The sequence below is a fragment of the Allotamlana fucoidanivorans genome (genome assembly GCF_006265225.1).
Taxonomy (GTDB): Bacteria; Bacteroidota; Bacteroidia; order Flavobacteriales; family Flavobacteriaceae; genus Allotamlana; species Allotamlana fucoidanivorans.
The window spans coordinates 57,672-115,342 of the sequence record NZ_VDCS01000003.1; the positions used below are offsets into that span (position 1 = coordinate 57,672).

A 57,671-nucleotide genomic window follows, 5' to 3' on the forward strand; every position below is an offset into this window, starting at 1 on the left:
CACCCTAACTAATTCTATAAAAGCATCAAAATAATTGTTATCGAATAATAAATTGTTTTAAAAGCCCTCAATCCTTTAAATAATTAAAATAAGTACTCAAAGTTTCTTCATTTGGACTTTAACCACTGTTTACATAAAATCAAATAGTAAATAATTTTATTCCCACAATATCACCTTTGTTTTTGGAGTCTTTTTGCACAGTTATGTTTAGGAAATAATTTTTTAAATATCTATCATTCTTGTAACAAAATAGCATAGCACACCCTGAACTGAAATAATCTTAGTCTATTCACTTGTAAATCATTTTTAAATGAATTTTGAACGCTCTTAAAGTATCTAAATTAACTGCTTTAATCCTTCTAACATCTCCCTTACAACAACGGGTTTCTGATACTTCTTGCTAAAAACAGATGAAAGCACATATTGTTCTTCCAATATTTTTGAAAATTATGTTTTTTGATTTTTCCGAAAAAGATACTCTGACAATGTGATGTTAAAAAAACGACATCTTCGAGATTTTCAAGAAACACCCATACTGGAAGTCGTAAAATTCCTTAAATTTAGAATTCAACTACTGATCAACACAAGTTAACATAATTCAGATCGACTATTTATCATTGCTATTCTTTTTAATTCAATGTAATTGTTAATGCTGCATTTTAAAACAACCGTTTCTTCAATTAGTAAACACTTAATTACTTTTGATTAAGCCTTGCTTAACCAACTAGACAACAACTAATGGCTATAACAACTCAACAAGAACAATATAGCGCAACATTAGACATCTGTAATGGTAACAATTTTATGCGCGTTTGATTTGCTATGGGATTATTTTTGGATTACCAAAATCAATAGCTACATCATGAAATTAAACTTTTTGGATTTTTCTTTAATCATTTCATTTTTCTTAATCATCTTAATTGTAGGGCTGTGGTTTTCCAAAAAATCAAGTAAAAGTTCATTAGAATTTTTTCTATCTGGTCGAACTATGCCATGGTGGTTATTAGGTGTGTCTATGGTCGCAACCACCTTCTCAACAGACACTCCAAATTTGGTTACTAATATTGTGAGAGTAAATGGTGTTTCAGGAAATTGGATTTGGTGGATTTTTCTTTTAACAGGAATGCTAACCGTATTTATTTATGCCAAACTATGGAGAAAATCTAATGTTAAAACCGATTTGGAGTTCTACAAATTACGTTATGGAGGTAAACCAGGAAGCTTTTTGCGGAAATTTAGAGCTATATACCTAGGAATTGTGTTTAATATAATAACAATGTCCGCTGTTACCTTGGCTGCCATCAAAATAGGAAATGTAATGTTAGGCTTGGCTCCTTGGCAGACGGTAGTGGGTTCGGGCATAATCACTGTTATATTCAGTGCATTAGGAGGATTTAAAGGAGTAATATTTACTGATTTTATTCTATTTTTTATAGCGATGGGTGGAGCCATTTCTGCTGCTTATTATTTGGTAAACTTACCTGAAGTGGGAGGCTTGGAAAATTTATTAGCTAATGTAAATGTAGTTGACAAACTTTCAATTCTTCCTAATTTCAATGACAAACAGTCCCTAATTACTTTACTAATTATACCTTTAGCTGTCCAATGGTGGAGCTCTTGGTATCCAGGTGCTGAACCCGGTGGCGGAGGTTATATTGCTCAGCGAATGTTAGCTGCTAAAGATGAAAATCATGCTATTGCAGCAACCTTCTTCTTCAACATTATGCACTATGCCTTAAGACCATGGCCTTGGATTATCATCGCTTTGGCTTCAATAGTAGTATTTCCAGACCTTCAGAGTATTAAAGAAGCTTTTCCTGATATTAGTGATAGCAAATTAGGACATGACATAGCCTATTCTGCAATGCTCACAAAATTACCAAATGGCTTGTTAGGTATAGTACTTGCGTCTCTGGTAGCTGCGTATATGTCAACTATTTCAACCCAATTGAATTGGGGATCATCTTACATTGTTTTTGATCTATACAAGGAACAAATAAACCCTCAGGCTTCTGAGAAACGCTTAGTTGCAGTGGGCAGGTTTTCAACTGTAGTTTTAATGGTACTAAGTGCACTTTTAGCATTATTTCTACATAGTGCACTTCAACTTTTTGAAATATTATTGGTTTTTGGAGCTGGAACAGGGCTTATCTTCATTTTAAGATGGTTTTGGTGGCGTATAAATGCATGGAGCGAAATATCAGCTATGTTTGCTTCTGGGATATTAACCATAATTCTCAAAATTACGCCTTTAGGCGTTTATTTATTCTCTGTTGAGCACGGTATCTTTGAAAGCTATTTAGAATATCCGTTTGTTGTTATTACTACCACAATAATCTGGTTGGTTGTAACTTTTTTAACACCTCCTGAAAATAAAGAAACGTTGATAGGCTTTTACAAACTGATACAGCCAGACGGTAAAGGATGGACTAAAATAGCAAGAAAAGCAGTTGAGCAAGACAGTAATTTCAATATAAATGAACAGAATCAGAATATTAAATTTGGAATTTCTGCGATGTTATTGGGTACTGTATTAGTTTATACTTCTATGTTCGCTACTGGGTTTTGGATTTATGGTGAATACATTAAAGCAATTATTCTAACCATATTGATGATCATTTCAGGTTTGTTACTATTGCGAACTTGGAAAAAAATAAGATACAATATTCTATAACCGCAAAATTTAAAAAACAAATTTTTATATAATGATAACTAGTAAAACTGATAAAGGTACAGGTTTTGAAAAACGTTTTGAAAATGTTAATACTGTAATATTTGATAATTCATTTAATGCATCAAAAGCAGTAGCAAAAGAAATTGCCAAATTAATAGAGCTAAAACAATCGCAAAACCAACATTGTGTTTTAGGGCTTGCTACAGGATCAACACCCAAAGGTGTTTATTCTGAATTGGTTCGCATGCATAAAAATGAAGGTTTAAGCTTTAAAAATGTTATTTCTTTTAATCTTGACGAATATTATCCTATGAATCCTGATTCTGTTCATAGCTATGTACACTTCATGAAAAAGCTACTTTTTGATCATGTAGATATAAAACCAGAGAATATTCACATTCCTGACGGAACGCTAGTAAAGGAGAAAATTTCGGAATACTGCAATAATTACGAATCAAAGATTGAATCTCTAGGTGGCATTGACCTTCAGCTATTAGGTATAGGCGGTAATGGACATATAGGATTTAATGAATCAGGTTCACTTCAAAATTCAAAGACCAGATTAGTAGCTCTTGATCACATTACGAGGGTAGCCGCCAGCAAAGAATTTTCAGGCTTAAGCAATACTCCAAGGACAGCAATAACACTGGGAGTTAAAAAAATTATGGAAGCAAAACGGGTAATTCTAATGGCTTGGGGAGAAGGTAAGTCCAATATCATCAAAGCTTCGGTAGAAGGTCCTGTGACTAATCAAGTACCTGCTTCTTTTTTGCAAGAACATAACAATACAACTTTTGTGTTAGACGAAAGTTCCAGTTCAGAACTAACAAGGATAAAAACCCCATGGTTGGTTCAAAAGGTAAAATGGACCGATATATTAATAAAAAAAGCAGTTTTAAGACTCGCACTACACCTTAAAAAACCAATATTAATGCTGACTGATGCTGACTATATCGAAAATGGCATGAGTGATTTATTGGCAGATTTTGGTCCAGCTTACGATATCAATATTAATATTTTTAACAAAGTGCAGCATACCATTACTGGCTGGCCAGGTGGCAAACCAAACTCTGACGACAGCAAACGGCCTGAACGTTCGGAGCCAGCAAAAAAAAGAGTCCTGATTTTTAGTCCACATCCTGATGATGATATCATTAGTATGGGTGGAACTTTCAAAAGATTATGTGAACAAGGACATGACGTACACGTAGCATATCAAACCTCAGGTAATATTGCTGTAGAAGATGATGAAGCCTTAAAGTTTGTAAAATTTGTATCCGATTTTAATACTAAGTTTAAAATTGATAATACGGCATGCAAAAGTATACTTGCAAGCATTCAAGATTTTTTAAAACTAAAAAAGAATGGTCAAACTGATACACCAGAATTAAGGGAAGTTAAAAGTCTAATAAGAAAAGGAGAAGCACGATTAACAAGTTACTTTATAGGTTTAAATGATGAACACATTCATTTTATGGAATTACCCTTCTACGAAACTGGTAAAATTGAAAAAAATGATTTTGACGAAAAGGATATTGCCCAAACAATTGAGCTTATAGAAAGTATAAAGCCACATCAAATATATGCCGCCGGCGATTTAGCAGACCCCCACGGCACCCATAAAGTATGTTTGGATATAGTTATGGAATCTCTAAAACGCTTAAAACACGAAGAGTTTATGAAAGACTGTTGGTTATGGTTATATAGAGGTGCATGGCAAGAATGGAATGTTGAAGACATTGACATGGCTGTCCCAATGAGCCCTGGCCAAGTTATTCAAAAGCGTAATGGTATTTTTAAACATCAATCACAAAAAGATGGAGTGGTTTTTCAAGGAGCTGACAGTAGGGAATTTTGGCAAAGAGCAGAAGATCGTAATAAAGAAACGGCTGATACATACAATCAGCTTGGACTTGCGCATTATGCGGCTATGGAAGCTTTCGCCAAATGGGAATATTAATAATTAAATATGCTTGGAATGTCAGAATTAACATAGTTATTCTTAAAAAATAAAACTGTGAGGTATCAAATAGTAAAAACCATGACCATTAATAATTTAAAAAATTATGATTTGTTTGTGAATTGGGTAGTAGGAGAATTTGATTTATACCTTATAGATAAAAATAAAACATTAAATATTTACTTTCCAAATGGTTATTTTGAAATTGGTAATATCAAGAGCAAAGGAAGACATTTTTGTTTCACCATAAGTATTTACAGTAAGTCAAAAATAGCCTTTCAGCGTATAGTTAATTCGTTAGAAAGTATATATGAACACGTATCGCTTTTTGTTAGTAAGAAGTAATAAAACTTAAAATAAATGAAAAAATTTAAGAAAAACAGTTCACGTAGAAAGTTTATTAAAACTTTTGGTGTAGCAGGAGGAGCTTTGTTGACATCACCAAATTTAGCTCTGGCTTCCGAAAAAAAATTATCATCAATAGTCTACCTTGATAGAGCTAGAATAAAATCTTATTCAAAAAATATTTCAATTGGCTTAATCGGTGCTGGAGGAATGGGAATTTCTAATGTAAATACTATATTAAAGCATAAAGGGGTAAGATTAATAGCTGTTTGTGATTTATTCAAGACTAGATTGGAAACAGCAAGACAAAAATGGGGCAAGAACCTAGTGTTAACCGATAACTATAAAGACATTCTAAAAAACCCTGAAGTTGATGCAATTATTATTGCCACCCCAGATCATTGGCACAAACAAATATCGATAGATGCCTTAAAAGCTGGTAAACATGTATATTGTGAAAAGCCGATGATACATAGCATTGAAGAAGGACATGAGGTAATTAATGCTTGGAAAAAATCGGGAAAGATATTTATAGTAGGTAGTCAAGGCTTATCGTCTTTGGGCAATGAAAAAGCAAAACAACTTCTTGAGGATGGAGCAATTGGTGAACTTAATTATGCTGAAGGGTTTTGGGCAAGACACTCTCACATTGGGGCTTGGCAATATCCAATACCCGAAGAAGCTACACCAAAAAACATTAATTGGGAAAGATTCATTTCTAATTCTGTACATCGACCATTCGATCCAATTCGATTTTTTAGATGGAGAAATTATCTTGATTATGGTACTGGTATGTCAGGCGATTTATTTGTTCATTTATTTTCCAGCTTACATTTCATCACAAACTCTTTTGGTCCCGATAAAATAAGTGCAATGGGAGGTTTAAGGTTTTGGAAAGATGGTAGAGAGGTTCCTGATGTTTTGCTAGGAATGTTTCAATATCCCGAAACCAAAGCACACCCAGGCTTCAATCTATCATTGAGATGTAATTTTGTAGATGGTACCAGTGGCTCTACTTATTTAAAACTAGTGGGTAGTAAAGGATCTATGGATGTAAAATGGGATGAAGTGGTTGTAAAACGCAATGATATACAAACTAGTAATGATCCATTTGAGCAAAATAAGCAAAGGGAAAAAATCTCATTTGTTAATGATAGAAAAAAAATAGTCCCACCAAGTGAAACAGTTTATAAAGCTCAAAAAGGGTATAAAGGAGCACATTACGATCATTTTGGAAACTTCATTAATGCAATAAAAAGTGGAGGTACCGTAGTAGAAGACCCATTATTCGGTTTTAGGGCGGCTGCCCCAGCTTTACTTTGTAATGATAGTTATTTTAAAAACCAATTTATTAATTGGGATCCTGTAGAAATGAAAACAATCAAATAATTATAGTAAATGAAAAGGATAATATTTTTTTTAATTCTTATGATGAGTATTTCTGTTTTTACATTTTGTAGTGACAAGACAAAAAAAGAGAATACAGAAATTAAGAATGTGAAGAGGATTGATAGGACAAACAACTGGATTACTCTTTTTGACGGTAAAACAGCTGATGGTTGGCGTGGGTTCAATTCCGAAGAATTGCCCAAAAATTGGATAGTTGAAAATGGTACTTTGAAATCTTTAGGCAAAGGAGGTGATATAGGGGGAGACATTGTGTTCGCCGATGAACAATTTGAAAATTTCGAACTTAAACTTGAATGGAAAATAGAAACAGGAGGTAATAGTGGAATTTTTTACCATGTTCAAGAAGGCGACCAATATTCAGCTCCCTATCAAAACGCCCCTGAATACCAAATTATAGATCAAAGAGGCTTCCCAGAAAAGTTAGAACCATGGCAAAGTATTGCAGCTGATTATGGCATGCATAATACCGATAAAAATCAATTGATTGTTAAAACTGCTGGCGAATGGAACACAACTAGAATAATTTTTACGAAAGAAAGAGTTGAACATTGGTTAAATGGAAAAAAAGTTTTAGAATTTGAACCTTGGTCAAAAGAATGGATTAAAAAAAAGGAATCAGGTAAATGGAAAGATTTTCCAGAATATGGAATATTCAAAAAAGGATTAATTGGTTTGCAAGACCATGGCAGTCTTATATGGTTTAGAAATATAAAAATTCGAAAATTATAATATGGTTAGTAGTTTTGAGTTGCAGTATTGCAATGTTTAAGTTAGTCAGCTGAAGAGGTCGTCTAAAAGCTAATTAGGCGACCTTTTATTTTTTTGAACATTTAAGATTTAATCAGGATTTTCTTTTTTCTATATTAATTCGAGTCTAGTTAAAAACAGGCAAAGTGATTTTATATGGCTAAACTCACTTTTTTAAGGTTATGTGCCATTGCTATAAGTCCTATTTCGGTATTTACTTTATCAAGCCCTCTTAACATAAACCTTTTGAAGTTCATATTGTGTTTTATGTTACCAAAAACAGCTTCAACATCCCAGCAACGCTGTTTTCTATGAGCAACGCCTTTTAAGCTTAATAATTTTTGTTTGGCTTTTGCTTTGAGTCTAACCAATTTGTGATTCCGCTCTACAATACGGTTGTATTTTGATTTATGACAAAGACTCCTGAGCTGGCATCCGAAGCAATTCTTAGCCTGATATCTATCGATTTTTTGCTGATATCCTGTAGCTGTTTGCCTTACATAGCTACCAATATTTTCCATAGGTTGTCCCATAGGACAGTAATACGTATCTGTGTCATGGTTATAAAATAGTTTATCTGCTGCAAATGGTTTTTTAGTCTTACCTCGTTTCTCATCTAATTGTTCTTTATGGAAGTAATTGTATTTTACAAAAGCTTCGATATTCTGGTCTTCTAGATAGGTGTAGTTTTCATCGCTTCCATAACCTGCATCTGCTGTTAAGGATTCTGGAGCTTTGCCATATCCCTCAATAAAATCTTCTGTATGTTCTATAAGTGTGGTGGTATCTGCTGTGGTTTGCGCAAGAGTGTAGTTGGTAATAAACTGATTGTTAGTAGATGCTTGCAAATTATATCCTGGTTTGAGCTGTCCGTTTAACATATGGTCTTCTTTCTTTCTCATAAAAGTAGCATCAGGATCTGTCTTGCTCATAGAGTTGCGACTACCCATTTGCTGCTGGTAGGTATTATATTTTGCTATATTCTCAGGCCAGTTCTTTTTGGCATAGTTAAGCTTTTGCTTCACTTTTTTATCCACTTGTTTTCCTTGAAGTGCTTGGTTAATTTTATCTATAGTTTGAGAGACTTGCTCTGGATCTATTGCTTTAAAATTATCGGGCTCGTTAGGCTTTTGTTCTTCTTCTGCATATACAGTTTCTACATAACGCCATAATTCTTTGAGTTGTTTTTCTATACGTGAGCGTGAGGTTTTTATGCTTTTACCCCATACAAAAGTATAGCGATTAGCATTGGCCTCTATTTTGGTGCCATCAACATAAATGTCTTTTAAGCTCAAGTAACCTTCCTGAGCAAGCAGAATAACAACTTGATTAAAGATCTTTTTAAAATTTCCTTTGAGTTTTCCTGAACGAAAATTACTGATGGTATTATGGTCTGGCTGAATACAACCACTAAGCCACATAAAATGAACGTTTTCTCCCAAGGCTTGTTCTATTTTACGTGAAGAATATAAATTACGAAGATAGGCGTAGATTAAAATTTTCAGTAAATCTCTTGGGTGATAGCTAGAAGTACCGCCTCCTTTATAAGTACGCTCTATAGACCGAATATCTATCTGATCTAAAATACTATTTACAATACGAACGGGGTGGTGTTCTGGAACGAAATCATCATAACTCGGAGGGAGAAGACTCAATTGTGACTGACTATTGGTCTTCCATACAATGTTGCTTTTCATAACTTTAAGATACGAAAAACTAAACATTTTTATAAAATCTAAAACAAAAAAAAGAGACTGCCTTTTTAGACAGCCTCTTTTTATTAGAGTTGAAATTTTACAAATAAGGCATGTAAGTAGTTTTGAATGCCAGCAAGAAAAAGAAACACTTGTATAGCATAAATGGAACAAAACTACTCTCCAAGTATTTCTGTGTTGATTATTTTAGTGAAATGTTTTAATCAAAATTATTTAAAATGTCTTTTCCAATAAAAACTTATTTCCACAAAAAACAATTAATCTTCCTTTTTCTAAATTGTACGTTTTCAATATTTATGCATGGTCAAATCACGAATATAGATGCCAATGAACTTGCAAATTGGGACCTGCATGGAATAGGTTCTGTTAGCTATGATAAGAATGAAAAAGCTGTAAAGTTGACTGAGTCAAAGGAATCCCTAGGGGCTATGCTAGTTTCTCCCACTAGCTATTCAGAAAATTTAGTTGTTACTTTTAAAGTCAAGCCATTACAGCATGAAGGTGTCTGCGTAATATTATTGGGTTTAAATGATTTAGATGGTGGAGATGTAACAATTCCTAAGAATTACAATGGTGATTTTAATTTTTGGAAGTCAGAAAAGTCTACCGCTCGAAGTCATGCATTTGCATTTCATACCGCATTTCATCAACCGAATGCATTTATTAAGGAAAATCCCGGATTTATAAATATTGGATTACAAAAAGATGTAGTTACCGAGGAAAAATGGTATAATATTGAAGTAGGTAAAATAAATAGCCGGTTTTGGATGAAAGTAAATGGTAAAACAGTCATAGATACTTTAAGCAATAAAAAACAGAGAATCTTTAATAAATCGAAAATAGCATTAAGAGTACGGGGACCTGGTGATGGGACATTTAGTGCACTATATAAAGACTTGGTAATAAAAGAGAACTTGAATTACAAAAATATTTATGCATGTAATTTTAATGAATCCAAAGATCTTGAAGACTGGATTTTGGAAGGGCCAGGAAAAGTGAAACTAAAAAAGGACAGGCTTTTAATACATTCAAAGTATCAAAAATTTATTCACAAAAAGTGGAAGAAAGGACGAATAACGATAAATAGCACTAATTCTAACTACTATCCTGTATTACGAAAAAAAATGATTAGTGATCTTAAAATAAATCCTAGTGACTATTCCTACGAAGGATCCTTTTCAGGTGGACCTGTAGTATTATGGAACAAAACAAAGACACCTGAAAATTATGAAATAACATTCAACTTTAAATCATTATCCCCACATTCCCTACACATGATAATTTTTTCAGCATTAGGACTAAATGGGGAAAGTATATTTTCTTCAGACCTTGCTAAAAGAAATGGTACAGCTCCTAAATACACTAAAGGAGATATTTCCAATTATAGGATTTCCTATTTTGCTCCAATACGAAAAACAGCCAACTTAAGAAAAAGCCCGGGTAGAAAAATGTTAGATTCTGGAATTGATTTTGCTTCACAATCCCCTAAGGAATTACATCGAATCAGAGTGCAAAAGTGGAAAAACAATATTGTTTTTACAATAAACGACAAACAAGTACTTAACTATAGTGACGATGAAAAAGCATTAGGAGCTGGTTATTTTGGACTAAGACTAATGGTCCCAGCAATTGGAACATACGACAATTTTAATCTCTACGAATTAAAAAATGGCCCTTTTTAAAATGCTACTATCTGTATCAATCAGTATTAAATAAATGTTGGAAATTAGAGAATATATTTCAGGTTTTAATAGTTTTTTTCCGCAAATAGAAAATTTATACCCTTGGGAGTTGACCTCTAATCTAAGAGAAATTATCTCTAAAATTATTCCGAAATTATCAGATTTAGAATATACTGTAAAAAATGGTGTAGCCATTCATAAATCTACTGTAATAGAAAAAGGTGTAACAATTAAGAAACCATTTATAGCTATGGAGAATTGCCATATATCTGCAAATGCCTATTTCAGAGAAGGTGTTTTCCTAGGAAATGATGTAGAAATAGGTCCAAGTACTGAAATAAAGAGAAGCATAATATGCAGTGGAACGAAAATAGCTCATCTTAATTATATTGGTGATAGCATAATCGGCCAAAATGTAAATTTTGAAGCAGGATCAGTAGCAGCCAATCACTACAATGAAAAACAGAATCAAAATATACTTGTTAAAATTGAAAATGATTTAATTAATACCGGTGTAAAAAAGTTTGGAGCGTTAATTGGAGATGGTTCTAAAATTGGAGCGAATTCTGTTTTATCTCCTGGTACTTTACTCCAAAAGGAATCAATAGTAGAAAGATTACAGTTAATTAAACAAGCTAACTACTAAGCAACTATAAACTTTATGCCAATGATGCTTATAAAGTGCTTAAATCATATACAATTCTGCCTCTTTAAACGTAATCTAGTGTTTTGGATTAAACTATATTCGAGCATTACGCAAAATCGTAGCACCAAAAAAAAACAGCTTAAAAGGAAATGCAACCTATAATTGTAGCCTTCCCTAAAAGTGTAGCCTATCCCTAAAAAGGGATAGGCTACAATTAATGAGATACTACCCGTTTTTTGATAAATACATACTATAAAGTTGTTGAACTTACTCTTGTAAAAAATCTTATCATCTGTAAAGCATACTAGAAGGCAGAACATCAATTGCTTCTTTTACGATAAAATCTTCTCCATTAAATTCTACCAATAGTGAACTATTCTCATTTTTAGACTTAAATTCCTTACCCATCAGATTAAGAGATCCACCCCCAAGGTTAAAACCATTTAACTCATTTTCATCAATAACTTTCAATGATGGACTTTTGTCCAAATTAAGCTCTGCTGTAATACTCCATCCATCGATATTAAATGAATTTTTATCAATTAGTTTAATTTGTGAAAAAGATTCTTTGTCATCCTTATGTAGCACCTGTATTATTCCTAAAAACCTATTTTTCTTTGTTTTAGGGGTTTTTGTACTTCCATGCCAATGGTTTATATATTTAATTCCAGCTTTTGCACCATTACTAAGCCAATCAACTGCGGGTGCATAAAACTTATCAGTAACCTTAAATTCAAAGGGTTGGGATGAAAAAAGATTTAAACAACCTTTACCCTTTTTTGATTCTGTAAAAACCTTGTTCTTATCGTACTTCAAGTTATCTTTACTATGAATAAGCCAATTCCAATCAACTGGTTTATTAGCTTCAAGGTCATCATATATAATAATTATATTAGGTCTTAAGAACACTAAATGTCTTCTAAATTTCGTTATACCTGGGTCTCCAAAACCGTTTTCATTTGTCATTTCAACATTCCAATCTTTAAAATAAGGCTTAAATGCATCCCGGATTAGTTCACCATTATAAGCATTGGAGGCATCTCCTACACAATAACTTATCTTATCTCCAGTAAGAAATCTAGGAATATAGCCATATCCATCTGAATGGAACTTCTGTCCCATACCATCAGCTAAAATCGTATTATGAGCTCTTGTGTGTCTATAACTTTGTAATGAATGAAAATCTGAAGAACTTGAATAGTATCCTGTTCTAAAAAACAATGGTTCTCCTCCTATTTGAATATTAAATGAATTTTGTGCGGCATGAGCATGACCTATTAACCCATAAGGAGAGGATTTAAAAGAGACCATAAGATTTTTATTTGGATTATCTAAGTTTGTGTGCATTGCCACAATACCAACATCACGAAAATCCTCAGCTAATTGTAAACTTTTCATACTAGTATATGTTAAATCTTCGGTATTGCGAAAAAGATTTTTAGTTTGTATGGCATTCCAATACAAATTGTTATTATCATTTAAGAGAGTTAGTTCTCTCTTTGATCTATTATTACCGAATTCACCTGCCGATTCAATATAGTGATGAGCATATGTGTCATTTGGCTTTATAATTTTTATTGCCCTGACTAAGGGTACCATTGTTTCCCTTTTTATATCAGCATTATCACCAAATCCACCTGCAATGTGACCGATTGGAGAGGTGTACATTAAATACTTTGATATGTTATTGTACCACTGTTTGTTAAAAAAATTAACTCCAGAATATCTACTGAGTAATGCAGGCATCTCTATAAGAGATCTAGTATTTGCTCCTATATAACTGTTACCCATTGCCCATCCACCGTCATCAGTACTTCCTATTGGAGCTCTCATAGACCAAAGTTCATAAGCATAAGACAACCATTTTGACGCTTCTGGGACATGATGAGTCAACGCCAATGAAGTAATAAAAAAATCTCTTAAATGATGCTGCCACAAATGACTACTTTTATGCAAATGTAAACCCGCCCTGTGCAAGAGCCCTTTGTAAGTCTTACGCTGGTGTTCTACAAGTAATTCTTCAATATACCTTTTTTCGTTGTAATCCAATTCGGTATAAAATGTATCAAAAATTAAAGTAGAAATTGATAAGTACATACCCTCGGTAAAATCATTGTAATAACCTTGTTTTAAAATAGTTTCATATTGATTTTTGAGGTACCTGTATCTTCTTAAAGCTTCATTAGAATACATCTTTTCTCCTGACACCAAATAAGCCTTAATTAAAGAAATGTTTATGTAGAATTGATCCCTGTATATTTCCTTAGTATTTCTTGCAATAAATCTGGTTAATTTTTTTTTGTCAAGATTCTTCTTTTTGACCTCAATTACTTTTTCATCGTTATAAATCAGACTCTCTGGTAATTTACTATTAAGAAAACGTCTATTGTAAGACAAGAATTTATCCAATTCTTTTTTAGAAAATCCAATATTACCAATTAATTCAGGGGATGTTAAAACTCTAGGATGCTCTTTTGGGATAGACTCCACAAATTCTTTTGCACTTGGAGTTAAAAATTGATCTTCATTTCCGTCAACATCAAACTCAATCGGTTTAGACCATTTCTTCAATTTAGTACCTTTTTCAATGGTAGCATATTGCCAATACCATTTTCCCTTTTCCAAAATTTTATTTGGGTGCCAAAATGTCCATTCTAATTCTTCAGACCACATTACATCTGGCGTGTCAAAATCAATACTTTGCGATAACCGAACTTGATGTAAATTAATCTCAAATTGGAAAGTATCTACTCCAAGTCTTTTTTCGATCTTCGGTGACCATATAAAATATGGTGGATTTGACTTAATTGACCCACTTGAAGGAAAAGGTGTTTGTCTAACCATTTCCATTGATTGAGGAAAATCTTTTTTCTCTTCAGTTTTTCTTTGAGCATTAGACAAACGACAAAACACTAAAATAACAAATAAGTTTAATAACAGACGATGTTTTGGATTCATAATATTTTGGATTTTTCACAAAGATATTTGCAATAAATACTTCCTTATTTATTCTAATGTTACTAAAATAAATAATCATTGTTTCATTTCTAGTTGCTTTCTGAAGAATGTTAATTTAAAGAAATTCTGTTCTTGGCCTGTCTATAATTAGTAGGAGAAACACCGTATTTATTTTTAAAGCATCTTCTAAAATAATTTATATCACGAAAACCAGAATTATAACAAACCTCATTTATATTGTATTTATCTTCTATCAATAGCTCTGCAGCTACTTCTAACTTGAAGTTTCTGATAAACTCTGTTGGTGCCACACCTGTAATTTTTTTTACTTTTCTAAAAAGCTGAACTCTACTTAATCCAATTTCTTTACCAATTTTTTCTACCGATAAGTCTGTGGAATTAATATGAGTTCGTATATATTCTGAAATACGTAATAGAAATTCTTCATCATTAGAATTTATTTGTATCTCACTTTTATCTAATAAAATATCTTTTCTAGAACGCTTTTTTTGTTGATCAATTCTCGAAATAATATTTGACAGCTTAAGTTTTAAAATTTCCAAATCAAATGGTTTGGTCATATAATCCTCTATTTCTAAAGAATAGCTATACTTTTCAATAGAAGGATCGGTACGAGCTGTTAATAGGATAATAGGGATTCCTGAAGTCTTTTTATTTTTTTTCAAATATTTACAAAGTTCTATACCGGAAACCTCTGGCATCATGACATCAGAAATAATGATATCTGGAAGAGCTTTAGACATGTTATCTAATAAATCTATTGCCACTTTTCCATTATTTGCTTCATGAAAAAAGAAACTATCCTTTAACGATTGGCAAATATACTTTCTTAGATCATCATTATCTTCAACCAACAAAATAGTGGGTTTTTCATTAGATTTTATTTTTGGTCGTTCGGGCTTTTCAGCATTGGACAATGAGTTAAGGCTTATATCCAAAATTTTAGGTTTCGCAGAAGTAAATTTCGATTTTATTTTTTGATGGGCTTCATAAACATCTTGAATGGGTAAATAAACACTAAACAGTGTAGATACACCTTGAACGCTATCAACCTCAATATGCCCTTTATGAATCTCAACCAAGTCTTTAACAAGAGATAGACCTATTCCAGCTCCATACAGTGTCTTAGAATTCAAGTTATCAGATCTATAAAACGGTAAGAAAATCTTTTTTAACTCTTCCTTATCTATCCCATAACCAGAATTTTTAATTGTAATTTTTAAATATTCATCGTCAAATTTTTCGTAATAGCTTTTCTGAATATTAACTTTAATCTCACCTTCTTCATCGGTATACTTGAAAGCATTGGATAAAATATTATACATAATCTTTTCGAGCTTATCTCTATCAAACCAAAATAGTTCATCAAAAGATATTTCAGAATAGAAAATATATTTGATATTTTTAGACACAGCAAATTCCTTAAAAGTTGAAGAGATTTCTTTTAAATATAATACTATTTGGCCTTGTTCTACTCTAAGAGGAATACTATTACTTTCAATCTTTCTAAAGTCCATTAATTGATTTACCAGGCGTAACATCAAAAGCACATTCCTCTCAATGATATTAAATAAGGGCATCAATTCTTTTTGCTCAAGCTGTTTAGATATTTGTTGTAAGGGACCACTTATTAAGGTAAGAGGAGTCCTAAAATCATGTGAAATATTAGTAAAAAACCTTACTTTGAGTCGTGATAAGTCTTCAATGTTTTTCCTTTCAAGTCTTGCCAAATTAAGATTGTTCTCCAGTTTAAGTTTAATTAATGTATACTTTCTAATTATAAAAAACACTAAAGAAATTAAAATGAAGTAAAGTAAATACGCCCATGTGGATTTCCAAAACGGCGGCTTTTTACTAATTTCGAGGATTGTAAATTCATCTGACCAAGCTCCATTTAAGGTGGACGACTTTACTTTAAATTTGTAGCTACCTGCATCCAAGTTTGTATACGTAGCAAAATTTTGATTATCTACATAATTCCAATTGTTGTCGAATCCTTCTAGCATATAAGCGTATTTATTCTTAAAGGTGCTAGGATAATTTAGGGCAGCATACTCTACAGTAAAGATATTTTGGTTGTGATTAAACTGGGCTAAAGGTGTATTTCTTTTGTTTGTAGGTAAAATATCACTTTTAATCTTGGGATTAATATCTTCATTGAACAATTTTAATCCTGTAAATACTATTCTTGGAATCACAAAGTCTTGTGGTAACTTTTCTGGTTCAAAACGAATAAAGCCATTAATTCCTCCAAAAAACATATCCCCTTTTGGTGTTTTGAATGCCGAATTTTGAGAAAACTCCAGAATTGACAAGCCGTTTCCTGGTGTATAATTGACAAATGTCTCAGAAGCAAGATCGAAACGTGACAGCACATTAGACGATGACACCCAAAAAACCCCTTCTTGCTCCTCTAAGACACCATATACAATATTATTTGGTAAGCCACTTGAAACAAGATAATTCTTGAGAGAATGATTTTCAAGAACAAAAAGCCCTGCACCATAAGTACCAAACACTATTCTTCCTCTACTATCTTGAAATATACAATTTACGTTATTCTCTTGTGGAGAGCTTAAATCGTAAGTCTTTGAAATACTGGTGGAACTTCCTGAGTCCTCGTTAATTAACATTAGACCATTTAATTTAGTTCCAATCCAAATATTATTATCAACATCTTGATAAATTGTATTTATTTGGTCATAAGTTAAACAAACATCTGAGACACTTGAGCTCTTGTATTCGCGTATAACAAACTCGCCATTTTCATTTTTGGAAATTAAATTTAATCCTGAACGTGTACCAACCCATAACCTACTTTTATTATCTAAACACAACGAGGTAATATTATCAGATATTAATCCCGTACCATCTTTTTTTCTTGTAAACTTCAAATTAGTCCCAGTCGATGGATTACTTAAAACTACACCGTTCATTCTCGTTCCAATCCAAACCAGTTTATTCTTTTTATCTATCTCAAGATCCTTAACTGTATTAACACCTATTGAATTTGACCCTAGAGACAAATACATGTATTTCTTGAAGGCCTTAGTTTTTGGGTTGAAAATATCTATGCCCCCCCCTTCTGTGCCAAACCATATATTACCATCCCAATCTTGCTCTATCGGCCCTACATGATTATAGCTGAGAGTGTTTTTCAAATAAGCATTATGGACAAAATGTTGAAATCTAAAGTTATTCTCTTGTAATATATTAACTCCTCCAAAATGAGTACCAACCCATAGTCTACCTAAATCATCAAGGTATAATGATCTAATGGAATTATGACTAATTGAATTTTTATATTTATCATCATTCCTAAAAATAATTGTCTTTTTTGTACTCAAATCAAAATGAAATAACCCATCGAAAGTCCCGATCCAAATAGTATTATTATTTTGGATTAATATATCTCTAATTGCATGATTTGGATAATGACTAAAATCATTATTGTAATCAAAATATTCAAGAGAATTACTATCAGCATAAATTTTTATTAAAAAACCATCCAATGTTCCAGCCCAAAGGTTACCTAAATCATCTAACACAATAGTTGTGATATAATTTTCAGGGTTTGAATCCCTAACAATAGAATATTCAAAAGTGGTAGGATTGAACCTTATTAATCCATTTTTCAGGGTTCCTAGCCAAAGATTTCCAAGATTATCTTCACAAATAGTCATTATAGCTAAATGCGATAACTGAGTTGAAAGATTTACTTCTTTAAAACCTTCTTCAGAAGATTTTTTAACATGAAGCCCAGACATAGTACCAACCCATAAATTGCCATTTATACCAAAACATAAATCATTGATATGAGATACACCATTTATAACGCTGTTATCAGATATGAGGTAGTGCTTATTTACTGATAAGTATTTTGGATCAAATTTGTTTAGACCGTTCTCAGTACCAACCCACAATATCCCTTTTTCGTCTTCTACTATTGAAGTTATGGTATTATTACTTAAAGATAAATCATTATTAATATCATTTCTGATAACCTTATATGAATGTCCGTCGTACCTATTTAAACCATCCCTAGTGCCGAACCACATGAAACCATCACTATCCTTATAAATTGACATAACACCATTCTGGGACAATCCGTCTTTAACATTTAAATTTTTAAAAACATTTTGTAAATCCTGAGAGCTGATATCCCACAAAACCGCAAGTGAAATAAATATGCTTATAAACAACGACTTCCGTGATATTTTTAATTTTTTTATCATTGAACTGAATATATATTAACCTAAAAAACCTTAAGAAAATTAGTCTCGGCACTAATAATTTTAAGAAAAATGATAAGGGTGTTTAGAGTCTTTTAATTTATTTGTCATACTCTCAAGTTACTTTTGACAGTAAGACAAGAAGGTAAAAAGTAAATAAACTGATACTAAATTTAAGGCTTTTTAAAAATGTTACCAAAAACTGAAACATTAAGAGTATTATTATGTAACATTTGTAATAAAAAAACTTGAATATAGAATTTTTGACTTTTCAAAATTTAAATATTTACACAAAAAAGTTACTATTAGAAAATTTTGAAGATTATTTAGTTCACATTTTTGAACTTTAAATTCAATGAAAGTTCAAAAAACTTCAATCGCAACCTTTATACTACTGTATTTTTGAAGTGAATATTTTCATTACTTATAATCTACATCAGATTTTTTTTAAACCTTAAACTATCACCCTCAATTAAACCATATATCTTATCCGTTTTTTTGTATTTTAAGAAAGGTATAGACTATATGAGTATAGGACTAATTGTAAATTAGTGTAAAACTTTTTGAAAAAAAATCTAATACATTTGTATCTCAATATAATGGTTAACTTCCTTTGAGAAGGATAATAAAATTGGACTATATTTCAATTTTATAGAATTAGACAACTAAATTAAAATCTTTCAAATAACAAAAATCAAAACTTTCTTATTTTAATTTTCTTAATCTTGATGAAGCCTCCAAATAGTAATAATCTGCATAATTTAAAGGAACATCTATTTCTTTTCCGTATGGTACAATGCCAGCGGAATGCATCAAAATAAAACCTTTGTTACTTCCATTTCTAGCTAAGTATGAATCAGAACTTAAGTTTTCCAAGATAATTTTCGCCCATTTCAAATATTCATTTGATTTGTTATCCTCTTGAACATATTTAATAAGCTCCAATAAGGCCGAAGCTGTAATTGCTGCAGCAGATGCATCTCTTGATGTTGATTCAGTAATATCTACATCATAATCCCAATAGGGTATAGAGTCATCGGGTAAATTAGGGTGATTCTTTATAAATTCGGCAATTTTAATAGCTTGATCCAAATAAATGGGATTTTTAGTGAACCTATACATAACGGTAAAACCATACAATCCCCATGCTTGACCTCTGGCCCAATCAGAATTATCAGCAAAACCTTGGTGAGTTGACTTACTTATAATTTCTCCAGATTCAATATCATAATCAACCACATGATACGAACTATTATCAGGCCTAAAATGATTTTCGATTGTCTTATTAGCATGCGATACAGCAACATCATGGTATATCGAGTCGCCCGACAACTCGGTGGCATGAAACAACAACTCTAAATTCATCATGTTATCAATAATTACGGGACATCTCCATTTGCCCTCTTCAAAATGAATTTTAGAATCCCAAGATTGAATGATACCAGCTTGAGGCCTGAAGCGTGTCAATAATGATTTAGCAGATTGAACAATTACTTCATCAAACTTATTTGAAGAATCAAATTTCATGGCATTACCAAAACTAGACTCCATCATAAAGCCTATATCATGATTTCCTGTGTAATATTTAACAGAATCTAATTTCAACGTATATTTCAAAGCTCTTTCCTTCCATTTATTCTGTCCTGTAAGATCGTATAAATACCAAAGTGAGCCTGCGTAAAAACCACTAGTCCAGTCATGACTGGATACAAATTTTATTTCATTATTCTCAATTGAACGTGGAATATATCTTTTTTTTGATTCTCTATTCTCCACAGAATCATACAGAATATCATACTGATTCGAAACAATTCCTATTATTTTATCTTCATTATTATTCGTAATAGCACCTTCATTACTATTGGATCTACTCTTATTGCAACTAAAAAAAAGAGTTGTTGTTAGGGTAAAAAATATAATTGTTCTTAATTTGAATATCATAATTCGTTTTATTTTTAATCTTTATTTTCCGAAACTTAAAATGATATCTAAATCAAATTGTTCCTGCTTCAAATTTAAGACAGGCTGGTATATACAAGACATAACTTTGGTTTCGTTTTAGCAGTAAGTAAGATACATCAAGATAAAAATTTCAATTTTCCTGACCAGAATACATTATGAATTCTTTACTTTATGACATTTTCTTTGAAAACGTACATCTAAAAATAAACTCGTTAAACTTGTAAGCTAACTTTACGAATAACAATTTAAGATGCGATAACATATACTCACCAGAGGTTTATAATGATTAACAAGAAAAAGGTAATAAACAATACTTAGTATCAGCAAATCACCTTTGCCATAAAAAATAGGTTTACGACTTAATTACAAATCATGAAAAAATACGCAAAGTATGGTGAAAATCTCATGGTATCAATTCTTCGCTCATACAGGCTGTAAACTAGACGCTACCTAATTTTTAAGCTGTTTTTATAAAGAAAACTTAAATTTATCCTTAACAATAAATTCTCATTTTTGAAACTTAAAAACCTATCTGAGCGATTGTCAATGAGATGTTAAATTTTATATATCCTAATAAGGGGCTATAACCTTGTATTAATTATATTATTAAACGCCGAACCAAATGTATAGGAAACACCAGTAGAGAAGCCTAAATCGAAATCTGTAGCAATTTGCTTCTGTTGCAACAATACATCCTCCAGTTTCGACAAACACTTGTATATCTGCAACATTGTCTCCGTCTTCATCGCCCCAGTCAATCATAACATCATGATCATGACCAAAAAATCCATCTTTGTTCTTATCAATTACAAGGCAATCAGAATCCGTATCTCCTTCCAAATCTCCTTTTTTCATATCATCATCATCATCAATCCATAAAACAGGAATATCACCATTTGTAAGAGTACGCAGAATATCCGGATCACCATCACCATCCAGGTCTTCATATTCAACCTTGGCATTTGTTGGTGGTAATGTAAAACGGAATGGTGTAATCAAGGTTTGGTGTCTTTTATTGGCCCATTGTCCATAAGAAGACCCTGTTATAATTAAACAAAAAAATACTATTATTTCTATGTGTTTCATATTCTATATTTCATTTCACAGATAATTATTTATATTTTATCGTACGTGTATTAATAATAATTTTATTCTACAAGCCAAGTCGGTATGCTGTCATTGACTTTCCATTTTTCTAAAGTTAGATCTATTTCGTCACCCTTCCAATCAGTTGAACCTACTGGTAGTCTCGGATTCTTAGGAATCCATTTTTTATGTTCATTAATTATATGCTTGTAATTTTCATATAAAGCTAAATTATTGCGTTCAGAAGGATCGATTTTCATATCATACAATTCTTGACTCCCATCTCGATATTGAATGTATTTATAATCCTTTGATCGAACCGCATAATTTTTATACCTCCAACTTATTAACACTGGAATATTCCAATCCATGCTAGGGTTAGCAATGAGTGGTTTTAAACTATTACCTTCAAGATGACTTGGTTCAGGTAATTCACACAAATCTACCAAAGTAGGATAAACATCTAATAAACTTACTGGATTAGAACAAGTTAATCCTTCATCCATCTCTGGCAATGAAATGTATAATGGTACTTTTGATGATTCATCCCATAAGCTCATTTTCCTGAAGTTTCTCTTTTCTCCTAAACTTTGACCATGGTCAGACCAAAGAACGATTATAGTATTACTTGAATATTCACTTTTTTCTAAAGCCCGAAGAACCCTTCCTATTTGATCGTCCACAAACGTTACACATGCCAGATACGAGTGTATTAGATGTTTCCAATAATCGACACCTAATTCATTTACAACCTGATAATCCCCTTTACCATTCACACCGTAATTGTAAATTATTGATTTACCAACTAATGGTATATTTTTTATTTCCTCACTCAGTGTTTCTGGAATTTTAATATCATCGATATTATATAAATCAAAGTACTTACTGGGAGCTGTATAAGGTACATGTGGTCTTACAAAACCAGCTGAAATAAAAAATGGCTTTTCATGTTTCTTATTAATTTTATCAATTGCATAATCAGCAATTAATTCATCATACATTTTACCTTGAGGAATATCTTCTTTATCCAATGGTCCACCACATAGAGAATGCCCAGTTTTTAAACTATTACCAAAAAAATTCTTTAATTGACTTCCACCCTTTGGAAAAGGGTAAAAAATATACCCGCCATAACCATCACCTCGATCATAATCTATTTGGCGCAATTTCTCTTTATAACTAGGAAGCACATCATTCCATAATGAATCCATTAAAAAAGGGTAATCTGTAACTCCTTTATGAAATATTTTTCCTGCACAGTAAGTATCATAACCGTTACTTTTAAAAAGAGCTGGTAACATTTTTTTTCCCGACATGATACTACTATATGATTTAACCATAGCATCATGATCTCGCACCAGACTATACCACCCAGTTGAAGTAGGGTGCATCCCACTTAGTAAAGCATTTCTAGATGCTACACAAACAGGCATAGGTGAATGGGCATTAGTAAATAACATTCCCTTTTCTGCTAGTCTATCCAAATTGGGGGTTATTGCTAATTCATGCCCCCCCATAACACCAACCCAGTCATTTAAATCGTCAACCGCTATAAAAAGAACATTAGGTTTAACTTTTATTTTTTTATTTGAGTCGCAGAAAACACAAAATATTATTAGCACAAATAATATTAATATTCTTATAGCAAATAATTTCATAGTATGCTTAATAAAGATTTAAAAAATAGTAATTTGAATATCAGTTTTTAGTAAAAACCAGATTGTACAAGAGTATGTTTTTATTCATCTTCAATTGAGTTTTCCAACAAAACCCATTAAGGTATTATTACAAACACTTTATCTTGAGATAGTTCCTAAGAGAACACCTGATTTTTTAATTATTAGATATTGCGAATATTTAATGTAATTTACCTTATTACTTCATAATCACCATGGCTTCCCTCAAAATATAAAACGTTGTCAGTTTTATCAGCTCTAATTGCAACGTGTAACACTTTACCATTTTTTTTAATCTGCCAAGTGCCTTCTTCAACATCAGTAATCAGGAATTTATAATTACCTTTTTCTTTTACAGAAAATGAAAAAGGCAAATCCATTTGAGATGACCTCTTGTTAAATAGTACAATTCGATCTTTTATTTGAACCCCAAAAACTTCATCACCTAAAATCTCTTTTACCTTATAGGTTTTATCTATTTCAGTATCCGTCACTTGCAGAACGTTTAAAAAATAATTCTCTTTAGCTGATTGTAACGGAGACACCTCTACTCTCCATGCTCCGCGATCATTAGCAGGGTCTGGTCTATCTCTTGGAATTGTTTCTAAATTTTCACCAAATACCCAAAACTCCTTACCAGGACCTCCAACTAGTTCTATTGATAGATTTTCCTTTTTGGGCAAGATTGTATTACAAATCAATTTTCCGCTCTCACCAAATAGCGTCCTGGAAATTGTTGTTTCAGTACCTCGGAGTGTAGGCTCTTCAATACTGTGTAACAACCAATATTTTTTGAAATCAGGATTTGAGGAAACTAACTTATCGAAAACTATAAGCCCAGCTGGTATAGAGTCTTCCTTAAAATTTAAAAAAACAAATGATCTTTTTGCTTCCTCTACCTTATCTGTATAGGCTGAAGCTATATCTCCTTTCAAATAAGTGTATTCCGGAGCATAGTTATCAGGTCCAAAACCATGTGCAATTATTTCTCCTGTTTTATACTCTTCTGTTAAAATATCAGCAAATGTATTTGGCGGTGTCCAAGCCTTACCAGGCATTCTTTGGCCTCCATCATTTCTACCATATTTTGTTTTATGAGCACCTCCATAATCCCAGGTTAAGAATTCCTCTTTTGGATCATAAACTAATAAGCTGTTATGAGCTATAGTTCGCTTAAAATAGTTTTTGTTGTGCGAATTATTATAGCCACTGATTCCGTCAGAAACACCTGAGTAAATTCCTGAATCAATTGCCAAAGGACCTTTATAGTATATCTGAAAAGAACCAGCATCTAAGTGTTGATGATTTCCAAAATGATATTCATTGATTTTCATTTCAGCTATTACAGCATTCTCGTCCCAACTTGTCCTAGCTACCATCCATCCAAATGGTGCATCAAAATATCTTGACAACGGTAGGTCATTTACTTCTCTTGTGCCTAGATCAACATCTCTCCATAAAAACTCAAAAAGCTTATTGTGAGAGGCTAGTGAAGGGTTATCTAGGTAAACTTTGTTAATAAATTCATCTTTATAATAACTTCCATTCAGTAAAGCCACTATACCCATTGCATTCGGTTTTTTCCTATAATAATTAGTATCTCCACTCGCTACAAATTGACCATCAGGCCTTGTTAAGTATAGAATATTGTATGGCACAAATTGTTGCGATGGGTGATAGAAATTTCCAGCTCCCATTCTATTGAAAATCCATTGCGCAAATAATTCATTAGCATGCCTAACATTATAATATGCCGTTCCTTGATGATGTGCATGGCCTTTGAAAAACCAATCTCTCGGTGGTTTAAACTCTTCATAAAGGAGTTTGGCAATTATATTATACATGTCTGGGTGCTCATCATAAATTGCTATTGATGTTGACAATAAGTCTCTCATAATCATCCATTCGGAAGGGTGCCCTACAATTAACCCCACTTTTCTTGGAGGGTAACCGCATTCCAGCATTTCTGCTAACCTCAAAAATTCTTTTATAAACGCCTCTTTTTCCGATTTAGTCAACAAATCATAACACCAGTCATATACTATTGCTCCCGATACCATTCTTCGGCCAATTCCTCTTGATAAATCGTTGCCTTCTTCTGGCCAATTACTCTTCTTTAGGTTTTTAAGGATATTTTTGATTGCCAATCTTCCAATGCTCTCCTTATCAGAGATTAAATACCTTAAGGCATCCAATTCTGCTTTTACAGGAATTCCTTTCTGATCTAAATAATAACGCCAATCCTTTTTTTCTGCCGATTCGTTATGCGAATCTTTAGACATGGCAACAAGATCATCCCAGACTTTAGATAATATAGGATCTTGCATTCTTTCTTTAAGCTCTGGAATATGTTCATTCCTCAAAAATAATCTAGGGTGTTCAGAGGGAGGTATAGGAATAGAAACACCTTCAATTGACTTCCATTTCAGACTAGACTCAATTTGACTATGCATTCTAAAACCCACAAATAGTGCTACAACAGCCGTTATAATTCGGGTAAATTTAATTGCCTGCATTTTGTAATTAAAACAAATCATATTTTTTAATTTTAGTTAGGATAAATAAATTTTCTTCCTGTTTTATTCTTCTTTATGCCATCTTTTTTTTCTTTTTCTGTAAATAGGTCAGTAATAGGTATATCGTTTAGATTTACCTGAATTGATCTTGCCCTTAATACTAACCCCTGATAACCTTGTTCATTCTTATTCTCCCCAAGCGCTATTTTTCTGAAAATGGGGGAATATTTTTTTAGTGATTTTTTTTGCTCAGGATACCAAGTAAGTGTTTCTAAAGAAGAGTATGCTGGATTAAAATTATTTCTAAAAAGATTTATTAATTTGTCAACCCCTAACTCAAAATTATCCATGTAACATATAGCTTCTGAAGCCATAGTGGCTACTTCCAGATCCTCATCCTCTATTGCTTTAATTAAGGACTTTGGAGCTATTTTTAGCTTGTTTGTTGAGCCTAAATGGCAAAAAGCTACGGTTGCCCAGTATCTCAATACTGCATATTCACTTTTCAAAAGGCGTAACAATTCAGGGATATCTTCATTTGAAGCCGATCCAGCTAATTCTGCAGAACTATATAAAAGCTCCAAAGGGAATTTAACATCTTTAACCCACTTGTAAAGCCCATTCTTTTTTTTAGTACGCATCTCCCTCGGAAAAAAACCCAAGTCATGCGTTTCTCTGACATGCTTCGCCATTTCTTCTCTTAAAAACTTCAGCTTTTCTTTGAAATTTGAATTATTAGCTAAGTTATTTAACTCCCACGGATCATTCTCCAAATCAAATAACATCTCATCTTCTTTAGGTTTATAAGGTATAAGCCAATCCTCATTTTTGCATATACCTGAGATTATGTAAGTATCCCATGCTTGATTTGCCGGCATACCCCATTGATATAAGTTCCTTAAACAAAAGGGTTTATGAGGTATATAATTTTTGATGTACTTAAATCGACCATCAGAAACTGTTCTGGACGGATCAAAATGATAGTTTTCTTGATTTGATCTAAATCCAAATTGTAGTTTCCTAGATTCTTCAACTTTTTTTCCAAGAAATGGAATACCTTCCATGAAATCTGGTATATTTACTCCAGCAATAGACAGAAAAGTAGGAGCGAAATCAACAAAACCAACGTTTCGCGTCTCAATATAGCCAGTCTTAATATCTAGTTTTTTTGCCCAAGCAGGTGGTATATATACTATCAGAGGTATTTTTAAACCACTTTCAAATGGGAAACCCTTACCCCTAGGTAAACAACCGCCATGATCACTAAAAAAGAAGATAATTGTGTTGCCATCTAGCCCCTTTAATTTCAAGTCGTTTAAGTAAGCATTTACCCATTGGTCCGACTCTTGAGAAGCTTTCAATTGAAAAGCCTCATCCGATCTCATTTCAGGTAAATCTGGAATATGTGGTGGCATATTAAGCTTATTAATATCAATACCATATTCTTTAAAGTCTGGCCTGCCCTCAATCGTAATTGTTCTAACTAATCCCATATGGGTAGCCGTAGTATTAAATACAGAAAAAAATGGCTGATTTGGTTTTCGATTTATGCTATTATAAGTTGCATTTGTACTACATTCATCCCATATACTTTTATTATCTAACTTTGTATTATAATCAGTTTTAACATTATTAGTGCAGAAATAACCAGCCTTTCTTAAATAATTTGGAAAAAAAATGTTCTCTGGGGTATCATAATCCTCTCTATGAATATCCATACCAAAACTGGTGGCATAACATCCTGTAATCAGCGTAGATCGTGCTGGTGAACAATGAGGTGCGTTAGAGCTTGCATTTGTATATTTTATTCCTTTTAAGGCAAGGGCGTCAATGTTTGGAGTATTTATATCTTTGTTGCCATAACACCCAAATTGATAACTACTGGTATCCTCAATCACTAAGCAAAGTATATTAGGCTTTGTTTGAATACTGTGTTGCCCTGACACACATGTACTAATAGCACAAAGACTTAAAAACATAATTAATTTGGGCAATGACATAAATTCTTTCAAGATTAAATATTTTTCATCTTTGATTTTTTGAAAACATTTAGAATAATTTTAGTTTATTTCCCCTACTTGCCTATTATACCAAATATAATCCTGACCAAACCTAGATTTTGTTCATTACTTTTAGTCGGTGTAATCATATTCTTCTTTTAAGCCAAGAACCTCGATAGCTTTCAAACTTGGCTTTGGGTACTTATCTCCTTCCATGAAATATTGCACATTATCCCAATCAAAATTGACATCTGTCTCCCTTGGGTCTCCAGTTTTCACGAGATAATCAGTTAATTTATTTGATAGTTCCTCTTTAATTTTAGCATATTTAGGATTACCTGCCACATTATTTATTTGTTCTGGATCATTCTTAAGATCGAATAATTCTTCATAAGGTCTTTTTGAGAATGCCAAATCAAAATATGGTTTAATTTCATCTTTGTTCTGGTGTTCTAAAATATAGAATTTAGTAGCGCAAGGATATTGTAACATATGGGCATCTACATCTCCATATAACGGAGGGTCACCGGCTGGCCAACGATCAGACTCATAATTCCGAATATATAAATAGTCATCAGTGCGTATTGCTCGCCCTGGATAGCCCAGACCATTTTTGCGAACAAAAGCATGGCGTTCTCTTGCCATAACAAAAAAATCTCTTTCTTCCTCTATTCTTCCTTCGTCATTAGAAGTGAGAATAGGGAGTAGACTTTTGGCCGTCATTTCCTCAGGAACTTTAATACCTGCAAGTTCTAAAAATGTAGGAGCAAAATCATTTAAACTAACAAAATCAGTAATTTCCCTTCCTCCTTTATAGTGTTTTGGCCATGATATAATTAATGGAATTTTAGTTCCTGCATCATACAAATTAGCTAACCCTCTTGGCATTTGCCAACCATTGTCACTACAAATTATAACTATTGTGTTTTCAAGCTCCCCCATTTCTCCAACAAGCGCTAAATAAGAAGCAACTTCCTTATCAAAAAGCTGAATCTCGTTATAATAATCCGCAATATCTTTTCTTACTTCTTCCGAGTCTGGGAGGTAAGATGGAACTTTTATTTTAGACAAGTCTAAACCAGATTTTTTCCATCCATTTCTTCTAAATGGTCTATGCGGGTCTCTACTGCTATACCAATACATCCATGGTTGTCCTTTTTCAATCTCGTTATAAAACTCTTCAAAAGAATCATATCTTTCGCCTCCAGGGTTATACTCCCACCCATTTTCTGAAGCATTACCTGGTCCCCAGCCTTTTCCCTCAATCCCTACATGATAACCAGCTTCAGACATAAGTTTTGTATATACCTTCTCCTTAGGGAAACTTGCCCAGAGATTTGCCCCCTCTCCTAGTCTCCATACATCCTGCCCTGTTAACATTGCTGCTCGAGCTGGTGAACATGAAGGTGAAGCACAATAAGCATTTTCAAACTGTACTCCTTTATTCGCCACTGCGTCAATATTCGGTGTTTTGAGAACCTCGTTACCGTAAGCTCCTAAATGATTCCACGAATGATTGTCACTCATTAAAATGAGGATGTTTGGTTTTTTGGAATTTTTGCGTTTTTTAGTTTCTTTTTCACAAGAAATTAACTGAAAAACTAATCCCATTAACAAAACTATTTTTAAGCATTTTTTTTTGTTCATTATATTATATTACGAATTAAATTTTTTGAACTAGAAACATATGGTCATATACTTTAATTGAGAATTTTTAAAAAGATATTTATTTAGACCCTATAGTTTTATTATTTACGAGTGGTTTTGCCCAAATCCCAATTGAAAAAATATATGCGAGAGTCATATAATTAAAAATCATTCCAAACCTTAGATCAAGAACTTCACTTAACCCTCCAATTATAAAAGGTACTATTGCACCACCAACTATACCTGTACATAAAATCCCCGCAAATGAACCATGATATTTATCGACAGAATTTAATGCTAAAGAAAAAATTACAGACCACATTATAGATGCAAAAAATCCAACTGCAGGAAAAGAAAGAATTGCCATTTGTTTATTACCAAAAAGTGCGAGAGTTAAACTCAAAAAGGCGAAAAAGGAAAAGATTATCAAAACTTTTTTACTGTCTAAGAATTTTAATATTACCAGTCCTAAGAAACAGCCAACAGTTAGGAAGCCCCAAAAGTTTCCTACTACGGCTGCTCCAGTTGTTTCAGAGTCAACCTTGTGATAGACTTCCAAAAATTGTGAAATCCAGAAAGAAACACCTTGCTCAAATCCAACATAGCAAAATATACCTATGAAAAAAGCTATTACCGTTCTGTTCTTAGTTAAATTTTTAAAAACTTCCAGACCTCCAATTTTCTCATTGTCTTCTAATTCAACGTTGGGAAAGTTTACAAACAACACTACGACCACCATAATAAATGCAACAGCAGCAAAAATCCAGTAAATTACTACCCAACTCATATTTTCAGAAACAAAGCCCGATAAGAACAAGATGAATTTATCAGATGTACTTTTGTCACCAAGATGCTCCATGAGATATACGAAAAGGTAGGGTCCCACCACTCCAGCTACACCGAAAAACAGTTGCCCAAGCACCGAGTAGAAAGCGAAATTTTCCTTGCCTCCAGCCTCTCTTAAAAGCGGATTAATAGCAACTTGCAGCATAGCCATTCCCGTACCAATTAAGAACAAGGAAAAGAGAAAAAGGCCATAAGTTGGAAAAATAGCAAAACTAAAAGAACCAGTACATGCTAAAATAAAACCTGAAAGAATAATTTTCTTTTCTTTATATTTTTCAACAAGTATTCCTGCTGGAATAGACATAATACCATATGCAGAAAAGAAGGCTAATGTCATAAATCCCATGGAAGAAAATTCTAGATTAAAACTTTCTTTAATATTTGGGTTGATAGCGCCCAAAATATTAGTTAGAAAAGATATTACAAAAAATACCAGTAAAACCAATCCAACTATTAAGTATCTATTTTTCATCTTTTGTCTGTATTTTTTTAAATGCAAATAAGCCCGCTCCAAAAAAACCTGCTTTATTTCCTAATTTAGCCACTTGAATATCAACACCATTGTAAGACTCTTTTAAGGCATTTTCTTTAGTATACCTTTTAATCTTATCAATAAAAAAACTGCCGGCTTGTGATACCCCTCCTCCAATTATTATTCTTTTGGGATTAAAAATATTTACGTATCCAGCAAGTCCAACACCTATGTACTGTGTAATCCGATCTATTATCTCTATTGCAATAGGATCCTTCTTAAAATATTTATCTACAATGTATTCACCATTAATATTGTCTGAGGCTTTCAAAGCAACCTTTTCATACTCTCTAACCATAGCTGAGGTTGAAGCAATATCTTCCCAATAGCTTCTTTGTCCATCAACAACAATAGGTAACAAACCTAATTCTCCTCCCAATCCGTAATGACCATTAAACAGTTCGCCATTAATAAAAATAGCACCTCCAATACCTGTTCCTAGAGTTATAAATAACATTGAGTCATGTTGATAATTTGGCGCTAGTGTAAACTCTCCTAACCCCATCATATCAGCATCATTTGCAATAAAAGTTTTAATCCCTGTTCTTATTGATAGAATTTTTCCAAGAGGAATATTGCTCCACCCCTTGATATTATTAGCTCCTCCAACAACTATGTTACTTTTCTCTACCAATCCTGGTGTACCTAGACCTATCGACACCACACCTAACTCCAATTCTTTTGATTTTTTAACAGCCTCTTGTATTGAATCTAAAATATTGTCCACAACTTCACTTGCAGACACACTTGCTTTAGAAGGCTTTGAAGCACTCCACAAAATTTCTTTGTCCTCATTAATTAATCCATACTTGATGGCAGTCCCCCCCAAATCAACACCAATTACAGCATTTTTGATCATTTTAAAATTTAATGTTTATAGCAAAGGTGGGGGTTCTGCATTCAATACAACTGCATAAATGTTACTTATCAACCGTACGCATGTTACATTAGCAAGAAAAAGCTAGTTTGACCATTGAAACTAATATCTTAATTAGAGCTTCTACAAAAGAAATTAAACGTAGTGGTTTTATAACGAAAACCGAACTACATTAAAGCTTAATAGAATTAAACATTTAAGCACCAATGAAGCAAGATTAGATCTAAACCCATGAATGGACATCGTTAAAAGTACTTTATCAAGCTAAATCCATCATCATTATTATGAGTTAATTTCCATATTTATCTAAATGACAAATAACCGTTGTTATTTTTAAGAAAACCCTGTCAATTCTCATGAATTTTGTGATTAAAATGAGTAAAGCCTGTATTGCGAATAAGGTCTTTAGCACCAAAATGGTTCTCGAAACATTTTTTACTAAAGAATCACTAGAACTGATAAGTTGATTTATCTTTTACTTTAAAATGCACATAAGGACTGCTAAATTTAAACAATTTGTTTTCTTTCAATTTGCAATATTAGCCGACAATTAACCCATGTAACCGTAAGTAGTGATTTCTGAAACAATTAAAAGTTTACATGTCTAAAATTAGAGGTACATTTGATTCCACATTCTTATTGTGGTTTTAGGGTTTACCGAGATTCTTCCGAGTAGATTAATCAACCGAACAAAAAAATCATCTCTTAAGACTTAATAATACTAAACAATATCATATAAATCTTCTAAAGTGAATTTAAACAAGTTATCCATAAAGTTAATTTTAAGAATTACGTTTCTTCTTGGCATGATTTTGATTGTTAGTTGCTTAAAAAAACCGAAAGCCAAAGAGGCAAAACAGCATAATATTCTTTTTATTGCCATCGATGATTTAAGACCTGATCTTGGAATATATAATAATACAGTCGTAAAGTCCCCAAACTTAGACGCAATAGGAAATGAGGGGGTAGTATTTAATAATCATTTTGTTACTGCTCCTACTTGCGGTGCATCCAGAGCTGGGTTATTAACAGGCCTACTCCCTAGAGACTCAATAGACATTACAAATGAAGTTTTTAGTGAAAAAATAGCTAAACAAAAAGATAGCCCAAAAACTGAATCATTTGTTCATTTTCTGAGACAAAAGGGATATTATACAGTTGGTGTTGGTAAAATAAGTCACTCTCCTGATGGTTTGATTTATGGTTACGGGGATGAAATAGGTACTGAATGGGAGCTACCAAAAAGTTGGGATGAAATGTTGCTGGATTTAGGTAATTGGGGAACTGGATGGAATAGTTTCTTTGCTTATAGTGGAGGTAAAAATAGAACAGACGAAAACAAGAATTTAAAGCCTTATGAAAAGGCAAATGTTTCAGACGAAGGATATCCCGATGGCTTAATTTTAAAAACTGCCTTGAAAAAATTGAATGAACTTTCTGAAAAAAAAGAACCATTCTTTCTTGGCGTTGGTTTTTTCAAACCACACCTGCCTTTTAATTCGCCCAAGAAGTACTGGGATTTATATGACCGTAATCAAATAAAAACTTCTCCCAATCCCGAAATACCAAAAAATGTTAATTTAAAAAGTCTACATTCCAGTCATGAGCTAAATCAATACAAAAAAGGAGAAGAAAAAGCCTCACTTCAAAAACCTTTATCCGAACATTACTCCAAAAAGCTAATTCATGCCTATTATGCTTCTATTAGTTACATTGATAATCAGGTTGGAAAGCTAATGACCGAACTTGAACAATTAGGGCTTTCTGATAATACGATTATTATACTTTGGGGGGATCATGGTTGGCATTTAGGTGACCATAGGATATGGGGAAAACATACATTATTTGAGAGGTCACTTAAAAGCACTTTTATTATTAAAGCCCCTCAAATCAAGAAAGGGTCTAAAGTAAATGAAATTGTTAGCAGTATTGATTTGTATCCTACTTTAATGGAGCTTTGTGGATTTTCAAAACCTAATCGTCTTGACGGTCAAAGTTTAGTTCCTCTTCTTAAATTTCAATCTCCTGATTGGTCGAACGTTGCCTATAGTTATTATAACCGTGGTATTAGTGTAAGAAATGAACGTTTTAGGCTCACAAAATACTTTAGAGAAAATGAGGAAGAACCGAATATTGAACTATACGACCATATTAATGACCCAAATGAGACAACCAATATTGCTAAACAGGAGCCTATGATAGTTCAAAAACTATTGAAGTTGATTGATCAAGGTGATTTCGGTATATATAAAAATAAAAATTAGTTGATTATGGCATCACAAATGGAATTGGCAGAGTTGGAATTGGTTGACAGAGAACATCCAAATTCGCAGACTGTTGCAGTTTTAGAAGCACCTTATGATATATCAATAGCCTATGCGAAAATACCTAAACCCAATAGAGATGAAATATGTATACAAATAAAATACGTTGGCATATGTGGTTCAGACCTAGAAACTTATCGCGGTTCAAGAAAACCAGAATATTTATCAATGCCAACAAGATTAGGTCATGAAGTTTCAGGCATAGTTTGCGAAGTTGGGGAAAATGTTAAAGGTCTCCAAATAGGTGATAAAGTAGCGTGTAGATATGTTTGGGGTGCTTTTGCTGAATATATAGTATGTAAACCTTTTAATGTAATAAAACTTCCTTTATCGTTCCCAATGAAGGAAATCAGCCTTATCGAAGTTTTACCGGGTATTATCCATACCGCAGAACTTGCGGAAATTACTGAAAACAAGAATGTCCTAATTATGGGGCAAGGTGTAAGCGGATTGATTATGACCCAAGTCATAAGTTTATATAACCCTAAAAATCTCGTCGTTACCGATTTAAACATTAAAAAATTAAAATTAGCTCAATCTTATGGTGCCACACATACATTTAAAATTCCAAATGAATATACTTCAACTATGGATATAGTTGGAGAAGTATTTCCTGAAGGATTCGATATAGTAATACCTTGCCTATTGGATGGTGATGGAATGGTGGATGCAATTGATACTGTCGCTTTTAGTGGTAAAATAGTTATGTACGGATGTATTGGAATTTGTAATAAATCGATTGATTTTTTTAAGGTGCATAGAAAAAGAATAAATATATATTCTACAGAACCTAGAACGGATAATCAAATGCGAAAATATTTTCATGAGGGTGTACAATTGGTTTTGGACGGACTTATAAACACATCAGAAATGGTAACAAATATTTTCTCATTAGCTGATCTCAAAAAAGCTTTTGAGTTGAGAGATAATAAAAATGATAAAGAGGCAATTCATGTATTGATTGACTGTGATATGAAAAATAAAAAAGAGTTTTAAAAACAATAATAACTAATCATTAATTATAATGGAATGAAGAAAAACATCAAACTCTTACTTATTTTATCTTTGGTAATGTTTATCTATAATTGTGATAAACAACCAGCCCAAAATAGCACAAAAAGTATAGGTCAAGACTTTAATTTGGTAAAAGGAAAAGTAGACTTCTCAAATAGTAAACAAGAGTTCTACCACTTTTGGAAAAGCACTGGGTATTCGCCTGGAAGTGTCTTGATGCGAAAAGATATGCAACAAACTATGAATTATCTAAGGTCTGTAAACAACTCAGGAATAGTTTACAGTAGACCCCATTACTTATTAAATCTCATTGGAACAAAGGGTTTAGGTACGAAAAACGTTGTTTATGATTGGACACTTTTGGACAAATCGTTAGATGTTCTGGTTGCAAACAATCAAAAATTAATTTTCGAACTTATGGGCTTGTTTAATGGAAAACTTGAAGAGCACCAGATTCGCTACGATAAAGAAGGAACTTATAAAGTAGACTACGAGGATTATTTTAATGATTTTAAAAATCATAATCAATTATTGGCTTGGAAAAGACTTGTAAAAGACTTAGCAGTACATCTTATTGAAAGATATGGTAAGGAAGAAGTTAGATCGTGGTATTTTGAAACTACTAATGAACCCAATATAGAGCATTTTTGGCCATATGATACAGTTAGTTTTTCAAATTACTATGATGCGTGTTCAGAAGGATTAAAAGAGGCTGATCCTCAACTAAGATTCGGAGGTCCTGGAACATCTGAAGGTGGATTAGGAGAGATGTTCAATTCTATTCTAGAACACTGTGACACAGGAACAAACTATTTTACTGGCGAAAAAGGAGTCAGGCTTGATTTCATTTCTGTACATGTCAAACAATTACCGCAAGATATGGTGGATAAAGAAAAAAAAGTTATTGATTACATACGAGAAAATCATCCAAAATTTATTGACAAACCTTTTGTTAATGATGAAGCGGATCCATTGGTTGGGTGGAGTCGAGATTTTTATTGGCGTTCTGGTCCCTGGTATGCCAGTTTTGTAGCTCAAAGCGTAGATCTTCACCAGAAAATACTTGTAGAGAAAAATAACGTCAACTATTCAATTTTAAGCAATGATAATGGGTTTATGGGAGACTGGAAACATAGAACTCACTTTGCAAGATTTAGTAATCCTTTTAACGAAAACAATTTCTCCCTAATCAAAAAGCCTGTTTTTACTGTAATGAGTTTGTTGTCTAGACTAGGCAATCAAAGTTTAAATGTAGGTTATTCTACAAAAAAGGGCAATAACTTAGGAGTGATACCTACAATAAAAGGAAATGACTTTATTGGTGTATTAATTTACAACAAACCAGAAGTAAAAATTAATTACAACGGAGAACCTCGCCCATGGATTACTGATGACGAAAAAAAAATAATTCAAAAACAAGGAATAAATTTAAAACTAGAACTGGTTAACCTCCCTTTCAAATCAGGAAAAATGGTGCATTATAGACTTGATGAAAACCATGGAAATCCTTTTGAAAAATGGATAGAACAAGGTGGCCCTTCCTTTCCAACTTCAGATCAAATAAAAAATATTAAGAGATTCCAAGAACCTGCAGTATACGAACCGATAGTATCCTTCGAATCAAACAATAGAAATCTTGATTTAGAAGTTACTATGCCACCTTCATCAGTTAGTTTAATTCTTATCTCTGGATCCCATAAGAATCAAATAAATAAAGTTAAAAAACCCACTTTAAAAAAATACAACAGTTTCCAAGGAGAAACTGATATTATGATACAATGGCATGACATTGAAAACGATGATTTGTTGAGCTATGAGATTTCTTTTGCAGAAAACGATAGTGACAATTTTAAAATTGTTAGTGCTGGAAATTTAATTGATTGTGCTTACGTACATACATGGAAACCCGAAACCGTTAAAGGTAGATATAAGATTAGAGCAATCGATATATGGGGTAATGTGGGATTATGGTCCGATGAAACACAAATTAACTTTTAAACTTAAACGCAAAATGAATTTTAAAAACAATAATATAATTTCAATTTTAGTACTGCATTTTTCAGTGCTTTTATCACTTTTTTCCTGTAGTAACAAAAATTCTAAAAGTGCTAATAGTCATAATCCTCCAAATGTGATTATAATTTATACAGACGACCAAGGATACGCTGATATAAATTGTTACGGCTCTGAAAATTTAACCACTCCGAATTTGGACAAAATGGCAAAAGAAGGTGTGATGTTAAGTAACTTCCATGTTGCGCAACCAGTTTGTTCAGCCTCAAGAGCTTCACTGCTCACTGGTTGTTATTCAAACAGAATAGGTATTCATGGTGCCTTATTTCCAAATTCAGAGATAGGGTTAAATCCTGATGAAACTACTATTGCTGAAATGTTAAAACCAAAAGGATATAATACAGCAATATATGGTAAATGGCACTTAGGGGACACTGAGGATTTCATGCCAAATAATAATGGATTTGATGACTATTTCGGAATACCATATTCAAATGATATGTGGCCTCTCCACCCATGGCAAGATAAGTTTAAATTCCCTCCATTACCGCTATATCAAAACCATAAAATAATAGATACCTTAACAAATCAGTCAAACCTTACCAAAGTTTTAACCCAAAAAAGCTTAGATTTTATTAAAATCAACAAAAACAATCCATTCTTTTTGTATTTGGCGCATCCACAGCCACATGTACCATTGTTCGTATCGGATGCTTTTAAAGGAAAATCAAAAGCAGGGCTTTATGGAGATGTCATTATGGAACTAGATTGGTCTGTAGGAGAAATATTAAATGAATTAAAAAAACAAGGTATTGATGAAAATACCCTAGTTATTTTTGCCTCTGATAACGGACCGTGGCTTTCCTATGGAGAGCATGCTGGTTCTGCTGGGAAATTAAGAGAAGGTAAAGGAACTGTATGGGAGGGGGGAACTAGAGTACCATGTCTCATAAGAATGCCTTCTACAATTCCTTCTGGAAAAATAGTTTCCACTCCGGTAATGAATATTGATATATTACCTACAATAGGAAGAATTACCGGTGCAGAATTACCTAAAAATGAAATTGACGGTAAAGATATAATGGATGTTTTAACAGGTCAAACTAAACAGCCTGTTCATGAGGCTTATTATTTTTATTACAAAGAAAATGAACTACAAGGAATATTATCTGGGAAATGGAAGATGTACTTCCCGCATAACTATAGATCTTTAAATGGGCGAAAGGGTGGAACAGAAGGCACCCCCTCGCCTTATGAAAGTATAGAAATTCAAAATATTGAACTATACAACCTAGAAAGCGATGTATCAGAAAAAATGAATGTAGCTGAGCATTATCCAAAAGTTGTTGATAAACTTATGAAATTGGCTCAAGACAAAAGAATGGAGTTAGGCGATAACCTTTTTGGGTTTAAAGGCAAAGATAACAGACCTGCGGGTATAAAATAATTACTCAATGGATAGACTAAAGTATTATGCTAAATTATAAAATTATCAGAAGAAAAAAATACATGTTGTACATATATTTTTTAACGTTTATTTTACAAATTAGTTGCATAAGCTCTAAAAAAAACTCAATTCAGAACAATAGTCATCTCATTTATCAAGATAATTTTGACAAAGGTTTAGGGAATTGGTTTTTGGAATATTCGCATGGAAAAATTTTTATTAATGATTCTAAAAAATTAGAAATAGATGTTAACGAAGGTGCCTCAATATGGTATAAAGAAAAACTTACTGGTAATTATACAATAGAATATGAAGCTACAGTGATTCAACATGATATTAAAAAAGACCGTGTAAGTGATTTAAATTGTTTTTGGAAGGCTAAAGACCCAAATAACCCTGAAAATCTTTTTAGCAAAGCTAGAAATGGTAATTTCAATGAATATAACAGCCTTGAGTTATATTACGCTGGAATTGGTGTTCATAATAATACAAGGACAAGATTTAGAAGATATGATGGTACAGGCAATAAACCTTTATTACCTGAACACGACCTTTATGATGAAATATATTTACTTAAACCTAATGAAATTAATGATATCAAAATAATAGTTAGAGATAATAGAGTGAAATTTTACAGGAACGAAAGGCTTATATACGATTTTTTAGACAAAAACCCAATAAAGGATGGGTGGTTTGCTTTTAGAACCTATAAGAGCCATTTAGAAATAGACAATTTTAAGATATATAAAAGACACTATCCCGTAAAGAGTGTTTTACTTTTGGATGTAAATTGGTTGGTAATTTTATTTCTAGTTTTTACTTATCCTAAGTACCATTACATCATGTGCATCAATTTTTGTACTTATATACTTTCCTTCTTTTTTAATATTTTTATGAAGCCATAAATCCCTTACTAAAATCATTTCTTCTTCATCCACTCCCAAATCTTCCCATTTTAGCATTAAATCTTGTGCAAAATCTGCTCTATTTAAAATACATACTGCCATTTCCTTATTTAACAAAGGCTTTAAGAATATTTCAATGCCGTTTTCATCATATATTTTCTCTGCTTGTTTGCAAAGTTTATCTTGATTAATATCAATCAATTCTTTGTTTGTTATTATCTCAAGAATTTCATCGGGAATATTTCTCACATCACTACCCAACATCAATGGCGCAGTAAGTATACACCATAATGAAAAATGCGATCTATTTTCAGACAAAGTTAACTTTCCATTTCCTACTTCAAGCATGTCAGGATCGTTAAATGAGTCTGGTCCTGATAAAGTTGCTAAACCTTCTTGACTATCTAAAATTTGCATAATTTTACCCCAAGTAGGATTAATATCATTAGTTGTTCTCCACATTGTCCCTAATTCAGGAGCCCAATGAAATAATTCTTTTCTATTCTGAGGTGTTATTTTTATTTGCTTTCTATATGAACGCGCATTAGGAATTTGGCCACTAACCCAACCTTTTTCGCAAATTGCATATACTATAGAACTATCGATATCTGAAAGCGCATTGTGCATGGCTTTTAACCTTTTTAAAATTAACTCTCCTGAGTTTGACTTTTCTTTATTTCTTGCTGGGCAATAATCATACTTCACAAACTTAACCCCCCAATCGGAAAACTGTTTTGCATGTATCCTTTCTAATCCTAAACTACCAGGGTATCCTCCACATGTTAATTTATTCGGACTTGAATATATACCTAACTCAAACCCTAGTGCATTAACGTAGTCAACTAATGACTCTATGCCATTAGGAAATTTTTTTTCATCCGCTAACAAAAGACTATCTTTTCCTAGAGATTTTGACTGCCATCCATCATCAATTACGATATATCGATAGCCACAATCGATTAATTTTTGCTTTTTCATCGCATCAGCAGTCTCCTTAATAAGATTCTCTGATACATTAAAACGAAATTTATTCCAAGAATTCCAGCCCATTGGAGGCGTCACTTGACCATTTGATTTTAAAGTAACCACACATAAAACGATAATTAGAATTGAACACCTAATCTTTTTTTTCATTGTAATAATTTTTAATTTATACTAGAAATTATATTTACTTAAATAAGAACCATAATTATTAAGTTTAAGACTTATTCTAATTATAAACTTTTGTGTTCTCTCGAATAATAAAATTGAGCAAAACCCAAAAATATTATAAAAGATAATTAATACTGAAAGTTAACAATGCGAGTATTAATAATGGATGAACTATTCTAAAATAATTTTGAAAACATTTGCATAATCATTGAGTTCAACTTCAGGTACTATAAAATATGTTGAACTATCAGTTACTTCAACTTTAACATTCGAATTATTAGTTAATTCAACTACACTTTTTATTGGTGTAGCCGTTGGATACCTGTGAGGTGCTAGCTCTCGTATTTTTAAACGGCTACCCTTCTCTGGCTTTCCTAAAAACATTAAATAAATAATTTTTTCATCTTTGGATTGTGTAAACCTATAATCTTCAAAAGTATAGACATTGGTTGTCGTCATCCCTCCATGAGTACCCGCCTTTGGTACTGTAGGCCCTCCTCCGTGAATCAACCAAGGTTTGGTATTATAAATTGCTTCTCCATTTACTTTAAGCCATTCGCCAATTTCCTGTAATACTAGCTCCTGCTCCACAGGTATTGACCCGTCCGCTCTTGGTGAAATATTTAATAATAGTGTCCCATTTTTACTCACTATATCTATCAAGCTGTGTAAAACCATTGAAGTTGGTTTTATTTTAATATCATCAGTATAAGACCAAGATCCAAAATTAACAGTATCATCAGTCATCCATAGAGGCTTAAAAATTTCTGTATGACCGCCTTTTTCAATATCATTTATACCTACCGATAAAGGAAGGTCATGTTGCTTATATATTATTGCAACTTCTTGTTGCTTCTTTTGCGCCTCATTGAGATAATAAGCACAAAATTCCTTTCTATGTTTTTCCGGAATCAAATTAAGCCACGAATCAAAGTATATAACATCAGGAGAATACTCATCAATAACCTCCTTTAACTTTTCAAACCATATTTCATAGAATTTATCCTCATTAATATTTCCATACAATAAAGATAATTTAGGGTCTGTTGAAGATGTATGCCAATTTTTATCATAAATAAAATGGCTATCATAAGTTCCGTCATTGGGTGTTGTCGAATTTCTTTGAAGTAATCTGGCATGGTGGAAACTTGTAAAAAACTTTAAGCCTGCGTTATTGATTTCGGTTTTTAATAAACCTAAAATATCTTTCTTTGGCCCCATGTCATTTGCATTCCAAGGATTAACATTACTATTCCACATCGAAAATCCATCATGATGTTCTGCTACCAAACCTCCAAACCTTGCGCCGGCAGTCTTCATTAAATTTGCATATTTTTTAGCGTCAAATTTAGGGGCCTTAAAAAGAGGAATTAAATCATGATAACCGAATTCTGACTGATCTCCATAAGTGTTTTTATGAAATTCAAAAAGAAAACTATTTTTATCATACATGTACCTGGGATACCATTCTGTGTACTTTTCCGGAACAGTATAAACACCCCAGTGAAAATATATTCCAAACTTTCCGTCTCTTAACCAATCTGGTGTTTGTTGATGATTGGAAAGAGACTCCCAACTAGGCGAAAATGTCATGAAACTAGTATCTTCATTATTAGAGGTTTCATTTCTATGATTACAACTGAGCAAAGTACTGAAAAATAGAATCATTATAGAAAGCTTAATACATTTTTTGTTTTTTTTCATTTTTATGCGTTTTTATTACATTCATACATAGGGTAGGTTAAATCCCTTTGTGTTTAAATTTATTGTAAAGTTCCATTAAAAAAAGTTTTACTGATGTCAAAATGTTTCATAAACAGTTTATATTAGTTACGCATCACATTGAATAAAATCAATTCCTAGAATTTGACCGTTCTATTACGAAACCCAAATCAATACAACTATAAAAAGTATTCAAAACATGAATTACTTTAATTTTTATGAATGTTCGGTAGGTAAATAACCAAAATACTTTTTAAAACTATTTGAAAAATAAGAAGGTGAATTAAAGCCCACCATATAACCAATTTCAGAAATTGAATACCGTTTTTTTTCAATAAGTTTGATAGCTTGACCAAATCGAACTTTTTTAATGAAGTCTGTTGCAGACTCTCCTGTAATTGCCTTTAACTTCAAATGCAAATTTGATCGACTCATTCCAATTTCTTTGGCAAAAATTTCTACAGAAAAATTTGCATTACTAATGTTTTTTTCGACGATTGTTTTTGCATTACTCAAAAACTCCTTATCCAAATCACTAAAAGCAACTTCTTCAGGATGTATTTCTAGTGATTGTGAATAGAAATCCTTTAATCGTTTTCTTGATTTAATAACGTTTTTAACTTTTGCCTCAAGAAGAGATAGAGAAAATGGTTTTGCTATATAATCATCAGCCCCAGAATTAATTCCTTCAAGTTGATTTTCAATGCTAGTCTTGGCAGTTAACAATATAATAGGTATATGTGCGGTCTTTATATTCTGTTTAACTTTTTTGCAAAAATTGACACCATCCATTTTTGGCATCATAATATCAGATATGACTAGACTAGGATTTATTTTTTTAAGCATATCATAGGCCTCTAAACCATCAGGAGCAGTGTAGACAACGTATTTCTTTGAAAAATTCCTGAAAAGATAATTAGAAATATCCATATTGTCCTCAACAATTAAAATTGTGTCAACCTTTTCCTTTAGATTTTCAATGGCATGATTGTCTCTGATACTTTCCTCCAAATGATCACTGATTTTGAGTTGTTTATTCATTTTATTAGACTTATCACCAGATACTTCTTCAGTTGAATATGATTCATTATTCAAGGGTAAACTAATTATAAATTTGGTACCAACTCCCTCAATACTCTCAACTTTTATTTCTCCCTGATGTAATTTTACCAACCTTTTTGAAAGAGCTAATCCTATTCCTGTTCCAGAATCTTTATCATTAGAGTTCGTACTATAATATCTTTCAAAAATCAGCTCTAATTGTTCCTCTGCTATTCCTTCTCCAGAATCTTCAATCTCAATTATTACCCTAGCTTTTTCTCTAAGAACATTTACACTAACAGAGCCACCAAATGGTGTAAATTTTAATGAATTAGACAATAAATTATACATAATTTTTTCAATGACATCAGGATCAAAATACATTTCTATTGTTTTCTCATTTGAATTGAAAGAGTATATAATATTATTCTTAGATGCCAAAGAAGCAAATGACAGATAAATATCATTTATTACACTTACTATTTCCCCTTTCGAAGCATTTAGTTTCATTTTATTTGTTTCTAATTTCCTAAACTCTAATAGTTGGTTGATTAAACGAAGTAATCTTTTAGCATTTTTTTCTACAAGAATAATTTGGTCTCTTAACCATTCATCCGAAATATTCTTTTCTAAAACTTTTTCCAAAGGTGCCAATATTAGAGTTAATGGCGTTCTAAACTCATGAGTTATATTTGTAAAAAATTGTATTTTCATTTGATTAACTTGAGCCAACTTTAACTTTTCTGATCTTATCTTTTTAAGATCATTAATTGTTTTTATTCTATCCGTAATAATTTTATATAGAAAAATAATCGTTAATATTAGTAGAACTATATAAATGCATAAGGCCCAAATTGTTAGCCACCAAGGCCTTAAAACTAAAATATTTAAGCTTTTGATTGATTGACCATAGTTAGAATCTGAGTCAAGTGCTATGACTCTAAATTTATATTCTCCTGGGGAAATATTTGAGTATGTAGCTTGATTATTTTCAGAACATATCCAATCCTCATCATAGTTTTCCATTTTCCAGCAATACCTAACTTTATTATTATAAGAATAGTTCATAGCGGAAAATTCAAGAGTTATAGAATTTTGTTCACTTTTTAATATTAGATTTTCAGTAAAGTTTATATGGTGCTCTAAAATATTACTGATGTCATCTGGTAATATTTTCTCATTATTGACCTTGAGAGCATTCAAATTCACTTTTGAATTAAATGCAGTATCATGAATTTCGTTTGGTTTAAAATAGGTAATACCTTTTGTTCCTCCAAAAACAAAAGTACTATCTCTAAGCATTGCATAAGAAGAAACCATGAACTGGTGGTTTTGCACACCGTCTGCTTTGGTATATTTCTTAAACTTATTTGTTTTTAAATCAAGATGAGAGATTCCTGAATTTGTGCTTATCCATAATCTTCCACTGTTATCTTCTAAAATACCCTGAACAACGTTGTTAGAGAGTCCATCTTTAGTAGTATATTGAACAAAGTTTTGCTGAAGTTCGTTAAAAACATTTAATCCCCCATTAGTTCCAACCCACAACCTTCCTTTACTATCTTCAAATATACAAGTTATGTAGTTCTCAGTTAATGAATTTTTATTTCCTGAGATCTTTTTGTAGGACTCAAAAGTATCTTTATCTGGATAATATACATTAAGTCCATCATAGGTTCCAACCCATATTCTATTTAATGAATCTTCAAATAAAAAAGATATATTTTTTGATGTTAAACGATTCCCTTCAAGTCCTTCATCAATACGCTTTAAACTCTCATCTGAAAGTTTAAAAATGTAAAGCCCATTTTCTGTACCTAGCCATATCTGAGATTTTCTATCCATTAATATAGAATAGATTCCATTATTCTTAAAATTTCCTTTTGAATCCTCTATTCTGAATATTTTACTCTTGTTTGTCTTAGGGTCATAATAATTTAGACCGTTATCATGAGTACCTACAAGCAGTTTTCCATCTTCAAGGGCTAAAATAGATTTTATATTATTTGAGCTAAGCGAACTGTTGTTTCCTTCTTCAGAAGAAAAAAAAGTAATCTTATTGTCTTCCCTGTCCCATAAATTTAACCCCTTATCGTTTGTTCCTATCCAAACAGTGCCGTCTTTATTTTCAGTAATAACACTTACTACATTGTCACTTAAAGATAGTTCTCCACCATTTTGGTCTATTAAATTAAACTTTATATTATTTGGGTGATAGTAACTAATACCTGCATAATATGTTCCCAACCACATACCACCATCATTATCTTTATATATATTCCTAACAGAATTCTGACCTAAGGCATATATTTTTGTATTATCTTGATAATAATTATCATAAATATCTCTAAGCGGATCGTAAATACTTAACCCTATGAACGTACCTACCCATAGTTTCCCATCATTATCATAGGAAATAGAACGTACATTATCATTACATAATGAATTTGGATTAGCTATGTTATGCTTTCTTATTTTCTTTAGCTTAAAATCAGCATCAAGTTCCACAAGTCCATCCCCATCTGTGCCAACCCAAAAGCCACCTTCTTTTCTTTTACTTATAACTCTTATTCCTTTTTTTATACCGGGAAGTACAATTTCCGTTAAGATATACCTCTCACAGTCAAAATTAAATAAGCCCACATCTGTGGCTAAAATCAAATTATTCTCAAATGCAATTACATCCTGAATTATTTCAATATTAACACCTTTCGGTGCTAAAATTGTTATAGATTCAAAACTATCACTTTCATTATCAAACTTGTATAGGCTTCCTTCAAAAGTACTAATCCATAAACCTGCATTACCATCTTGTTCGATGTCCGAAACAAATCTTACACTATTACCTTTTACTAATTGAAAATTATCAAATCTATCTTTTTTAGAATCATATCTACTCACTCCCTTATTACCTCCAATCCACAACACCCCAAAACTATCTATATATACCTTTCGCAACGGGTTTGAAAGCAATGAGTTCGGATTTTCCTTGTCATTTCTGTAAACCGTAAATTGAGAGCCATCATACTTATTAAGGCCATCGTTGGTGGCAAACCACATATAACCCAAAGTATCTTGAGTTATTGAAAACACAGTACTTTGAGACAACCCTTCTTCATTTGAAATTTTTTCAAAAAGTATATTTCCTTGATCTAAGTAATTTTGAGAAAGACCATTGTAATAATTAAGCATTACTAAAAAAAGAAAAAATACTTTAAAAGAAATAAACTGTTTAATATCAATCCTTGATATATCCAAATAGTGCTTAAATTTCATTCATCTTAAATTTAGAACAAGAAAATTAGTGGTTTTTATTACGGACTAACTTTCAAACTTTGTTGTGATTATATTATTTTAAGTTGCTAATATATTTTATAAAACAGAAATCATATTAATTTGGCGATTTTATTAACAAACATCTGCAATCACTTAACACGTAAAAATAATTCTATAGTTTAAAAACTTGCTCTAACGGAATCCATTTTTCGCCATCTTTGGCCCAGGGTAATTCTTGTTGGTAGTTCCACATTAGGTTTTCCCATTCTTGAACTTTTGGGTTGTTCGCATCCATTTCCGCTTTTTTAACAGGATCAAACGTGTCATCAACTTCCATAATCATAAACATGCGGTTTCCTGTTAAATAAATTTCCATATCTACAATACCAGCATCTTTAATACTTTTAGTGATTTCTGGCCATGCGTTTCCAGCAGCATGGTATTCTTTATATTCAGCGATTAGTTTAGAGTCATCTTTTAAATCGCATGCGTAACAATAGCGTTTTGTTGTCATGAGTTTTTAAGGTTTCGTTTGTAGCTAGTGAACCCGTAAAAGGCCACAACAGCTAAGCAAATTAATGGTAAAATAAAAGAGAAATTTACTTCAGGAATAAAGCCTAGAACTTGAACATCAGCAAAACCACTTCCTCCCCAGTCAAGTATACTGCCTTGGAGTACAGGCATTAAAGCACCACCAACAATAGCCATTACTAGACCCGCTGAACCAATTTTTGCTTCATCTCCCATATCTTTCAGTGCTATACCGTAAATGGTTGGGAACATAATAGACATAAAAACTGAAATAGCTACCAGTGATATTAAGCCAGCTAATCCTGATAATAATATTGTTCCTGCACACATAATAACGCCACCAATTCCAAATAACATAAGCAATCGTGAAGGATTAACTTTTTTCATTAATGCGGTACCAATCCAACGTCCTGTTAAAAAAGATATCATTGCAGCAACATTAAAATAAGTAGCGGTATAATCTGTACCATGAGTTTCGTTAATATTGTCTACATACTGAAAGATGTATGTCCAACACATGATTTGAGCGCCTACATAGAACGCTTGTGCAATAACACCAAAAATGTAGTTTTTATTAACTTTTAATTTTTTGAACGATTCAGATAATGACATTTTATCTTCATCTGCCGTTTTAGGCATTTTAGTAGCGATAATAATACCCATGATTACTAAAACTAAAACACCAAGTGCAATGTATGGGACACTAATAATGCCAAGGTCGTTTTCTCGAACAGCGGCTAATTCTTCTGACGATAAGGCTTTATAAGCTTCTTCTGTGTAGTCATCAGAGCGTAGTGCACCAATTACAAAAACTTGTGCTATTATCATTCCTGTAAGTGAGCCAATAGGGTTGAAAGCTTGAGCTAAGTTTAGGCGTTGTGTTGCTGTTTCTTTATCGCCTAAAGCAAGTATTAACGGATTTGAGGTTGTTTCTAAAAATGCCAAACCACAGGTAATTACCCATAATGAAATTAAGAAAAAGTTAAACTCTTCATTAGCTGCAGCTGGGTAGAACAAAAAGGCCCCTAAAGCATAGAATGAAAGCCCCAGAATTATTCCAGATTTATAACTGTATTTTCTAATAAACAAAGCTGCTGGTAAGGCCATAAAGAAGTAACCGAAATAAAATGCAAATTGTACTAATGACGCTTGAACATTTGATAATTCTGGCATTACTTTTTTAAAGGCAGAAACCATAGGGTTGGTTAAATCGTTTGCGATACCCCAAAGGGCGAATAAAGAAGTAATTATTATAAAAGGAAACAAAAGTTCTTTTCTAACTACTGGTATATTTTTTGTTTTACTCATAAATTTTAGGTTTAAGTTAGTAGGTTGCAATGCACAATGTGAACAAAATAAAAATTAAGTTACTTGTGTTTTATTGCATAACAAATGATTTATTCTGTTAATAGAGATCGGTCTAAATGTACATAACCACCATCAACAGTTATAAATTGACCAGTTGTATGCGATGAACGTTCTGAAATGGCAAATAGGCATTGGTCTGCAATCTCTTCTGGTGTTGTCATTCGGTTTTCTAAAGGAATTTTCTTGACAATAGATTCTAGTTTTTCTTCGCCGTTTTCTAAGGTTTTAATCCATTGATCATATGCAGGGGTCCAACTTTCTGCTATAATAATAGCGTTTGAACGAATACCATCTTTTATTAAATCAACGGCCCATTCTCGGGTTAACCCTAGTACACCTCCTTTAGATGCTGCGTAGCCCGATGTACCTCCTTGACCGGTTAATGCCACTTTTGAACCTATATTCAAAATGTTTCCTTTTACCTTTTTAATCATTGGTAAACAGAACTTTGTCATGGCAAAAAAGCTAACCATATTGAGTTTTAGGGAGTACATAAAATCATCCATTGAAGCATCAAGTCCGGCACCATCATTAACACCAACATTATTAATTAAAGCATCAACACGACCGTATTTTTCTTCAATAGTTTTGGCGGCGCGTTCTATTTGTTTGTAATCAGATAAATCGGTTTGAACGAAAATTGAATCAATACCTTGGTTTTGTAAAGCTTCAGCGTACCCAAAACCTCTGGCATTTCTGTCTACAATAACAGGAATTGCGCCTTCATTGGCTAACGACTGTACTATAGTTTCTCCAATACTACCTTTTATTCCGGCAGCTCCTGTTACAACTACTATTTTATTTTTTAGACCTAAATCCATATTCTTTATTTTATTGTTTTAAATTGTAAAATTCCACAGCATTTTTACCCATAATTGCTTCATGTTCTGAAGACGATAATGGTGCGATAAAATTGGTTACTAATTGTTTTACTTTTGAATAATTTCCTGCTACCAAACACACGGGCCAATCTGAACCAAATAGAATTCTTTTTGGACCAAAGGCTTGTAAAACGACATCCATATACGGATAAATTTGTTCTGGTGTCCAACTGTTGAAATCGGCTTCAGTAATCATACCAGATAACTTGCAGTATACATTTTCATGTTTAGCAATTTCCTTAATAAGGACTGCCCATCCCTCATAAAAACCATCTTTTATGTATGGTTTTGCAATATGATCGATAACAAATTTTTGATTTGGAAAGCTTTTTACAAATTCGAGTACTGCACCCAATTGATACGGAAACACCAAGATGTCATAAGTGAAATTGTGTTTTTCTAGATGAGCAATACCATTTTTAAAATTTTGTCTCAGCAAGAAATTATGATCTGGTTCGCCTTGAACAACATGACGGAAACCTTTTATAATATCAAATTGTTTGTATTGTTCTAAAACTGATTCAATGGTTGTTTCGTCTCTAAAATCAACCCAGCCTACAACTCCTTTTATAAAGTTGTTTTTTGCAGCCAATTCAATTAAGAAATTAGTTTCGGCAAGCGTTTGATCGGCTTGAACAGCTATACAACCATCAATTTTATTTTCGGTATATACGCGTTGTAAATCTTGAGGTAAAAAGTCACGACGGATAGTCTTCATAGAATCATCTATCCAGTCGTGTTTTTTAGGCTCGTAATTCCAAAAATGCTGATGTGAATCTATTACCATCATAAAATTTTATTTACTAAAATCTTGTAAGGCCGCTTGCATGCCGTTATTCACAATGTTTTCTAAGTTGGTGGTTACAGTTTCTAGTAAACCTTCAAATTGTGTTAAATCAACACCCCAGAAATCTTGGTTTTGAAGTGTTGCTTTTGCCACATCAGCGATATTTCCTGCTGCCCATTGTGTTTTAAAGAAATCTAAAGCCGATTGGTCATCTTTTAATGGGATGGCTTCTCCGTTGCGCTCGCCTTTATAAAATGCGATTAAAGCAGCTAAAGAAAATAATAAGCGTTGTGGTAATTCGCCTTTTCTTTTGATGTATTCTAAAACTGATGGTAGAACTCTGGTTTTATATTTTGAAGTCGAATTCAAAGATATACTAATTAACGCGTGTTCTAAATACGGGTTTCTAAACCGATCAATAACATCATTAGCAAATTGATTCAATTCGTCTTCTGGTAAATCTAAAGTTGGGCAGATTTCATTGAAAATAGCATCTCTTAAAAAACCACCTACAACCTCGTCTTCTAATGATTCACGAACACGATCAATACCATATAAATACCCAACAGGTACTAAGCTAGTATGTGCACCATTTAGAATTCGTACTTTTCTGGTTCTATAAGGCTCCATATTATCTGTGAAAACAATATTGAGTCCGCAAGCTTCAGCAGGTAGTTCTTCTTTTACAGCTTCTGGCCCTTCAATAACCCATAAGTGAAATTGTTCGCCTTCAACTACTAAATTGTCTTTATAGCCAAGTTCTTTGGTAATGGCATCCATTTTATCTCTTGGGTAGCCTGGTACAATTCTGTCAACAAGGGTATTGCAGAAAATATTATCATCGTTAATCCATTCTACAAAATCAGCACCTAAATTCCAATCTTCAGCATATTGAAGAATGATTTTTTTAAGATTATCGCCATTGCGGTCAATTAATTCACATGGAATAACGATAAGGCCTTTGTCTGAAGCAGCACCAAAAGTTTGGAATCTTTTATATAATAATGCAGTTAATTTTCCAGGGAAACTGCTTTGAGGCGCATCCTCTAATTTATCATTAGCGTTATAGGCTATGCCAGCTTCTGTAGTATTAGAAATAACAAAACGTAAATCTGGATTTTCAGCATTTGCTAAGTAATCAGCATAGTTTTCATAAGGATTAATACCTCTTTGTATGCAATCTATAATCTCATGTTCGCTGATGGCTTTGCCATTTTTAATGCCGTTAAGATATAATGTATATAAACCGTCTTGGTCATTCAACATCTTGATTAAGCCTTGGTCAATTGGCTGAACTGCCACTACACCAGCATCAAAATGAGCTTGTTTATTCATTTCATGAATCATCCAGTCCGCAAAAGCTCTTAAAAAATTGCCTTCGCCAAATTGTATAATACGTTCGGTGTATGTTTTAACGTTTGCGGTTTTTCTATTTAAGTTATTCATAGTTTTATGTTATAATGAAACTCCTCGTTTCCAAGGAATAAAATCGTTGTTTCCGTGAAGCACTGCTTTTGATGCAACTTCGCCACTAGCAACTTTTATGATGTGATCTAATATTTTTTCGCCCATTGAAGCAATGGTGTCTTCGCCTGTAATTACTGTACCCGCATTAATGTCGATAATATCATTCATACGTTGGTACAAATTAGTGTTACTTGACATTTTTAAAACAGGGGCAACAGGGTTTCCCGTTGGCGTACCAAGACCAGTTGTAAATACCACAACATTACAGCCAGAACCCACTAATCCGGTGGTAGATTCAACATCATTACCAGGCGTGCAAAGTAAATTTAAGCCTGGTTTTGTAACTTGTTCTGTATAGTCTAAAACTTCAACTACAGGCGATGTTCCGCCTTTTTTGGCCGCGCCAGCCGATTTCATAGCATCGGTAATTAAGCCATCTTTTATGTTTCCAGGAGATGGGTTGTTTTCAAACCCTGAACCAACGGCTACAGCAGCTTCTGAATACGCACGCATTAATTTTGAAAACTTTTTGGCATCTTCGGTAGTTTCGCATCGGTTAATTAGTTCTTGCTCAACACCGTTTAATTCTGGAAATTCTGATAATACCGGACTTCCGCCAAGTGCTACCAATAAATCGGAAGCATAACCTAGAGCTGGGTTAGCTGAAATCCCTGAAAAGCCATCAGATCCACCACATTCTAAACCAAGTACGAGTTTGCTTAAAGGCGCAGGTTGCCTTTCTATTTTATTGGCTTCAGTAAGACCAATAAACGTGTGTTTAACGGCTTCTTCTATAAGATGTCTTTCACTTTCGCTTTTTTGCTGTTCTAAATAATGAACAGGTTTATCGCAGTTAGGATCGATAGCATCAATGGCTTTTTGAAGCATTTCTATTTGCGCATTTTGGCAACCCAAACTAAAAACTGTTGCACCAGCAACATTAGGGTTAGTAATATAACCAGCAAGAAGCTTGCAAAGCACTTCAGAATCTTGACGTATACCACCACATCCGCCATCGTGTTTTAAAAATTTTATACCATCAACATTGGGGAAGATGCGATTTTTTGTCATCTCCTCTTTAGTTGTTATAATTGGTGTATTGAAAATGTCTTCGGCACTAGCGCCAGATTTATACTTACGAATTAAAGCATCGGTGTCAACTGCAAAATCTTTTTTGGTTTCATAACCGAGCTTTTCAGAAAGTGCGCCTTCTAAAACATCTAGGTTTCTATTTTCACAGAATGTTAAAGGAATAACTAACCAATAATTAGCTGTACCTACTTTGCCATCTTTTCTATGAAATCCATTAAATGTTCTACCTTCAAAATTTGAAGCGTCAGGAGCTGTCCACGTGAATTTTTCTTTAGAATCATTAAATTCTGCCGAAGCATGTTTTACATTGTCAATAGTAATGGCGCAACCTTCTTTTATGGGTTTAGTGGCTTTTCCTATTAATACACCATACATGTAAATCTCGTCGCCAACATTAAAGTCGTTAAGCGCAAATTTGTGTTTTTGCTTAATGTTTTCTTTTAAAGTAATTTCTTTGCCGGCGACTTTTGTTACTTTTCCTTTTTCTAATGGATTTATGGCAACAATAACATTGTCTCTTGGGTCTATTTGAACGTAATTTTTAGACATCTTTATTTTTAGTTAAAACTTACTGTTGCTTTAATAACGCCTGTTTCTGGTTTTAACCAGCTATCAAAATGTTCTATCATTTTCGTAAACGGTACTTGATGCGTGATGAACGAATCTGTAGGGAATTGATTTAAAACACTAATAACATGCTCAAAATCTTCGGTTGTTGCATTCCTGCTACACATTAAAGTCATTTCTTTGGCATGTACTTTGGGATGTGTATAAGTTAATTCGCCTTTAGATAAACCAACAAGAATAAAACGACCACCATGCGACATATAATCAGGACAAGCCTCTAAAGCATATTTGTTTCCGGAGGCATCAAAAACAGCAGTGCATAAATCGCCATTAGTGATTTCTGAAATTTCATTAACCGCATGTTCTCCGGCTTTTACAATATAATCTACACCAATTTTTTCTTTGGCATATTCTAAGCGTTGCTCATTCATATCGATGGCTACTACTTTTGCACCAGCAATTTGCGCTAATTTCATGATTCCAATCCCAATTGGACCACAACCCACAACAGCTACAGTTTCCCCTTTTTGAATATTGGCTCTTCTCACTGCATGGGCTCCAATAGCAAGAGGCTCTACAATAGCCATTTCATTGTTAGATAAGTTGTTGGCCGGTAAAAGTATGTCTGCAGGTACGGTAATTTGTTCCTGCATTCCGCCATCGGCATGAACACCTAAAACTTTAATATTGGTGCAGCAATTTGTTTTTCCGTTTCGGCATGCAATACATTCTCCGCAGCTAACATAAGGCATAACAACAACTTTGTCGCCTGCTTTTATACCGCGTTCATTTTCTCCAATTTCTAATACTTCAGAAGCTAATTCATGCCCTAATATTCTAGGGTAGGTAAAGAATGCTTGGTTTCCGCCATAAGCATGTAAATCGGTACCACAAATACCAACGCTGTTTATTTGTAATAAAGCTTCGCCTTCTTTTCGTACAGGAGCCTCCTTTTCTTTCAATTGAAATTCTCCTGGTTTTTCGCAAACAATGTATTTCATATTGTTATTTTTCATGTAAACATTTGTCATATTAAGTAGTGGCTACTACATGAAGGGCTTGTCACAACTGTACAGCCCATGTATATGCATGATTTCCTCTTGGCTTAGTATTACTGACATCTATTTCTAACCCATTTTGTGTTTGATTCCAGTTAGTTTTAGCATTGTTCCCTAGCATACTAACAGATTTTATTTTTTCCTTTAAATATTTCGAATTTAGTCCCATAGACTCTATTATTAACTTATCTTTTGGCCAACCTAGAGTGTGTACATAAACTATTTTTCCGTCCTTTGAAGATGTAAAGCGAATATCATTTCCTGTGAATTCAACTGGTTTTTTTTCATATTCGTCCATCCCTCTTCCCTTATCATAAAGATTAGGACCTTCGCCATGTATTTTCCAAGGTCTGGTCTTATAAATCCCTTGTCCGTTTATTTTTAAAAAATCTCCTATAGCATAAAGTATTTTTTTTTGGTCGTCAGGTATTGTACCATCTGCTTTAGGGCAGGCATTTAATAATAACACACCATTCTTACTAACGATATCAATTAATTCGTGGATCAATTCTCTTTCGGGTTTTAATTCTATATCTGGAACCCATATCCATGTATATCGAGCAAGAGCATCGTCAGTTTGCCACAACCTATCCGACGAGTTTGCTTGCTTACTCCTCTCCACATCAAGCACACCAACCCCAGAAGGCAAATCGTCATTTTTTCTAGTAATAATAACATCTTTTTTCCATTCAGCTTCTTTATTATAATAGTACTGAGCCATACGAATTTTATATTCATCTGGAATATTCTTTAATTTAAAATCGAACCATAATTGATCAGGTTTAAATTCATCTATAACTTCTTTCATCTTCAAAAACCAGTTTTCATATGCTATTTTGGAACCTTCTTGTCCATAAAGATCTGCATATTCTGGATCCCCTGTATCTAAACTATCCTGCTTCACAAAAAAACCACTAACGTTATATGAGTGGTGGAATGATGTAACTACTTTCATATCTCGTTTTCTAATAGCTTTAACTAATTCTCCTGCAATATCTCTTTTTGGTCCCATGTCAACAGCATTCCATCTGTTAACTTTGCTACCCCACATGGAAAAGCCATCATGATGCTCTGCTACAGGTCCAGCGAATTTAGCTCCAGCTTTCTTATATAATTCGGCCCATTCCTCAGCATCAAAATTTTCACATTTAAAAAGTGGTATAAAATCCTTATAACCAAAATCCTTAATCGGACCATAAGTCTTTCTATGGTAATCTTTCACCTTTTGATACTTCTCCTTTTCATAGGAATACATTTTACGAGGATACCACTCATTTTCAAATGCTGGAACACAATAAACCCCTAAATGGGCATAAATACCAAATTTGGCATCTTTAAACCATTCCGGTATGTTTTGTTTGGACAATGACTCCCAATTACTTTCAAACTGATGAAATGTATCATCCTTTTTATTGATATTATGTTTTTTACCACAAGCAAATACAAGTATCAAGGATATATATAGTGCTATTTTCTTCATGAAGCTTTGTTTGTTCAATTATACTTAGGTTATTACTTAAAACTTATTTCCCACTCAAAGTTCTTAGTTATTTTAGTTGTAACATTCGCAATTAAAAGGCTTCCTTTTAATTCAAATGGAATCTCTGATTTATTGAAAATAACTTTATCTACTTCCATTGCAGAAGGAACAACAATCCGAATTTCGTAATTATCATCTTCAATATTTTTGGTTTTTAGTAAGAAGGTTTTTGTTTTTTCATCCCAAATTTCTTCAACGACATCAACTATACCCTGAGTTATATGTCTAGAAGTTGATATTACTTGTGGATGTGATTTCTTTTTTCTAATTGAAAAAACCCTACAGCTAGCTTTTGGTATTTTCAACTTTAAATTCTCTTTTACTTCCTTGTAACTACCAGTCCAATACTCGTAAACATCATAATTTTCATCAGAGTCTAAACCTAGTTTCTCTAAATCTTTATTGAAACCTAGTTCAGTGTCATCTTCCCAATTAAAAACAGCTACTATTTTTTGGTCCAGGACAGGGTTATCCAATTCCCAAATCTTAGGAAAGAATTCTTCAAATAAATCCACCGGTCGGGCAGTTAATCCGTGAGAAGGAAGTGTCCGCTGTAAAAGATGGAGTCTTTCTGGATTCAGATCTGGCAACCACTCACTAAATACATTTAATTGTCCTGAAATTGAAACCCATGAACATATAACTTTTGAATGTTCAATAGGCATTTCATTTCTTACATATAACGGATCTGGATCATTGTACCAAACCTTCCCGTGTAAGAAATATCTATTTGTTCCATGCCAAGGTCCCATTTTTAAGTACTTCCACTCAGGTTTATTATCCGGACCAATTCTCATCGCGTCCATTAATCCAAAAGAAGCTCCAAAAACTCTCATGTTTTGAGAAGTATTACATCCCAGAATAAAAACATCTTTCCCTACTGTATCGCGAATCGTTTTAAGCCCAAGCCTATAGGACTCAATAGGTGTGATATTAGGATTTTCAACTATTTGTTCTCCCAAATGATCATTACCAATATATTCATTATTACCGTATTGATTTTTTGTTGATGTACCCATCCATAGTCCATCTATTTTAAAATACTTATATCCCCAATCATTAGCTAATCTATGAGATATATCACCAACGTATTTTAAAGTTTTTGGGTTTGTCAAATCAAAAGCTGCCCCCCCCCATTTAGCAACATAGGGTGTTCCGTCTTGGTTCTTGGAGAATAGATATTGCTTATCAGAAAAAAAATCGTCATCAAAAGTCCCTGCAAATGGCATCCACCAAATTCCTGGTGTAAGCCCCATATTTTTAATTTTTTCAGCAACAGGTTTCATTCCATTTGGGTATGGCCCATCTTCACGATGGTTTACAAATACCCTCCTTGGTCCATTTTTATACAAACCTCTTTGCCATTTATCATCAATTTGTATGAAATCAAAACCATAAGGCTTTAATTTTTTCTTTGCATCTTCTGATAGCTCAATAATTTTATTTTCATCTGAGGCTCTTCCATTAGGTCTGCTATACCATGTACAATATCCGTCTAATTGCGGGTTTAACTCAATTTCATAGTAATTGGCCACTATGTCTGCATAAGATTCTAGTCCTAATCTACAATCCTTAAAATAACCCAATGCAAGAACTTCCGTGTCAAAATTGCTATGTTCGAGAATATTTAAACGCCCATAATCAATACTTGCTCTAATATTGGTTGTTCCTTTATTAGAAAAATAGTGAATTATACCACTACCTTTATTAGATGAAATCCAACCACCGACAAAACCACTTCTCGTTTCAGGATTTGCTATGGATAAAAACATATAACTTCCTGCAGGAGATACTCTAGATGCTTCATTGATTTTATAAGGTTTTTTATGTAACTTTTTTCCAGAATTAGGTTGTTCATTAACTAAAGTTAATCCGCCTGTTCCCAAAACTCTTAATTTACTATCTTCAACCATAGGCAAAATTTTTGCATCACAAATATCAATCTTATCTACTT

General features: G+C 32.8%; 35 protein-coding genes (1 of these 35 only partly in view). 12 read left to right on the forward strand and 23 right to left on the reverse strand.

Annotation, left to right across the window (positions count from 1 at the left end):
• Positions 1–862: 862 nt before the first annotated feature.
• From FGF67_RS03240 to FGF67_RS03260, 5 genes are read left to right on the forward strand one after another with little or no spacing between them, the layout of a single operon-like run.
• A complete protein-coding gene (locus FGF67_RS03240) occupies positions 863–2,674 on the forward strand; it encodes a sodium:solute symporter family protein (RefSeq protein WP_139695256.1) in 1,812 nt (603 codons plus the stop codon).
• 31 nt (positions 2,675–2,705) lie between these two features.
• The gene (nagB, locus tag FGF67_RS03245) at positions 2,706–4,634 is read left to right on the forward strand and encodes a glucosamine-6-phosphate deaminase (RefSeq protein WP_139695039.1); all 1,929 of its coding nucleotides are present in this window, start codon (positions 2,706–2,708) and stop codon (positions 4,632–4,634) included.
• Between the two features lie 57 nt (positions 4,635–4,691).
• Positions 4,692–4,979, forward strand: a complete 288-nt coding sequence (locus tag FGF67_RS03250; protein ID WP_139695040.1) for a hypothetical protein — start codon at positions 4,692–4,694, stop codon at positions 4,977–4,979.
• 15 nt (positions 4,980–4,994) lie between these two features.
• Complete coding sequence (locus tag FGF67_RS03255; RefSeq protein WP_139695041.1) at positions 4,995–6,368, forward strand: Gfo/Idh/MocA family protein; 1,374 nt, start codon at positions 4,995–4,997, stop codon at positions 6,366–6,368.
• A 9-nt stretch (positions 6,369–6,377) separates the two neighbouring features.
• On the forward strand, positions 6,378–7,118 hold the full coding sequence (locus FGF67_RS03260; protein WP_139695042.1) for a 3-keto-disaccharide hydrolase: 741 nt from the start codon (positions 6,378–6,380) through the stop codon (positions 7,116–7,118).
• A 170-nt stretch (positions 7,119–7,288) separates the two neighbouring features.
• On the opposite strand, the gene FGF67_RS03265 is transcribed toward FGF67_RS03260, so the two are convergent.
• The gene (locus tag FGF67_RS03265; protein WP_394344290.1) at positions 7,289–8,833 is read right to left on the reverse strand and encodes an IS1182 family transposase; all 1,545 of its coding nucleotides are present in this window, start codon (positions 8,831–8,833) and stop codon (positions 7,289–7,291) included.
• Between the two features lie 236 nt (positions 8,834–9,069).
• On the opposite strand from FGF67_RS03265, the gene FGF67_RS03270 reads away from it, so the two are divergent.
• Both FGF67_RS03270 and FGF67_RS03275 read left to right on the forward strand, forming a co-directional pair.
• On the forward strand, positions 9,070–10,533 hold the full coding sequence (locus FGF67_RS03270) for a DUF1961 family protein (RefSeq protein ID WP_139695044.1): 1,464 nt from the start codon (positions 9,070–9,072) through the stop codon (positions 10,531–10,533).
• Between the two features lie 34 nt (positions 10,534–10,567).
• Positions 10,568–11,179 carry an LbetaH domain-containing protein gene (locus tag FGF67_RS03275; RefSeq protein WP_139695045.1) on the forward strand — a complete coding sequence of 204 codons (612 nt, stop codon included), beginning with the start codon at positions 10,568–10,570 and terminating at the stop codon, positions 11,177–11,179.
• 288 nt (positions 11,180–11,467) lie between these two features.
• Here the strand turns inward: FGF67_RS03275 and FGF67_RS03280 are convergent, their stop codons facing one another.
• The 10 genes from FGF67_RS03280 to FGF67_RS03325 form a co-directional block, all read right to left on the reverse strand.
• Positions 11,468–14,137 carry a DUF4962 domain-containing protein gene (locus FGF67_RS03280; RefSeq protein WP_139695046.1) on the reverse strand — a complete coding sequence of 890 codons (2,670 nt, stop codon included), beginning with the start codon at positions 14,135–14,137 and terminating at the stop codon, positions 11,468–11,470.
• 110 nt (positions 14,138–14,247) lie between these two features.
• Positions 14,248–18,393: a hybrid sensor histidine kinase/response regulator transcription factor gene (locus FGF67_RS03285; RefSeq protein WP_139695047.1), complete on the reverse strand. Its 4,146-nt coding sequence runs from the start codon at positions 18,391–18,393 to the stop codon at positions 14,248–14,250.
• Between the two features lie 702 nt (positions 18,394–19,095).
• Complete coding sequence (locus tag FGF67_RS03290; protein WP_139695048.1) at positions 19,096–20,331, reverse strand: glycoside hydrolase family 88 protein; 1,236 nt, start codon at positions 20,329–20,331, stop codon at positions 19,096–19,098.
• 627 nt (positions 20,332–20,958) lie between these two features.
• Complete coding sequence (locus FGF67_RS03295; protein ID WP_139695049.1) at positions 20,959–21,438, reverse strand: hypothetical protein; 480 nt, start codon at positions 21,436–21,438, stop codon at positions 20,959–20,961.
• Positions 21,439–21,500: 62 nt separating this feature from the next.
• Positions 21,501–23,060 carry a sulfatase gene (locus tag FGF67_RS03300; RefSeq protein ID WP_158293170.1) on the reverse strand — a complete coding sequence of 520 codons (1,560 nt, stop codon included), beginning with the start codon at positions 23,058–23,060 and terminating at the stop codon, positions 21,501–21,503.
• 245 nt (positions 23,061–23,305) lie between these two features.
• A complete protein-coding gene (gene hepB / locus FGF67_RS03305) occupies positions 23,306–25,630 on the reverse strand; it encodes a heparin/heparin-sulfate lyase HepB (protein WP_139695051.1) in 2,325 nt (774 codons plus the stop codon).
• A 32-nt stretch (positions 25,631–25,662) separates the two neighbouring features.
• Positions 25,663–27,642: a sulfatase family protein gene (locus FGF67_RS03310; RefSeq protein ID WP_139695052.1), complete on the reverse strand. Its 1,980-nt coding sequence runs from the start codon at positions 27,640–27,642 to the stop codon at positions 25,663–25,665.
• A gap of 120 nt (positions 27,643–27,762) precedes the next feature.
• Complete coding sequence (locus FGF67_RS03315; protein WP_199240645.1) at positions 27,763–29,241, reverse strand: sulfatase family protein; 1,479 nt, start codon at positions 29,239–29,241, stop codon at positions 27,763–27,765.
• Positions 29,242–29,356: 115 nt separating this feature from the next.
• Entirely contained in the window at positions 29,357–30,595 is a 1,239-nt protein-coding gene (locus FGF67_RS03320) for an MFS transporter (RefSeq protein WP_139695054.1), read from the reverse strand.
• Positions 30,585–31,514 carry an ROK family protein gene (locus tag FGF67_RS03325; protein ID WP_139695055.1) on the reverse strand — a complete coding sequence of 310 codons (930 nt, stop codon included), beginning with the start codon at positions 31,512–31,514 and terminating at the stop codon, positions 30,585–30,587. Before FGF67_RS03325 ends, FGF67_RS03320 begins: the two co-directional genes overlap by 11 nt.
• A 767-nt stretch (positions 31,515–32,281) precedes the next feature.
• On the opposite strand from FGF67_RS03325, the gene FGF67_RS03330 reads away from it, so the two are divergent.
• The 5 genes from FGF67_RS03330 to FGF67_RS03350 all read left to right on the forward strand — a co-directional run bounded on the left by FGF67_RS03330 (position 32,282) and on the right by FGF67_RS03350 (position 39,235).
• The gene (locus tag FGF67_RS03330; RefSeq protein WP_199240646.1) at positions 32,282–33,796 is read left to right on the forward strand and encodes a sulfatase; all 1,515 of its coding nucleotides are present in this window, start codon (positions 32,282–32,284) and stop codon (positions 33,794–33,796) included.
• A gap of 6 nt (positions 33,797–33,802) precedes the next feature.
• The gene (locus tag FGF67_RS03335) at positions 33,803–34,852 is read left to right on the forward strand and encodes a zinc-dependent alcohol dehydrogenase (RefSeq protein WP_139695056.1); all 1,050 of its coding nucleotides are present in this window, start codon (positions 33,803–33,805) and stop codon (positions 34,850–34,852) included.
• 33 nt (positions 34,853–34,885) lie between these two features.
• Positions 34,886–36,868: a GH39 family glycosyl hydrolase gene (locus FGF67_RS03340; protein WP_139695057.1), complete on the forward strand. Its 1,983-nt coding sequence runs from the start codon at positions 34,886–34,888 to the stop codon at positions 36,866–36,868.
• A gap of 13 nt (positions 36,869–36,881) precedes the next feature.
• Complete coding sequence (locus FGF67_RS03345; protein ID WP_139695058.1) at positions 36,882–38,330, forward strand: sulfatase family protein; 1,449 nt, start codon at positions 36,882–36,884, stop codon at positions 38,328–38,330.
• Positions 38,331–38,392: 62 nt separating this feature from the next.
• The gene (locus tag FGF67_RS03350; protein ID WP_233243991.1) at positions 38,393–39,235 is read left to right on the forward strand and encodes a DUF6250 domain-containing protein; all 843 of its coding nucleotides are present in this window, start codon (positions 38,393–38,395) and stop codon (positions 39,233–39,235) included.
• Here FGF67_RS03350 and FGF67_RS03355 read toward each other — a convergent pair.
• From FGF67_RS03355 to FGF67_RS03410, 12 genes are all read right to left on the reverse strand, one after another.
• Positions 39,140–40,369, reverse strand: coding sequence for a glycoside hydrolase family 27 protein (locus tag FGF67_RS03355; RefSeq protein WP_139695060.1), 1,230 nt, complete (start codon positions 40,367–40,369; stop codon positions 39,140–39,142). The two genes, FGF67_RS03350 and FGF67_RS03355, sit on opposite strands and share 96 nt — an antisense overlap.
• Positions 40,370–40,558: 189 nt before the next feature.
• Positions 40,559–42,091: an alpha-L-fucosidase gene (locus tag FGF67_RS03360; RefSeq protein ID WP_139695061.1), complete on the reverse strand. Its 1,533-nt coding sequence runs from the start codon at positions 42,089–42,091 to the stop codon at positions 40,559–40,561.
• A gap of 234 nt (positions 42,092–42,325) precedes the next feature.
• On the reverse strand, positions 42,326–46,426 hold the full coding sequence (locus FGF67_RS03365; protein ID WP_139695062.1) for a hybrid sensor histidine kinase/response regulator transcription factor: 4,101 nt from the start codon (positions 46,424–46,426) through the stop codon (positions 42,326–42,328).
• Between the two features lie 172 nt (positions 46,427–46,598).
• Positions 46,599–46,940 carry an L-rhamnose mutarotase gene (locus tag FGF67_RS03370; RefSeq protein WP_139695063.1) on the reverse strand — a complete coding sequence of 114 codons (342 nt, stop codon included), beginning with the start codon at positions 46,938–46,940 and terminating at the stop codon, positions 46,599–46,601.
• Positions 46,937–48,265, reverse strand: coding sequence for an L-fucose:H+ symporter permease (fucP, locus tag FGF67_RS03375; protein WP_139695064.1), 1,329 nt, complete (start codon positions 48,263–48,265; stop codon positions 46,937–46,939). Before fucP ends, FGF67_RS03370 begins: the two co-directional genes overlap by 4 nt.
• 89 nt (positions 48,266–48,354) lie before the next feature.
• Complete coding sequence (locus tag FGF67_RS03380; RefSeq protein ID WP_139695065.1) at positions 48,355–49,146, reverse strand: SDR family oxidoreductase; 792 nt, start codon at positions 49,144–49,146, stop codon at positions 48,355–48,357.
• A 10-nt stretch (positions 49,147–49,156) separates the two neighbouring features.
• On the reverse strand, positions 49,157–49,993 hold the full coding sequence (locus FGF67_RS03385; RefSeq protein WP_139695258.1) for an amidohydrolase family protein: 837 nt from the start codon (positions 49,991–49,993) through the stop codon (positions 49,157–49,159).
• 9 nt (positions 49,994–50,002) lie between these two features.
• Positions 50,003–51,439, reverse strand: a complete 1,437-nt coding sequence (locus FGF67_RS03390) for a tagaturonate reductase (RefSeq protein ID WP_139695066.1) — start codon at positions 51,437–51,439, stop codon at positions 50,003–50,005.
• 9 nt (positions 51,440–51,448) lie between these two features.
• The gene (locus tag FGF67_RS03395) at positions 51,449–53,101 is read right to left on the reverse strand and encodes a UxaA family hydrolase (protein ID WP_139695067.1); all 1,653 of its coding nucleotides are present in this window, start codon (positions 53,099–53,101) and stop codon (positions 51,449–51,451) included.
• Between the two features lie 8 nt (positions 53,102–53,109).
• A complete protein-coding gene (locus FGF67_RS03400) occupies positions 53,110–54,120 on the reverse strand; it encodes a zinc-binding alcohol dehydrogenase family protein (protein ID WP_139695068.1) in 1,011 nt (336 codons plus the stop codon).
• A 61-nt stretch (positions 54,121–54,181) separates the two neighbouring features.
• Positions 54,182–55,657 carry an alpha-L-fucosidase gene (locus FGF67_RS03405; RefSeq protein ID WP_139695069.1) on the reverse strand — a complete coding sequence of 492 codons (1,476 nt, stop codon included), beginning with the start codon at positions 55,655–55,657 and terminating at the stop codon, positions 54,182–54,184.
• A 32-nt stretch (positions 55,658–55,689) separates the two neighbouring features.
• Positions 55,690–57,671, reverse strand: partial view of an alpha-galactosidase gene (locus tag FGF67_RS03410; protein ID WP_139695070.1) — the 3' portion only. 367 nt of this gene lie beyond the right edge of the window; the window shows 1,982 of its 2,349 coding nt (coding positions 368–2,349); the start codon falls outside the window, past its right edge — the gene reads right to left on this strand; the stop codon is at positions 55,690–55,692.

Excerpts from the sequence above, each read along its gene's own strand:
- FGF67_RS03240 (WP_139695256.1), top strand. The coding sequence starts at position 863 with ATGAAATTAAACTTTTTGGATTTTTCTTTAATCATTTCATTTTTCTTA.
- nagB (WP_139695039.1), top strand. The coding sequence starts at position 2,706 with ATGATAACTAGTAAAACTGATAAAGGTACAGGTTTTGAAAAACGTTTT.
- FGF67_RS03255 (WP_139695041.1), top strand. The coding sequence starts at position 4,995 with ATGAAAAAATTTAAGAAAAACAGTTCACGTAGAAAGTTTATTAAAACT.
- FGF67_RS03260 (WP_139695042.1), top strand. The coding sequence starts at position 6,378 with ATGAAAAGGATAATATTTTTTTTAATTCTTATGATGAGTATTTCTGTT.
- FGF67_RS03265 (WP_394344290.1), bottom strand. The coding sequence starts at position 8,833 with ATGAAAAGCAACATTGTATGGAAGACCAATAGTCAGTCACAATTGAGT.
- FGF67_RS03270 (WP_139695044.1), top strand. The coding sequence starts at position 9,070 with ATGTCTTTTCCAATAAAAACTTATTTCCACAAAAAACAATTAATCTTC.
- FGF67_RS03275 (WP_139695045.1), top strand. The coding sequence starts at position 10,568 with ATGTTGGAAATTAGAGAATATATTTCAGGTTTTAATAGTTTTTTTCCG.
- FGF67_RS03280 (WP_139695046.1), bottom strand. The coding sequence starts at position 14,137 with ATGAATCCAAAACATCGTCTGTTATTAAACTTATTTGTTATTTTAGTG.
- FGF67_RS03285 (WP_139695047.1), bottom strand. The coding sequence starts at position 18,393 with ATGATAAAAAAATTAAAAATATCACGGAAGTCGTTGTTTATAAGCATA.
- FGF67_RS03290 (WP_139695048.1), bottom strand. The coding sequence starts at position 20,331 with ATGATATTCAAATTAAGAACAATTATATTTTTTACCCTAACAACAACT.
- FGF67_RS03295 (WP_139695049.1), bottom strand. The coding sequence starts at position 21,438 with ATGAAACACATAGAAATAATAGTATTTTTTTGTTTAATTATAACAGGG.
- hepB (WP_139695051.1), bottom strand. The coding sequence starts at position 25,630 with ATGCAGGCAATTAAATTTACCCGAATTATAACGGCTGTTGTAGCACTA.
- FGF67_RS03315 (WP_199240645.1), bottom strand. The coding sequence starts at position 29,241 with ATGGGATTAGTTTTTCAGTTAATTTCTTGTGAAAAAGAAACTAAAAAA.
- FGF67_RS03320 (WP_139695054.1), bottom strand. The coding sequence starts at position 30,595 with ATGAAAAATAGATACTTAATAGTTGGATTGGTTTTACTGGTATTTTTT.
- FGF67_RS03325 (WP_139695055.1), bottom strand. The coding sequence starts at position 31,514 with ATGATCAAAAATGCTGTAATTGGTGTTGATTTGGGGGGGACTGCCATC.
- FGF67_RS03335 (WP_139695056.1), top strand. The coding sequence starts at position 33,803 with ATGGCATCACAAATGGAATTGGCAGAGTTGGAATTGGTTGACAGAGAA.
- FGF67_RS03340 (WP_139695057.1), top strand. The coding sequence starts at position 34,886 with ATGAAGAAAAACATCAAACTCTTACTTATTTTATCTTTGGTAATGTTT.
- FGF67_RS03345 (WP_139695058.1), top strand. The coding sequence starts at position 36,882 with ATGAATTTTAAAAACAATAATATAATTTCAATTTTAGTACTGCATTTT.
- FGF67_RS03350 (WP_233243991.1), top strand. The coding sequence starts at position 38,393 with ATGTTGTACATATATTTTTTAACGTTTATTTTACAAATTAGTTGCATA.
- FGF67_RS03355 (WP_139695060.1), bottom strand. The coding sequence starts at position 40,369 with ATGAAAAAAAAGATTAGGTGTTCAATTCTAATTATCGTTTTATGTGTG.
- FGF67_RS03360 (WP_139695061.1), bottom strand. The coding sequence starts at position 42,091 with ATGAAAAAAAACAAAAAATGTATTAAGCTTTCTATAATGATTCTATTT.
- FGF67_RS03365 (WP_139695062.1), bottom strand. The coding sequence starts at position 46,426 with ATGAAATTTAAGCACTATTTGGATATATCAAGGATTGATATTAAACAG.
- FGF67_RS03370 (WP_139695063.1), bottom strand. The coding sequence starts at position 46,940 with ATGACAACAAAACGCTATTGTTACGCATGCGATTTAAAAGATGACTCT.
- fucP (WP_139695064.1), bottom strand. The coding sequence starts at position 48,265 with ATGAGTAAAACAAAAAATATACCAGTAGTTAGAAAAGAACTTTTGTTT.
- FGF67_RS03380 (WP_139695065.1), bottom strand. The coding sequence starts at position 49,146 with ATGGATTTAGGTCTAAAAAATAAAATAGTAGTTGTAACAGGAGCTGCC.
- FGF67_RS03385 (WP_139695258.1), bottom strand. The coding sequence starts at position 49,993 with ATGGTAATAGATTCACATCAGCATTTTTGGAATTACGAGCCTAAAAAA.
- FGF67_RS03390 (WP_139695066.1), bottom strand. The coding sequence starts at position 51,439 with ATGAATAACTTAAATAGAAAAACCGCAAACGTTAAAACATACACCGAA.
- FGF67_RS03395 (WP_139695067.1), bottom strand. The coding sequence starts at position 53,101 with ATGTCTAAAAATTACGTTCAAATAGACCCAAGAGACAATGTTATTGTT.
- FGF67_RS03400 (WP_139695068.1), bottom strand. The coding sequence starts at position 54,120 with ATGAAATACATTGTTTGCGAAAAACCAGGAGAATTTCAATTGAAAGAA.
- FGF67_RS03405 (WP_139695069.1), bottom strand. The coding sequence starts at position 55,657 with ATGAAGAAAATAGCACTATATATATCCTTGATACTTGTATTTGCTTGT.